General features: G+C 70.6%; 55 protein-coding genes and 1 riboswitch (1 of these 56 running past the window's edge). Of the genes, 24 read left to right on the top strand and 31 right to left on the bottom strand.

All coding sequences use genetic code 11. The annotated features are described in order from the left end of the window. Window positions 1-75 precede the first annotated feature (75 nt). Complete coding sequence (locus tag Q9G87_RS44485; protein WP_305922673.1) at window positions 76-414, top strand: cupin domain-containing protein; 339 nt, start codon at window positions 76-78, stop codon at window positions 412-414. Window positions 415-511: 97 nt separating this feature from the next. Further along, a complete protein-coding gene (locus tag Q9G87_RS44490; protein WP_305922674.1) occupies window positions 512-1,189 on the top strand; it encodes a class I SAM-dependent methyltransferase in 678 nt (225 codons plus the stop codon). 65 nt (window positions 1,190-1,254) lie between these two features. Here the strand turns inward: Q9G87_RS44490 and Q9G87_RS44495 are convergent, their stop codons facing one another. Together Q9G87_RS44495 and Q9G87_RS44500 are read right to left on the bottom strand one after the other, a co-directional pair. Further along, entirely contained in the window at window positions 1,255-2,130 is an 876-nt protein-coding gene (locus Q9G87_RS44495) for a tetratricopeptide repeat protein (RefSeq protein ID WP_305922675.1), read from the bottom strand. A gap of 19 nt (window positions 2,131-2,149) precedes the next feature. Next, entirely contained in the window at window positions 2,150-3,583 is a 1,434-nt protein-coding gene (locus Q9G87_RS44500; RefSeq protein WP_305922676.1) for an aldehyde dehydrogenase family protein, read from the bottom strand. 154 nt (window positions 3,584-3,737) lie between these two features. On the opposite strand from Q9G87_RS44500, the gene Q9G87_RS44505 reads away from it, so the two are divergent. Further along, a complete protein-coding gene (locus Q9G87_RS44505; RefSeq protein ID WP_305922677.1) occupies window positions 3,738-4,817 on the top strand; it encodes a class I SAM-dependent methyltransferase in 1,080 nt (359 codons plus the stop codon). A 6-nt stretch (window positions 4,818-4,823) separates the two neighbouring features. On the opposite strand, the gene Q9G87_RS44510 is transcribed toward Q9G87_RS44505, so the two are convergent. Beyond that, on the bottom strand, window positions 4,824-5,759 hold the full coding sequence (locus tag Q9G87_RS44510) for a hypothetical protein (RefSeq protein WP_305922678.1): 936 nt from the start codon (window positions 5,757-5,759) through the stop codon (window positions 4,824-4,826). Between the two features lie 49 nt (window positions 5,760-5,808). Here Q9G87_RS44510 and pgeF point away from each other — a divergent pair, with 49 nt between their 5' ends. Beyond that, complete coding sequence (pgeF, locus tag Q9G87_RS44515) at window positions 5,809-6,516, top strand: peptidoglycan editing factor PgeF (RefSeq protein WP_305922679.1); 708 nt, start codon at window positions 5,809-5,811, stop codon at window positions 6,514-6,516. Here the strand turns inward: pgeF and Q9G87_RS44520 are convergent. The 4 genes from Q9G87_RS44520 to Q9G87_RS44535 are packed head-to-tail and all read right to left on the bottom strand — an operon-like array spanning window position 6,513 to window position 9,152. After that, on the bottom strand, window positions 6,513-6,854 hold the full coding sequence (locus tag Q9G87_RS44520) for a hypothetical protein (RefSeq protein WP_305922680.1): 342 nt from the start codon (window positions 6,852-6,854) through the stop codon (window positions 6,513-6,515). The two genes, pgeF and Q9G87_RS44520, sit on opposite strands and share 4 nt — an antisense overlap. Window positions 6,855-6,880: 26 nt before the next feature. Then, a complete protein-coding gene (locus Q9G87_RS44525) occupies window positions 6,881-8,032 on the bottom strand; it encodes an ATP-dependent DNA ligase (protein ID WP_305922681.1) in 1,152 nt (383 codons plus the stop codon). After that, window positions 8,032-8,751, bottom strand: a complete 720-nt coding sequence (locus Q9G87_RS44530) for a pyrimidine reductase family protein (RefSeq protein WP_305922682.1) — start codon at window positions 8,749-8,751, stop codon at window positions 8,032-8,034. Before Q9G87_RS44530 ends, Q9G87_RS44525 begins: the two co-directional genes overlap by 1 nt. A 44-nt stretch (window positions 8,752-8,795) precedes the next feature. Further along, complete coding sequence (locus Q9G87_RS44535) at window positions 8,796-9,152, bottom strand: hypothetical protein (RefSeq protein WP_305922683.1); 357 nt, start codon at window positions 9,150-9,152, stop codon at window positions 8,796-8,798. Window positions 9,153-9,334: 182 nt separating this feature from the next. On the opposite strand from Q9G87_RS44535, the gene Q9G87_RS44540 reads away from it, so the two are divergent. Further along, window positions 9,335-9,730, top strand: coding sequence for a hypothetical protein (locus Q9G87_RS44540; RefSeq protein WP_305922684.1), 396 nt, complete (start codon window positions 9,335-9,337; stop codon window positions 9,728-9,730). Window positions 9,731-9,736: 6 nt separating this feature from the next. On the opposite strand, the gene glgX is transcribed toward Q9G87_RS44540, so the two are convergent. Then, window positions 9,737-11,860, bottom strand: coding sequence for a glycogen debranching protein GlgX (gene glgX / locus Q9G87_RS44545; protein ID WP_305922685.1), 2,124 nt, complete (start codon window positions 11,858-11,860; stop codon window positions 9,737-9,739). A gap of 199 nt (window positions 11,861-12,059) precedes the next feature. Next, window positions 12,060-12,485 (bottom strand): OsmC family peroxiredoxin, encoded by a 426-nt coding sequence (locus tag Q9G87_RS44550; RefSeq protein WP_305922686.1) that lies wholly within the window; start codon window positions 12,483-12,485, stop codon window positions 12,060-12,062. A gap of 163 nt (window positions 12,486-12,648) precedes the next feature. Between Q9G87_RS44550 and Q9G87_RS44555 the strand changes: the two genes are divergently transcribed. The 4 genes from Q9G87_RS44555 (at window position 12,649) to Q9G87_RS44570 (ending at window position 16,214) form a co-directional block, all read left to right on the top strand. Beyond that, a complete protein-coding gene (locus tag Q9G87_RS44555; protein WP_305922687.1) occupies window positions 12,649-13,206 on the top strand; it encodes a sigma-70 family RNA polymerase sigma factor in 558 nt (185 codons plus the stop codon). Continuing rightward, window positions 13,206-14,096 (top strand): maleylpyruvate isomerase family mycothiol-dependent enzyme, encoded by an 891-nt coding sequence (locus Q9G87_RS44560; RefSeq protein WP_305922688.1) that lies wholly within the window; start codon window positions 13,206-13,208, stop codon window positions 14,094-14,096. The genes Q9G87_RS44555 and Q9G87_RS44560 overlap by 1 nt, the downstream gene beginning before the upstream one ends. An 861-nt stretch (window positions 14,097-14,957) precedes the next feature. Next, a complete protein-coding gene (locus Q9G87_RS44565; protein WP_305922689.1) occupies window positions 14,958-15,296 on the top strand; it encodes a hypothetical protein in 339 nt (112 codons plus the stop codon). A gap of 342 nt (window positions 15,297-15,638) precedes the next feature. Beyond that, window positions 15,639-16,214 carry an HD domain-containing protein gene (locus Q9G87_RS44570; protein ID WP_305922690.1) on the top strand — a complete coding sequence of 192 codons (576 nt, stop codon included), beginning with the start codon at window positions 15,639-15,641 and terminating at the stop codon, window positions 16,212-16,214. 8 nt (window positions 16,215-16,222) lie between these two features. On the opposite strand, the gene Q9G87_RS44575 is transcribed toward Q9G87_RS44570, so the two are convergent. Then, entirely contained in the window at window positions 16,223-17,560 is a 1,338-nt protein-coding gene (locus Q9G87_RS44575; protein WP_305922691.1) for an ankyrin repeat domain-containing protein, read from the bottom strand. A 177-nt stretch (window positions 17,561-17,737) separates the two neighbouring features. Between Q9G87_RS44575 and Q9G87_RS44580 the strand changes: the two genes are divergently transcribed. Next, complete coding sequence (locus tag Q9G87_RS44580; RefSeq protein WP_305922692.1) at window positions 17,738-18,478, top strand: DUF1707 SHOCT-like domain-containing protein; 741 nt, start codon at window positions 17,738-17,740, stop codon at window positions 18,476-18,478. 82 nt (window positions 18,479-18,560) lie between these two features. Here the strand turns inward: Q9G87_RS44580 and Q9G87_RS44585 are convergent, their stop codons facing one another. The 4 genes from Q9G87_RS44585 to Q9G87_RS60965 all read right to left on the bottom strand — a co-directional run bounded on the left by Q9G87_RS44585 (window position 18,561) and on the right by Q9G87_RS60965 (window position 22,062). After that, window positions 18,561-19,337, bottom strand: a complete 777-nt coding sequence (locus Q9G87_RS44585) for a sirohydrochlorin chelatase (RefSeq protein ID WP_305922693.1) — start codon at window positions 19,335-19,337, stop codon at window positions 18,561-18,563. Then, window positions 19,319-20,047, bottom strand: a complete 729-nt coding sequence (locus Q9G87_RS44590; RefSeq protein WP_305922694.1) for a phosphoadenylyl-sulfate reductase — start codon at window positions 20,045-20,047, stop codon at window positions 19,319-19,321. Before Q9G87_RS44590 ends, Q9G87_RS44585 begins: the two co-directional genes overlap by 19 nt. Before the next feature lie 136 nt (window positions 20,048-20,183). Further along, window positions 20,184-21,872 (bottom strand): nitrite/sulfite reductase, encoded by a 1,689-nt coding sequence (locus Q9G87_RS44600; RefSeq protein WP_305922696.1) that lies wholly within the window; start codon window positions 21,870-21,872, stop codon window positions 20,184-20,186. Between the two features lie 106 nt (window positions 21,873-21,978). Continuing rightward, window positions 21,979-22,062 carry a putative leader peptide gene (locus Q9G87_RS60965; RefSeq protein ID WP_311132608.1) on the bottom strand — a complete coding sequence of 28 codons (84 nt, stop codon included), beginning with the start codon at window positions 22,060-22,062 and terminating at the stop codon, window positions 21,979-21,981. 255 nt (window positions 22,063-22,317) lie between these two features. On the opposite strand from Q9G87_RS60965, the gene Q9G87_RS44605 reads away from it, so the two are divergent. From Q9G87_RS44605 to Q9G87_RS44620, 4 genes are read left to right on the top strand one after another with little or no spacing between them, the layout of a single operon-like run. Continuing rightward, window positions 22,318-23,097: a TIGR03084 family metal-binding protein gene (locus Q9G87_RS44605; RefSeq protein ID WP_371825927.1), complete on the top strand. Its 780-nt coding sequence runs from the start codon at window positions 22,318-22,320 to the stop codon at window positions 23,095-23,097. Window positions 23,098-23,139: 42 nt separating this feature from the next. After that, window positions 23,140-23,514: a YccF domain-containing protein gene (locus Q9G87_RS44610; protein WP_305922698.1), complete on the top strand. Its 375-nt coding sequence runs from the start codon at window positions 23,140-23,142 to the stop codon at window positions 23,512-23,514. A 58-nt stretch (window positions 23,515-23,572) separates the two neighbouring features. Further along, window positions 23,573-24,505: a YihY/virulence factor BrkB family protein gene (locus Q9G87_RS44615; protein ID WP_305922699.1), complete on the top strand. Its 933-nt coding sequence runs from the start codon at window positions 23,573-23,575 to the stop codon at window positions 24,503-24,505. A 36-nt stretch (window positions 24,506-24,541) separates the two neighbouring features. Next, complete coding sequence (locus Q9G87_RS44620) at window positions 24,542-25,693, top strand: serine/threonine-protein kinase (RefSeq protein ID WP_305922700.1); 1,152 nt, start codon at window positions 24,542-24,544, stop codon at window positions 25,691-25,693. On the opposite strand, the gene Q9G87_RS44625 is transcribed toward Q9G87_RS44620, so the two are convergent. Then, the gene (locus Q9G87_RS44625) at window positions 25,652-27,028 is read right to left on the bottom strand and encodes an IS30 family transposase (RefSeq protein ID WP_305922701.1); all 1,377 of its coding nucleotides are present in this window, start codon (window positions 27,026-27,028) and stop codon (window positions 25,652-25,654) included. The two genes, Q9G87_RS44620 and Q9G87_RS44625, sit on opposite strands and share 42 nt — an antisense overlap. 56 nt (window positions 27,029-27,084) lie before the next feature. Between Q9G87_RS44625 and Q9G87_RS44630 the strand changes: the two genes are divergently transcribed. Further along, window positions 27,085-27,369 carry a hypothetical protein gene (locus Q9G87_RS44630; RefSeq protein WP_305922702.1) on the top strand — a complete coding sequence of 95 codons (285 nt, stop codon included), beginning with the start codon at window positions 27,085-27,087 and terminating at the stop codon, window positions 27,367-27,369. Window positions 27,370-27,416: 47 nt separating this feature from the next. After that, window positions 27,417-27,499: riboswitch (ZMP/ZTP riboswitch) on the top strand. A 25-nt stretch (window positions 27,500-27,524) separates the two neighbouring features. Then, window positions 27,525-28,775: a serine hydroxymethyltransferase gene (gene glyA, locus Q9G87_RS44635; protein WP_305922703.1), complete on the top strand. Its 1,251-nt coding sequence runs from the start codon at window positions 27,525-27,527 to the stop codon at window positions 28,773-28,775. 425 nt (window positions 28,776-29,200) lie between these two features. Here the strand turns inward: glyA and Q9G87_RS44640 are convergent, their stop codons facing one another. The 3 genes from Q9G87_RS44640 to Q9G87_RS44650 form a co-directional block, all read right to left on the bottom strand. Further along, window positions 29,201-30,484, bottom strand: coding sequence for a CHRD domain-containing protein (locus Q9G87_RS44640; RefSeq protein ID WP_305922704.1), 1,284 nt, complete (start codon window positions 30,482-30,484; stop codon window positions 29,201-29,203). 148 nt (window positions 30,485-30,632) lie between these two features. After that, window positions 30,633-31,352, bottom strand: a complete 720-nt coding sequence (locus tag Q9G87_RS44645) for an anti-sigma factor family protein (protein ID WP_305922705.1) — start codon at window positions 31,350-31,352, stop codon at window positions 30,633-30,635. Then, entirely contained in the window at window positions 31,349-31,876 is a 528-nt protein-coding gene (locus Q9G87_RS44650; RefSeq protein ID WP_305922706.1) for a sigma-70 family RNA polymerase sigma factor, read from the bottom strand. The genes Q9G87_RS44645 and Q9G87_RS44650 overlap by 4 nt, the downstream gene beginning before the upstream one ends. Window positions 31,877-32,199: 323 nt before the next feature. On the opposite strand from Q9G87_RS44650, the gene rsgA reads away from it, so the two are divergent. After that, on the top strand, window positions 32,200-33,300 hold the full coding sequence (gene rsgA, locus Q9G87_RS44655; RefSeq protein WP_305922707.1) for a ribosome small subunit-dependent GTPase A: 1,101 nt from the start codon (window positions 32,200-32,202) through the stop codon (window positions 33,298-33,300). A gap of 213 nt (window positions 33,301-33,513) precedes the next feature. Then, a complete protein-coding gene (locus Q9G87_RS44660) occupies window positions 33,514-34,140 on the top strand; it encodes a phosphoribosyltransferase (RefSeq protein ID WP_305922708.1) in 627 nt (208 codons plus the stop codon). A 53-nt stretch (window positions 34,141-34,193) separates the two neighbouring features. On the opposite strand, the gene Q9G87_RS44665 is transcribed toward Q9G87_RS44660, so the two are convergent. Further along, on the bottom strand, window positions 34,194-34,607 hold the full coding sequence (locus Q9G87_RS44665; RefSeq protein ID WP_305922709.1) for an ATP-binding protein: 414 nt from the start codon (window positions 34,605-34,607) through the stop codon (window positions 34,194-34,196). A gap of 189 nt (window positions 34,608-34,796) precedes the next feature. On the opposite strand from Q9G87_RS44665, the gene Q9G87_RS44670 reads away from it, so the two are divergent. Together Q9G87_RS44670 and Q9G87_RS44675 are read left to right on the top strand one after the other, a co-directional pair. Continuing rightward, on the top strand, window positions 34,797-35,678 hold the full coding sequence (locus Q9G87_RS44670; protein WP_305922710.1) for a helix-turn-helix domain-containing protein: 882 nt from the start codon (window positions 34,797-34,799) through the stop codon (window positions 35,676-35,678). Between the two features lie 147 nt (window positions 35,679-35,825). Continuing rightward, the gene (locus Q9G87_RS44675) at window positions 35,826-36,059 is read left to right on the top strand and encodes a DUF397 domain-containing protein (RefSeq protein WP_188187307.1); all 234 of its coding nucleotides are present in this window, start codon (window positions 35,826-35,828) and stop codon (window positions 36,057-36,059) included. A 129-nt stretch (window positions 36,060-36,188) separates the two neighbouring features. Here the strand turns inward: Q9G87_RS44675 and Q9G87_RS44680 are convergent, their stop codons facing one another. From Q9G87_RS44680 to Q9G87_RS44700, 5 genes are all read right to left on the bottom strand, one after another. After that, on the bottom strand, window positions 36,189-37,394 hold the full coding sequence (locus Q9G87_RS44680; RefSeq protein ID WP_305922711.1) for an esterase-like activity of phytase family protein: 1,206 nt from the start codon (window positions 37,392-37,394) through the stop codon (window positions 36,189-36,191). A gap of 261 nt (window positions 37,395-37,655) precedes the next feature. Next, the gene (locus tag Q9G87_RS44685; RefSeq protein WP_101784355.1) at window positions 37,656-37,967 is read right to left on the bottom strand and encodes a WhiB family transcriptional regulator; all 312 of its coding nucleotides are present in this window, start codon (window positions 37,965-37,967) and stop codon (window positions 37,656-37,658) included. Window positions 37,968-38,068: 101 nt separating this feature from the next. Further along, window positions 38,069-38,947, bottom strand: a complete 879-nt coding sequence (locus Q9G87_RS44690; RefSeq protein WP_305922712.1) for a sucrase ferredoxin — start codon at window positions 38,945-38,947, stop codon at window positions 38,069-38,071. Window positions 38,948-39,050: 103 nt separating this feature from the next. Then, on the bottom strand, window positions 39,051-40,547 hold the full coding sequence (locus Q9G87_RS44695; protein WP_305922713.1) for a glycerol-3-phosphate dehydrogenase/oxidase: 1,497 nt from the start codon (window positions 40,545-40,547) through the stop codon (window positions 39,051-39,053). Further along, window positions 40,544-41,050, bottom strand: coding sequence for a TetR/AcrR family transcriptional regulator (locus tag Q9G87_RS44700; protein ID WP_305922714.1), 507 nt, complete (start codon window positions 41,048-41,050; stop codon window positions 40,544-40,546). The genes Q9G87_RS44695 and Q9G87_RS44700 overlap by 4 nt, the downstream gene beginning before the upstream one ends. 31 nt (window positions 41,051-41,081) lie before the next feature. Here Q9G87_RS44700 and Q9G87_RS44705 point away from each other — a divergent pair, with 31 nt between their 5' ends. Continuing rightward, window positions 41,082-42,701 (top strand): FAD-binding oxidoreductase, encoded by a 1,620-nt coding sequence (locus tag Q9G87_RS44705; RefSeq protein WP_305922818.1) that lies wholly within the window; start codon window positions 41,082-41,084, stop codon window positions 42,699-42,701. Between the two features lie 46 nt (window positions 42,702-42,747). Here the strand turns inward: Q9G87_RS44705 and Q9G87_RS44710 are convergent, their stop codons facing one another. Continuing rightward, window positions 42,748-43,164, bottom strand: coding sequence for a hypothetical protein (locus tag Q9G87_RS44710; RefSeq protein ID WP_305922715.1), 417 nt, complete (start codon window positions 43,162-43,164; stop codon window positions 42,748-42,750). Between the two features lie 263 nt (window positions 43,165-43,427). Here Q9G87_RS44710 and Q9G87_RS44715 point away from each other — a divergent pair, with 263 nt between their 5' ends. Then, window positions 43,428-44,786, top strand: a complete 1,359-nt coding sequence (locus tag Q9G87_RS44715; RefSeq protein ID WP_305922716.1) for a metallophosphoesterase family protein — start codon at window positions 43,428-43,430, stop codon at window positions 44,784-44,786. Between the two features lie 21 nt (window positions 44,787-44,807). Then, the gene (locus Q9G87_RS44720; protein WP_371825921.1) at window positions 44,808-46,376 is read left to right on the top strand and encodes a bifunctional 3'-5' exonuclease/DNA polymerase; all 1,569 of its coding nucleotides are present in this window, start codon (window positions 44,808-44,810) and stop codon (window positions 46,374-46,376) included. A gap of 20 nt (window positions 46,377-46,396) precedes the next feature. On the opposite strand, the gene Q9G87_RS44725 is transcribed toward Q9G87_RS44720, so the two are convergent. From Q9G87_RS44725 to Q9G87_RS44750, 6 genes are all read right to left on the bottom strand, one after another. Further along, on the bottom strand, window positions 46,397-47,665 hold the full coding sequence (locus tag Q9G87_RS44725; RefSeq protein WP_305922717.1) for an MFS transporter: 1,269 nt from the start codon (window positions 47,663-47,665) through the stop codon (window positions 46,397-46,399). An 86-nt stretch (window positions 47,666-47,751) separates the two neighbouring features. Then, complete coding sequence (locus Q9G87_RS44730) at window positions 47,752-48,567, bottom strand: MOSC domain-containing protein (protein WP_305922718.1); 816 nt, start codon at window positions 48,565-48,567, stop codon at window positions 47,752-47,754. A gap of 89 nt (window positions 48,568-48,656) precedes the next feature. Next, on the bottom strand, window positions 48,657-50,696 hold the full coding sequence (locus tag Q9G87_RS44735) for a serine/threonine protein kinase (RefSeq protein WP_305922719.1): 2,040 nt from the start codon (window positions 50,694-50,696) through the stop codon (window positions 48,657-48,659). A 240-nt stretch (window positions 50,697-50,936) separates the two neighbouring features. Continuing rightward, on the bottom strand, window positions 50,937-52,328 hold the full coding sequence (locus Q9G87_RS44740) for a YlbE family protein (protein WP_305922720.1): 1,392 nt from the start codon (window positions 52,326-52,328) through the stop codon (window positions 50,937-50,939). Next, the gene (locus Q9G87_RS44745; protein WP_305922721.1) at window positions 52,325-53,659 is read right to left on the bottom strand and encodes an FdrA family protein; all 1,335 of its coding nucleotides are present in this window, start codon (window positions 53,657-53,659) and stop codon (window positions 52,325-52,327) included. Before Q9G87_RS44745 ends, Q9G87_RS44740 begins: the two co-directional genes overlap by 4 nt. A gap of 11 nt (window positions 53,660-53,670) precedes the next feature. Then, a complete protein-coding gene (locus Q9G87_RS44750; RefSeq protein WP_305922722.1) occupies window positions 53,671-54,531 on the bottom strand; it encodes a DUF2877 domain-containing protein in 861 nt (286 codons plus the stop codon). A 130-nt stretch (window positions 54,532-54,661) separates the two neighbouring features. Here Q9G87_RS44750 and Q9G87_RS44755 point away from each other — a divergent pair, with 130 nt between their 5' ends. Then, window positions 54,662-55,962: the 5' portion of a PucR family transcriptional regulator gene (locus Q9G87_RS44755; protein ID WP_305922723.1), read on the top strand. It continues 307 nt past the right edge of the window; the window shows 1,301 of its 1,608 coding nt (coding positions 1-1,301); the start codon lies at window positions 54,662-54,664; the stop codon falls past the right edge of the window.

Raw genomic sequence — 55,962 nt, forward strand, 5'->3', positions numbered from 1 at the left:
TTGCCGTGATCTTGCGGCATCCGCCTATATTTCGTCGCCACAACCCTTGAAGGTGTGCATGACTATGATTCCGTCATGGAGATCATCAAGGGTGCGGGGGTGTGGACGCCGCTCGCTGCCGGAGCGGCCAACGACTGGGTGGAGCACCTGAGGGTGCCGGACCTGTCGGTCGGAACGTACTGTATTCCGGCGGGCGGGCGCGACGATCAGAGCCCGCACACTGAAGACGAGATCTACGTGGTCACCGCGGGCCGGGCCAAGATCGTGACCCCGGACGGCGCTGCCGAAGTGAACCCCGGTTCGGTGATCTTCGTGCCGGCGGGCGAGGAACACCGCTTCGACGAGGTGAGCGAGGACCTGGCACTGCTGGTGGTGTTCGGCCCGGCGTACGGCTCGCGCGCCCAGGGTCGGTGAGTTGTTCTTAGGGCAGGATCGCGCTGTTCGGTGACCACAAGCCCACCGATACGTTGCTCGGAGTGGAGACGCTGGCCGCGCCCGGCTACCTGATCGAGTGGACGCGATCACGGTGCCCAGCACCGTGATCGTTTGTGAGAACATGTCCGGATGCCGCGCCCGTTCGGCGGCGGCCAGCAGCGCGCGAAAAGCCACCGCGATCGCAGAAGGCATCACCAACCTGCGGTTCGAACAGGGCGACGCCCAGGTGCACCCTTGCCCCGAGGGCGGTTTCGACGTGGCCATCAGCAGGGGCGGGATCATGTTCTTCGCCGATCCCGTCGCAGCGTTCGCCAACATCGGCCGTGCCCTGCGACCGAGCGGCCGCCTCGCGTTCGTGTGCCTGCGGGAGATGGCGCGCAACGAATGGTTCACCGTTCCGATGACAGCGCTGCTCGGACACCAGCCCAAGCCCTCGGCCACCGCACCGTACGCCCCAGGCATGTTTTCCTTGGCCGACCCTGGCCGCATCAACGACGTGCTCACCCACGCCGGCTTCCAGAATGTGCGAACAGTGCCCATCGACACGTCCATGGTCTACGGCACAGACGCCGCCGCCTTCATCCTCAGCAGCGGGCCGGTCCGGTTTTACCTCCGCACGGCCGACCGGTTCACCGTCGACCAGGCACGCGAACGACTGAGCGCGGCGTTGCGCCCCTACCACGAACCCGACACCGTCCGTATGCGCGGCGCCTGGTGGGTTGTCACCGCCACCCGGCCACGGCGTCGTAGTTGACTGTTTGGGCACTCCCATGCTCCGAAGCTCCGCGACGCGAGGACCGCGCTTTTCGCCGGGGACCCCTAGCCGCCGAATTCCAGGTGGAGGGCCTGGGTGAAGTCGGAGACCGCTTCCTCATGGCGTTCCAGCTCCTGGAAGATCTCGCCCCTCACCCGATACGCCCACACGTACTCGGGGTCCAGCTCGATCGCCCGGTCCAGGTCGGTCAGCGCCGCCTCGTTGTCGCCCAGCTCGCTCAGCACCGCACCCCTGCTCCCCAGCGCCCGGTCATTGTCCGGGTCCAGTTCCAGGGCACGGCTCAGGTCGGTCAGCGCCTCCTCGTAGCGGTCCACCATGCGCAGGGCCTCGCCGCGCCGGCTGAGGGCTCGCACGTGCTCGGGGTCCAGGTCCAGCGCCTTCGTGTAGTCGTCGATCGCCTCGGCGTACAGGTGCAGGCGCTGATACAGGTCGCCGCGGGCCACCCAGGAGTACGGCAGGTCGCCGTTCAGGGTGAGGATCTTGGCGTGCTCGTCCAGGGCCTCGTCGAGGCGGTCCAGGTCCACCAGGGCGTCCGCCTTCGCCTCCAGGATCCACAGGGAGTCGGGGGAGAGGGTGAGGGCGTGGTCGAAGTCGGCCATGGCCTCCTCCAGGCGGCCCATCGCGGCGTGGGTCTGGCCGCGCGAGCCCAGCGCGTACGCACTGTCCGGCTCCAGCTTCAGCGCCTCGTCGAAGTCCTCCAGCGCGGCCTCGTACCGCTCGATCATGCGGTGGCTCTCCCCGCGCAGGCGCCAGGCGCGGGCGTTGTCGGGCGCCAGGGCGATCGACTCCGTCAGGTCGGCGATCGCGGCGTCATGCCGCGACAGGGCGATGTACGATTCGGCGCGGCTACGCAGCACCGATGCCCGTGACTGGGCGGCTGCCTCCGAAAGCCCGGAGTGGTCCTTGATCCCCTCGCTCACGAGGGGCAAATCTATCTGACTAGATCTGGATAATGGCGGCTTTTTCGCGGGTGAACTCGAGGACCGAATCGTGGCCGTACCCGCTGTCCTTGACCCCTCCGAACGGCAACCCCGGCGGCATCTGGCGGAAAGTGTTCACCCACACCGTGCCGCTCTGCAGATCCCGGACGAAGCGGTGCGCGCGGCCGAGGTCACGGGTCCAGACGCCGGCCGCCAGCCCGTACGGGGAGTCGTTGGCGATCTCCAGCGCCTCCTCGTCCGTCTCGAACGGCAGCGCCACCGCCACCGGCCCGAAGATCTCCTCCTGGCACACCCGCAGCGAGTTGTCCTCCGTCGTGAACAACGTCGGCTCGACCCAGTAGCCGCCGGGCAGTCCAGGCACGACGTCCGCGCCGGTCCGGCCGCCGAAGACCAGCCTGGCGCCCTCCTTCTCGGCCAGTTCCAGGTAGGAGGTCACGCGCTCGAACTGCCCCGCCGACACGATCGGCCCCATCGTCGTCGCCAGATCCTGCGGGTCGTCCAGCACCAGGCCCGCGCAGATCCGCTGGATCCGGCCCAGCATGTCGTCCCAGATCGAGCGGTGGATGAGGATGCGCGAGCCGGCCACGCAGACCTGCCCGGCGTTCCCGGTGTAGATGGAGTTCACGGTGACGCCCTGGGCCGCCGCGTCCAGGTCGGCATCCGGAAAGACGATATTGGGGGATTTGCCGCCCAGCTCGAACGTCATCGGCTTCAGCGCGTCCGCCGACGCCCGGGTGATCGCCTGGCCGGTCGCCGTCGAGCCGGTGAGACTGATCTTGCCGACGTCGCGGTGCCGCACGAGGGCGTCCCCGACCTCCTCGCCCAGGCCGCTGACGATGTTCAGCACCCCAGGCGGGAACACCCCGGCCAGCAGCTCGCCCAGCCGCAGCACCGACGCGCTCGCCTGCTCGGCCGGCTTGACGATCACGGTGTTCCCGGCCGCCAGCGCGTACGCGGCCTTCGCCGAGAAGGTGGAAATGGGGGAGTTCCACGGGATGATGCAGACCACCACCCCGTACGGCTCCCGCCGCGTCAGCCCCAGCGCGTCAGGACCGAGGATGACCGTCTCGCCCTTGACCGCGTCCAGGCACTGCCCGGCGGCCAGCTGCCACAGGTACGCCATCCCCGGCAGGTCCTTCTTCAAGGTGTCCCGCAGGATCCTGCCGTTGTCGCGGGTCTCCAGCCTGGCCAGCTCCTCGGCGTGCCGGCCGAAGACCTCCGACACCTTGCGCAGGAAGTGCGCCCTGGCCAGCGCGGGCAGCGCCGACCAGGCGGGGAACGCGGCACGGGCCGCCGCCACGGCCGCCTCGGCCTCGGCGGGGCCGCTCGCGGGGATCCGCGTCCACACCTCGCCGGTGGCCGGGTCGACCGAGTCCATCGTCCGGGCCGCGGCGATCAGCTCGCCGCCGATGAGATTACGATAATCAGGCACGCAGCCAAGCATATGCTTGCTTGATAGGATCAAGCCATAAGTCCTGACATGTCGATGAGGGCATGCGCCTGGTCGCCCAAGAGCCTGTAAAGCGCCCGAACATGGGCGCATAGTCACAGAGGTGTGGGGCAAAACGCTTCGCAAGGTGGTGGCTATGTCATATCGACGACTTTTGGGGCGGCTCGCGTACGGCTCCCGTTATGACCGTGTTCCTTGGGGCCAGCGGGTCTATGTGCGGCCCGGCGAGCGGGCGATCCGCGAGGCGCAGTGGAAATGGCTGACCAGGCGCGCGCCGGTCATCTCGCTGGAGGCGTACCGGCAGCTCAGGCCGCTGGGGGAGATCGAGGAGTTCCTCAGCTGCATGATGTGCGGGGAAGCCCGCCAGCAGCCGCTGTTCGAGCCGACCGGCGGCTCCGGCTCGTGGCGCTACTACGTCGTGCGCTGCCCGTCGTGCGGCTTCCTCTATCGCAATCCGAACGTCCGCCCGGAACGCCTCGGCGACCTCTACGCCACCGGCTACAGCAAATTCCTGTCCGGCAAGTACGCGGCCAACCGGCAGCGCCGCTACGACCTGACCATGAAGGCGTTCTCGCCGGTCTTCGACGAGGGCAAGGAGCGACGGCTGCTGGACTTCGGCTCCGGCGTGGGCCTGTTCCTGGAGCTGGCCGAGCAGCGCGGATTCGACGCCTACGGCGTGGACCTGTCGCCGGAGTCCGTCCAGCAGGCCAACGAACGGCTGAGCAAGGCGCGGACCTACTTTGGCGCGCCCGAGGACGTGCCGGAGATCGCGGCGGGCGGGTTCGATGTGATCACGCTCTGGTCGGTGCTCGCGCATCTGCCTCGGCCGCTGGAGGACTTCAGGAAGTTCCGCAGCCTGCTGGCGCCCGGCGGGGTGCTGCTCATCCTGACCGTCAACGCCCGGTCGCTGCTGCTCAAGGCGTATGGGTCGGCGTGGAGCGGCTTCACCAAGAACCACCTGATGTTCTACTCCTCGGAGACGGTGCGCACGCTGCTCGGCCGTACGGGATTCGCCGGCGTCGCCTTCGCCCCCCACTACGGCGACACCATCGAGGCCGGCACCACCAACCTGGCGCCCGATTTCGTCACGCGGCTGCGGCGCAACGTGGAGGCCAGCGACGGCGGCAACATGATGCGCGTGCTCGCCTTCGCCGACGAGGAGGCGATCGGCCGCTGGGGCGGCGGCCCGCTCACGGTCCACCGCCTGCACGCCTAGAAGCGGCTAGACCTCGGGCACGCCCAGGTCCGACGGACGCGAGTGGGCGGGCAGCCGCTTGGCCAGCTCGGGATCGAGCTGCTCGATGAGCCGCTGCACCAGCGCGGCCCGCCGCACCCGCTCGCGGCCCAGCTCGCGCGGCACCACCCCTAGGTGCCCGCCGGAGGGGTAGATGTTGGGCGCGTTGCGCAGCCCCATCTTGAGGTAGACGGGCGCGGTGGCCCGGACGATCTCCACCGCCTCGTAGAACCGTACGAATCCGCCCTGGTCGTCCGGCACCTCAAGGTACAGGTCGATCGGCAGCCGGGTCGCGGCCCGGATCTCGGCCAGGTGCGGCACGGTCAGGTCGGTGCCGACGTTGACCGTCGTCGCGCCCAGTCGTTCGAGGATCGCGGCGGTGGGGCCGTTCGTGAGCGGCAGCAGCACGGACGTCTTCAGCACCAGGTTGGCCGGTAGCGTGCCGTCCTCCTTGAGCGTCCGCAGCACCTCCAGCATGCCGAGATCGCCCACCAGCAGGCTGCGGATGCCCAGGGAGCAGGCCCGCAGGGCGTCGGCCACACCCGCCGCGACCATCGCGTTCCCCCGCGCCGCCGCCCCTACGGCCTGCGTGAGCTTGGCCTGCCCGCCGGTGTCCCAGGCGGCCCGCGGCCCGAGGAACAGATTTATCTCGATGCCGCGCTCGGCCCCGATCCTCGCCATGTCGGAAATTTCATCGTCCGTCAGCATCATCACGCCGCTGCCCTGCGACGTCCTCGCGATCGGCACACCCAGCCGGTCGGCCTCCGTGACCACGGCCTCCAGCACGGCCGGCCCCTCCACGCTGGGGATCTCGTACCGGTACGGGGCGCCGTCCGCGAAGCCGCACCCGGACGGGGCGGCCAGCTGGACCACCGGGTGTCCGAGGCGGGCCATCAGCACGTGCAGGTCGGCGAGGTTGGTCATCGGGAATCCCTTCCATCAGGTACGTCTCCCAGCACTCTAGGATCTAGGCATGCAGCTGGCTCCCGGAGTGCACGTCGCCATCACCGACCGGCACGGCGGCGTCAGCGCCCCGCCCTACGGCTCGCGCAACCTCGGCGGCATGGTCGGCGACGACCCCGCGGCCGTGCGGGCCAACCGGGCAGGCCTGGCGGCCGAGCTGGGCGTGCGGGCGGTCGTCTACATGCGCCAGGTCCACAGCGCCGACGTCGCGTACGTGAGCGAGCCGTTCGGCGACGACCCGCCGCCGCTCGACGGCGTGTTCACCACCGAGCCGGGGCTGGCGCTGGCCTCACTCGGAGCGGACTGCCCCGCTGTGCTGGTGGCCGACCCGGAGGCCCGCATGGTCGGCGCCGCGCACTCCGGCCGCCCCGGCACCGAGGCCGGCATCGCCACCGCCCTGGTGGCGGCCATGGCCGCCAAGGGCGCCGCGCCGGGCAGGATGGTCGCGCTGGTAGGGCCCGGCGCCTGCGGCCGCTGCTACGAGGTGCCGGCCGCGCTGCGCGAGCAGGTGGCGTCGAAGGTCCGCGAGACGTGGTCCACGACGTCGTGGGACACCCCCGCGCTCGACCTGCGGGCCGGCATCGAGGCCCAGCTCAGGGCGGCCGGGCTGGCGGACGTACGCCACGACGCCCGCTGCACGATCGAGTCCGAAGAGCTCTACTCCCACCGTCGTGAGCAGCCGGGCGGCCGCTTCGCGGGGCTCATCTGGCTGGCCTAGCCGCCCTTGCCCCGGTTGTTGAACAACACGTTGACAATGATGATCGCCACCCAGATCGGGATCACGTAGCCCGCACGGCCGTCGCCCACCAGGACGAACAAGATGGTGGTGAGGGTGCCGAGACTGAGCGACACGATCGCCAGGGCCAGCCGCTGCGCGTCGCTCGGCCCCTGGTGGGCAACCGACTTCGGGGCCGCCTGGGCCAGGCGCTCATCCACCCGCCGGTCGACCTCCTTGCCCATCGTGTCGAGGAACGACTCCACGATCGCGTCCTCGAACTCGGGCCCGAGCTCGCGGCGGGCGGACACGGCGGCCTTTAACTCATCCCCAGTGCTCATGCATCGAGATATATCGGGATATCGGGCTAGTGGGCAAGGATGTCGTCAAGGTTGTAACTGACCGGACGCTCCAGTTGCTCGTACGTGCACGACTCAGGCGTGCGGTCGGGCCGCCAGCGGCGGAAGTGCGCGGTGTGCCGGAACCGGTCGCCTTCCATCTGGTCGTAGGCCACCTCCATCACCCGCTCCGGCCGCAGCGGGATGAACGACAGGTCCTTCTTGGCGTTCCAGCGCGACACCGCCCCCGGGACCCGCTGCCCGCCCCTCGCGGGCCCGGCGGCCGGCTGGCCGATGTTGGCCGCCGCCTGCTCGGCCCAGTGGCCCCACGGGTGCTCGCTCAGCTCCGCGACGAGCGGCCTGAGCTCCTCCACCAGCTCGGCCCTGCGCGCCATCGGGAACGAGGCCGCCACCCCCACGTGGTGCAGCCTGCCGTCGTCGCCGTAGAGCCCGAGCAGCAACGACCCGACGATCGGGCCCGACTTATGCTCCCGGTAGCCGCACACCACGACATCGGCCGTGCGCTCGTGCTTGACCTTGAACATCGTGCGCTTGTCCGGCACATACGGCTGGTCGCCCGGCTTGACGATGATCCCGTCGAGCCCCGCGCCCTCGAACGTCTCGAACCACTCGTGCGCCTGCTCGTCGCTGGTCGTGACGGGGGTCAGCCGGACGGATCCGACCTTCTCCGGGAAGATCCCCTCCAGCCGGGCGCGCCGCTGCGCGAACGGCGCCTCCATCAGCGACTCCTCGCCCAGGGCCAGCAGGTCGAACGCGATGAACTGGGCCGGCGTGCGCTCCGACAACATCTTCACCCGCGACGCGGCCGGATGGATGCGCTGCTGCAGCGCGTCGAAGTCCAGCTGCGACCCCATGGGCAGCACGATCTCGCCGTCCACCACGCACTTGTCCGGCAGTTCGGCCCTGACCGCCTCGACCAGCTCGGGGAAGTAGCGCGTGAACGGCCGCTCGTTGCGGCTGCCCAGATAGACCTCGTCCCCGTCGCGGAACACGATGCACCGGAACCCGTCCCACTTCGGCTCGTAGAACAGCGTGCCGTCCTGCTTCGGCATGGTCTTGACCGCCTTGGCCAGCATGGGCGGCACGGGCGGCCGCACCGGCAGATTGGGCACCGGCTCCGGCTCTTGGACCGTCCCGGTCGGCTCCGTCGGCTCGCTCATCAGCTGTGCTCCCTCACATACCTGCAGAAGAGGACCCCCTCTTCTTCCAGCACTTGCCTGAGATCCAGTGTGACGTGCGCGGGCTCGCCGTTTTGAATGCGCGCCGCGCCGCCGCCGACCAGCATGGGGCTGATCGACAGGCACAGCTCGTCGACCAGGTCGTCGGCCGACAGCTGGGCGTTGATCCTGGGCCCGCCCTCGCACAGGATCCTGGTCAGCCCGCGCTCGTGCAACTGCGTCACCGCCAGCCGCATGTCGACGCTGTCCTCGCCGACCACGATGACGTCGGCGTGCCTGGCCAGCTCCTTGCGCCGCTCGTGGGGCGAGGACTCGCAGGTGATCACGATGGTCTGGCTGGTGGCGTCGGTGAACAACTCGTCGTCGAGGTCGAAGCCGAGGCTGCGGCTGATGACGGCGATGTGCGGCACGTCGGGGCGGCCCTCGCGGATCTCCGCCCACGAGTCGCGCGGCTTGACCGGGCCGTATCCCTCCTTGCGCACGGTCGAGGCGCCCGCGACGACGACGTCGGCCAGCCCGCGCAGGACCTGGAAGATCCGCTTGTCACCGCTGCTGGACAGGCCGCCCGAGCGGCCTTTCAGCCAGGCGGCGCCGTCGGCGCTGGCGACCATGTTGAGCCGCAGCCACGGCCGGCCCTGCGGGTAGGCGTATGCCTGCGCGATGTCTGGGTTGTCCTGTATGTCGGGATAGATGCGCCGCACTCCTCTACCTTGGCACACCGCACCGACAACCGCCCCACCCAGCTTCACCACCCCACCGACCCCGCCCTGCCCGGCCTGGCACGCCGCCGGGCTCGGCCCACGGTCCTGGCCGGCCCACGGTCCTGCCCGGCCCGGCTCGGCCCGCTGCCCGGCTCGGGCCGTCGCGCTGCTCGGGCCGTCGCGCTGCTCGGGCCGTCGCGCTGCTCGGGCCGTCGCGCTGCTCGGGCCGTCGCGCTGCTCGGGCCGTCGCGCTGCTCGGGCCGTCGCGCTGCTCGGCCCCGCTGCCAGCCCTGCCCCGCTGCCGCGTCCGGGTCTGTGCCCGTCCGGGTCTGCCGGCCGTCGGGCCCACTGCTCTGTCCGGGCTCGCCGCCGGTCCCGGCCAGCGGGGCGTGCCCGTTCACCGCCCCGCCGGGCCCTGCGTTGGCGAGGCGGGGAGGCTACCGGCGCACGCGGGCCGTCCGCGGGCGCCTGCCTCCGCAGATGGCGAGCTTTCCGGCAGGTGCCGCTTTCGTGTATGCGGAGACATACCGGCGACTCTCGGCTTAACGTGACAACAGGGATGGGACGGACAGGGGAGGGCCCCGTGGGTCTGGTCACCGCCGGGACGTGGACGATCGCCGCAGTCGCGGGGCTGCACCTGCTCTGGCACTGGCTCTCAGGAGGCGGCATGCGCCGGGCCAAGGTCACCCGCTTCCCGGCGACGCTGGTCTTCTCCCATCCGGTGCTCGCGGTGTCGGCGCTGGTGTGCTGGGTGGGCGCCCTGGTCACGGGGAGCCGGGTGCTGGCGTGGGTGGCGTTCGGGGGACTGGCGGCGGCCGCGCTGCTGGGGTTCGCGATGTTCACGCGATGGCTCGGGGCGGGCCGGCACGAGAAGGGCGGCCCGGGGTTCCCCGCGCTGGCGGTGATGTTGCACGGGCTGGCCGGAGTGGCGACGTTCGTGCTGGTGTTTCTCACGGCCAGCGCGGCACGCGTCTTTTGAGCTCCCCTACCTGCCTGGGCGCGGGCGCCTGAGCACCTGGAGGGAGCGGGCCGTGACGGCCACCACGTCGCCCCCGTGCCACTCGTCCTCCCCGAACGCGTCCTCCACCGTGTCGTGGCTGGTGTCGAGGACGGGCAGCCACTCGGTGCCGAACTCCTCGCCGGGCAGCGTGAACGACATGTTCTCGTGGTGCGCGTTGATCAGCAGCAGGAACGAGTCGTCGACGATCTTCTCGCCCCGCGGCCCAGGCTCGGTGATCGCCTCGCCGTTGAGGTAGACCATGAGCGACTTGGCGTAGCTGATGTGCCAGTCGCCCGCCGTCATCTCCGCACCGCCCGGCGTGAGCCAGACCAGGTCGCGGGCGCCGTTGTCGGGGTGGCGGCCCTGGAAGAAGCGGCGGCGCTGGAAGACCGGGTGCTCGCGGCGCAGCTTCGACAGCACGCGGACGAACTCCAGCAGGTCGGACTCTGCGTGCACCATCGACCAGTCCACCCACGCCAGCTCGTTGTCCTGGCAGTAGGCGTTGTTGTTGCCGCGCTGGGTGCGGCCGATCTCGTCGCCGTGGGACAACATCGGCACGCCCTGCGACAGGAACAGCGTGGCCAGGAAGTTGCGGCGCTGGCGACGGCGGAGCGTGACGATGCCGGGGTCCTCGACCGGACCCTCCGCGCCGCAGTTCCATGAGCGGTTGTCGTTGGTGCCGTCGCGGTTGTCCTCGCCGTTGGCCTCGTTGTGCTTGTGGTCGTACGACACCAGGTCGGCCAGCGTGAACCCGTCGTGGCAGGTCACGAAGTTGATCGAGGCGACCGGGCGGCGGCCGGACGACTCGTAGAGGTCCGCGGAGCCGGTCAGGCGCGAGGCGAACTCCGGGAGGGCGGAATGCGTACCCCGCCAGAAATCCCGGACGATGTCGCGATATTTGCCGTTCCACTCCGTCCACAAGGGCGGGAAGTTTCCGACCTGATAGCCGCCCGGGCCGACGTCCCACGGCTCGGCGATCAGCTTGACCTGGGAGATCACCGGGTCCTGCTGGATCAGGTCGAAGAAGGCGCTCAGCCGGTCCACGTCGTGCAGCTCGCGCGCGAGCGCCGACGCCAGGTCGAAGCGGAACCCGTCGACGTGCATCTCCAGCACCCAATAGCGCAGCGAGTCCATGATCAGCTGCAGCGCGTGCGGCGAGCGCACGTTGAGCGAGTTGCCGCACCCGGTGTAGTCGAGGTAGTAGCGCCGGTCGCCGTCGTGCAGCCGATAGTAGGCCGCGTTGTCGATCCCCCTGAACCCCAGCGTGGGCCCCATGTGGTCGCCCTCGGCGGTGTGGTTGTAGACCACGTCGAGAATGACCTCGATGCCCGCCTCGTGCAGCGCCCGCACCATGGCCTTGAACTCCAGCACCTGCTGCCCCCGCGTGCCCGCGCTGGAGTAGCGGCCGTGGGGTGCCAGGTAGGCCATGGTGTTGTAGCCCCAGTAGTTCGTCAGCCCGCGCGCCACCAGGAAGTGCTCCGGCACATAGTGGTGCACCGGCATCAGCTCGACCGCCGTGACCCCCAGCGACAGCAGATGATCGATGATCGCCGGATGCCCCACGGCGGCGTACGTGCCCCGCAGGTCCGGCGGCACGTCGGGGTGCCGCATGGTGAGCCCGCGCACGTGGGCCTCGTAGATCACCGTCTGGTGGTAGGGGATGCGCGGCGGCCGGTCGTTGCCCCACTCGAAGAACGGGTTGATGACCACGTTCTTCGGCATATAGGGCGCGCTGTCCTCCGTGTTGCGCCGGGAGGGATCGGTGAAGTAGTAGGGGAACAGCGCCTGGTTCCAGGTCAGCTCGCCGTCGATGGCCTTGGCGTAGGGGTCGAGCAGCAGCTTGGCCGGGTTGCACCGGTGTCCCTGCGACGGGTCGTAGGGGCCGTGCGCGCGGTAGCCGTATCGCTGGCCCGGCTGGATCCCCGGCAGGTAGCCATGCCAGACGAAACCGTCGACCTCGGGCAGATCCACCCGCTCTTCGGTGCCGTCATCTTGAAAAAGGCACAGCTCGACCCGCTCGGCGACCTCGGAGAACACCGAAAAACTGGTGCCAACACCATCCCAGGTGGCGCCGAGTGGATAGGGCTCGCCCGGCCAGACCTCGCGCATGTGGCCCAATTGTCGCACGGGAAAACCGCTCTTGGTCCTCAATGAGCCGATGGCCTCACGACCAGGACACCTACGGGCCCCGATCGCCGGCGCCCTGCGTCGCGTGAAACGGCGCAGGAACGGCTCGGCTCGCCCCGCGGCGCCGCGGACGGTCTCGGAGGGGAGACCGGCAACGGTGCCGAGGGCGGGCGGAGGAGCGTCAGAGCAGCTCGGCCTTGAGGGAGATCGTGGTGCCCGTCAGCGCCTTGCTGACCGGGCAGTTGGCCTTGGCGGTCTCGGCCGCCTCTTGGAACTGCTCGGCCGTGATGCCGGGGACGTGACCCTTCACGCTGAGCACGATGCCGGTGATGCCCTCACCCGGCTGGAACGTCACGTCCGCGCTCGTCTGCAGCGCCTCCGGCGGCGTGCCGGCGCCGGCCAGGCCGTGCGAGAGCGCCATCGAGAAGCAGGACGAGTGGGCGGCCGCGATGAGCTCCTCCGGCGAGGTCTTGCCGTTCGCCGCCTCGGCCCTGGAGGGCCAGGAGACCTCGAACGTGCCGACGCCCGAGGTGTCCAGCGAGACGGTGCCCGAGCCGTCGAGCAGGGCGCCCTTCCACTGGGTAGTGGCGGTGCGTGTGGTGGCCATGGCTATGTGCTCCCTCCGTCGTGGACTTCCGACCCTATCGTGGTCCGATCAACGGCTCACAAAGTGTGGTGCGCGCTTCATCCGGCTCTACTTTTCCGACGAATAATGGCATGCTCGGGTCGCGGCGCATCTGCCGCCTTGGTCCGGATAAAACGGGAGTGTGGTGCCAGTGGAGGCACCGTACGACGACCGGCTGCTGCATCAGCGGGTGGTCGGCGGCGATGAGTCCGCGCTGGGAGAGGTCTACGATCGGTTCTCCTCGCTGATCTTCGGTCTCTCCCTGCGGGTCACCAGGGACCGGGTGATCGCCGAGGACATCACGCAGGAAGTGTTCCTGGTCTTCTGGGAAAGGCCGCTGGCCTACGACCCGGATCGCGGCACGTTGCGCGCCTGGCTCGCGACGATCGCGCACCGCCGGGCGGTCGACCACGTGCGCGCCGAGGAGCGGCGGCGGGTGTCGGCCCTGGGTCCCCGGTTGTTCGAGCGGGAGCCGGCCAGGCTGGAGGACACCGTGCTCGCCGCGGACGAGGCCGCGCGGGTGCGGCAGGCCGTGACGTCACTGCCCGACGGCCTCCGGCAGGCGATCGAGTTAGCCTACTTCGGGGGCAGAACATATCGGCAGGTCGGCGAGGAACTGGGCGTGCCCGAGGGCACGGCCAAGTCGCGCATCCGGCTGGCCCTGAGGCGGCTGGCGGACGCGCTGGCGGAGGAAGAGGTGTGATGGACCCCGTCGAGCGTCTTTACCTGGACGCGTTGATGGAGGAGCCGGTGGTGCCGGCGGGCTCGGTGCGGCCCCAGCTTCTGGCCGGGGCCCGTGCGCGGCGCAGGCCCGCGGCTCCCACCGCCGTCTGGGCGGCCCCGTACGCGGGCCGCGTGGCCGCGATGGACGCACTGCTCGCCTCGGCCGTGGAGGACGACTGGTCACGCGTCATCGTCGAGGGCTGGACACTCCAGGAGCTCGTCGCGCACCTGGCCGCCAAGGACGGCCTCCTCGCCGCTTCCGTGGGCGCCCCCGTGCTCGGCCCGCCCATCGGGGCGGCCGACTCGCTGGGACGTACGCACGACGTGCAGGCGTACGAGCGGGCCCGCAGCCCCGAGCAGACGCGACGGGACTGGCGGGCGCAGGCCGACGCGCTCTGCCGCCACCTGGCGGAACTGCCGCCGACCACGCCGGCCACCCTGGACGGCATGGAGGTCCCGGTGAGTGACCAGGTCCTGGCCAGGGGCCTGGAGACGTGGATCCACACCGACGACGCCGCCAAGACGGCCGGCCTCCGGCTCCCCGACCCGATCCCCGAGCACATCCGGCCGACCGCGGACCTGTGCGCCCGCCTGCTGCCCTGGACGATGCTCTTCTCCGGCATGAACGGCGCCGGACGCACGCTCCACCTGACGCTGACCGGCCCGGGCGGCGGTGAGTGGGTGCTGCCGCTGGGCGTGGAGGAGAGCGCGCCCGGTGAACCGGACGCGCACATCAGCGCGGACGTGATCAAGTTCTGTTTCCTGCTGGGCGGCAGGGGGGATCCGGCGGACTTCCCGGCGGAGGTGGCCGGCGACCTGACCCTGGCCAGGGACGTCCTGTCCACGGCCCCCGCCCTGTCCGGCCCCTGACCCCGGCCCCGGCCCCTGTCCCCGGCCCCTGTCCCCGGCCCTGCCCGGCCTCGTCCGGCCCGTGACGCCGGCCCCTGACCCCGGCCCTGCCCGGCCTCGTCCGGCCCGTGACGCCGGCCTGCGCCTGCCCAGTCCCCGACCGATCCCCTGGCAATGGCGGCATCGGCCTGCAAGGACGCCGGCTCCATGCTGAGCGGGCATGCGTGAGGGGGAGCCCGTGTTGAGCGGGGCATGCGTGAGGGCGCCGGCTCCGTGTTGAGCGGGGGATCCGTGAGGGTGTCGGCTCCGTGTTGAGCGCGGCATCCGTGAGGGGGGAGCCCGTGTTGACCGCGGCATCCGTGAGGGCGCCGGCTCCGTATTGAGCGGGGGATCCGTGAGGGCGTCGGCCCCGAGTTGAGCGGGGATGCGTGGGGGCGGGGCCGTGCTGAGCGGGGCATGCGTGAGGGTAGGGGCCCGTGTTGACCACGGCGTCCTGGGGGCCGGGGCCCGTGTTGAGCGCGGCGTTCGTGGGGGCGCCGGCTCCGTGTTGAGCGCGGCGTCCGTGGGGGCGGGAGCCCGTGCTGAGGGCGAAGCATGCGCCGGCGGCCACGTCGCCGTCCGACGGCCTCGCACGGCCCGCCGAGTCGTCCGGCCGTGCGGGGCCGTGCGCGGCGAAAAGCGCGGCGACACGCCGCCCGGCGCGCAAACGAAAAGGAAATCGTTGTTTGGCAACTCCCTCGGGTAGCGCCAGGGATTTGACGCGTTGTTGAGGTTCGGAGAGGTTACCTTCGATTTCGTGGATGGGTAATTCTGTTTCCGTCCGGCGCCCCACGGCATTCGGGCGCCGGATTCGCGGCCGATCTATCCATGAATGGAAGTCGAATGCACGAGAACACCGAAAGTCGGCAACCACGCACGCGAAGCCTTGGGCGTGTCGCGACACTGGCCCTGGCCGCCGCGGCCGCCGGGGTCATGTTCCTTCCCGTCGGTCAGGGGGTGGCCGGCGCGAGCACCACCGCCACGACCGAGGTCTCGGTCAGCTCGACCGAGACGCCGCCGCAGTACTGCGCGTGGAACTACCGCTGTCGTTACGGCTGGTGGGGTTACCAGAACCCCGTCTGGCGCCACCACCCCGGCTGGCACCACGGTAGCCGGGACTACTACGGCCGCGACTACGGACACCACCACGGGTCCTGGCACCACCACGGAGACCACGACTAGGACGGCCTGGGACGACTCAGGACCGCCCGGCCCTCCGGGGCCGGGCGGGCATCACACAACGACACGCGAACGCCATGAGCCGGACGATTCGTGCGTCCAGCGGGACGAATCGCATGGGCATGACGGCGGACGGGGTCGTGCGGAGTATCGCCTCCTCGAATCCGCCGAAATGACAAATGCCGCGGCCAGAAGAATGGTCGCGGCATTTGTCGTAATTTGGAGCATCTGCCGCCGTCCTCTGTCCTCGCCGGCGCGCCGATCGGGCGCCGCGACCGTCCCTCGGCGGCAGCCGGAAACGTCGTTTAGGCTCTTAGGCCCTGTACATGACGAGAGGGGGTCATCGTGACGGGCGATGAGACGGGGCTGGCAGGGCTGCTGTACGAGTTCGGGCTGCTCAAGCGCTACAAGCGGACCGGGTGGCACGTCGCCGGCGTGCGCGACCCGGAGAGCGTGGCCGAGCACTCTTTCCGCGCGGCGATCATCGCGGGGATGATCGCCAAGCTCGAAGGCGGTGATCCGGAGCGGGCCGCGTTCATGGCCCTGTTCCACGACACGCAGGAGACGCGCATCACCGACATCCCCTACATCGGCAAGCGCTACCTCACCGTGGCGCCCAACGAGGAGGTCACCGCCGACCAGGTGCGGGGCGTGCCGGAGCCGGTGGCGGACATGATGCGCGACGCCGTCGCGGAGTACGAGGAGAAGGCCAGCGTCGAGGCCGTCTGCGCGCGGGACGCCGACAAGCTGGAGTGCCTGCTCCAGGCCGTCGAATACCGCGAGCAGGGGCACCAGAACGTCCAGGGCTGGATCGACAGCTCGCTGGCCGCCCTCACGACCCCGACGGGCAAGCGCCTGGCGGAGGAGGCCCTGCGCACGGGCACCCTGGAATGGGTGACCCGCGTGCTCAACGGCGACTGAGGGACCCTCTACTGCTGCGTGACGAGGTCTCTGGCGTAATCGTCGTCGCTCTCGGCCAGCACCCGCTCGGCGCCCCGCGCGGCCCTGTCGTCCCCGCGGATGGCGAGCCCGCGCGTGGCCTCGGCCACCGTGCGCAGGTCCGAGTCGGCGAGCCGGGCCGCCAGGGCCTCGCGGATGCGCGGCGTGTCGGCCTCCAGCCCGGCGAGCCCGGCGGTGGCCCAGTCGCGCACCTCGGCCTCGTCCTCCTCGGTCATCTCGATCAGCAGCGCCAGGCCCTCCTCGTGGTCCGGCGGCAGCACGTCGGCCAGCGCGATGGCGTCCGTCATCGTGCGCTTGTGCCCCGGGCGGCCGATGATGTCGAGGACGGCCGGCAACGCCCGCGGGTCGCCCTGGTGGCCGAGCGCGGCCAGCACCGAGCGCAGCACCTGCGGGTTGCCCTCCGTGGTGACCATCTTCTGCAGCAGCGGCAGCGTGCGCTCCAGGAACGGCTTCTCGCCTTCGGCGAAGCCGAACTGGGCGATCGCGTCCACGCCGAACTCCCGCTCCCTGGCGTCCTCGCTCACGCACAACCTGGCCAGCGCCTCGTACGTCTCCTCGTCGGCGCGCCTGTTCAGCGTGTCGGCCACGATCCACCAGGTCTCGGCGTCCTCGTCGATGTCGCGGTGGGCCAGCGCCCGCGCCACGAGCCGCTCCACCGGCGGGTAGACCCCGGTCGCGTCCTCCAGCAGCGTCGCGATGGCGGCGTGGCCCCGCTGCGCCTGGACCTGCTCGGTCTGCTCGCCGTCGGGCGCCTGCCCGGCCACCGTGACCAGCTCGGTGCCGTCCTTGGCGTACTGCCGGGCCACGACGTAGTCCCAGCCCTCCTGCTCGATCTGGTCGAGCAGCGCGCTCTCCAGGTGCACGCCCACCCAGTCGACGGCGATGTCGAGCGGCGTGTCGCCGTCGCCGTCGTACTTCGCGGGGTCGGCGCCCGCCTCCAGGAGCACCTGCACGACGCCCAGCGCGCCGCGCCTGGCGGCCAGCGAGAGCGGGGTGTCGCCGTCGTCGTTGGCCGTGTCCACGCCGGCCCCTGCCTCGATCAGCACCCTGGCGGTGGCGGCGTGGCCGTTGGAGGCGGCCCAGAGCAGCGCCGTCCAGCCGCCGGTCTCGCGGCCGTTGACGTCGGCGCCGGCCGCCAGCAGCGTGCCGGCCACCTCGTGCCGGTCCCAGGCGGCGGCCGCGCACAGCGGCAGCCCCTCCTCCTCGCCCTCGCTGGGCTTATTGGGATCGGCGCCGCCGGCCAGCAGCTTGCCCACGGTCTCGGTCTCGCCGTTCAACGCCGCGCGGTAGAGCTGTTCCTCATGCATGACACGGACCCTAACCTGGTCCGGCCGCGCCCCGGACCAAGCTAGGGCCATGTCATCGAGTGGTACGCGCCCGAGGCCCGCCAGGGTTCACCCCTCATACCGAATATTCACAGTTTGGCTGCTTTCTCCTCCGAAAGGAGGAGCTGCATTCCGGCCAAGACGCGATATGTTGCGAGTATGACTGATCCCGGTGGGGTCCGCGCGTCGGATGCCGAGCGCGAGGCCGTCGTCGAGCAGCTCCGTGTCGCCTCGGTGGAAGGCAGGCTGACGCTGGCCGAGCTGACCGACCGCACGGAGGCCGCTTATACGGCCACCACGCACGCCGAGCTGGCGATGCTCACCCAGGACCTGCCTGCCGCCGGCGCCGTGTCCGCCGGAGCCCAGCCGCCCGCCGGAGCTCGACCCGTTCGCGAGGGCAAGAAGCGGCGCTGGTTCGTCGGCGTCATGGGCGACTCCAAGCGGCGCGGGAAGTGGCGGATCGACCAGGAGCTCGGCGCCGTGGCGGTCATGGGGGACGTGGTGCTCGACCTGCGCGAGGCCGAGGTCCGCACGAACACGGTCGACATCACGGCCGTCTCCGTGATGGGCGACGTGAAGATCATCGTGCCCGACGGGGTCAACGTGGACCTCGACGGGATGGCCGTCATGGGCGACAAGAAGGTGGACGTGCTGGAGGCCGCGCCCGGCATGAACGTGCCGGTGGTGCGGGTGCACGCGTACGCGATCATGGGCGACGTGAAGGTGCTCGGCGACTCGCGGGCGCAGCCGCTGAAGCGGACCTTCTCGGCCTGGCGCGAGCACTGGCGGCAGCTGCACGGCGAGGACTGGCGCAAGCTCGGCAGGCAGCTGCGGGCCGAAAGCCGCGAGCTGCACAGGCAGCTGCGCGACGTGAACAGGGACATCGGGCGCGGCTACTGATCCGCCGGCTCGCCGAGCCGAGCCGACCCGGAGGCTGCTGACGCGCCCCGCCCCGTCGCGGCGGATCGTCGCGAACCGCTGCTCAGATCGCGAGTGACACCGGCTGGCGGTGTGCCTGCTCGTAACGTTCCAGCAGGACGTCGACCAGCTCCGGCGCCGGGCCGAGCACGTCGGCCACGACGGCCGCGCCCGCCTCCAGCGCGCTGAGGCGCACCTTGTCGGCGAAGTGGCCGGGAGCCAGCAGGTAAGGCGCCACGGCCACGCGCGGCGCGCCCGCGCGCACCAGCTCGGCCACCGCCTGCGCGGGGGAGGGCTCCGCGGCCGAGGCGTAGGCGGCCTTGACCGTCCACCAGCCGGCCCGTCGCCACTCCCGCGCCATCTGCGAGATCACCGCGTTCGCCCTGGCGTCGCTGGAACCCGCCGACACCAGCACCACCGCCGTGTCCGGATCCCCGGGCCGCACGCCCGCCTCGGCCAGCCGCCGCTCCAGCGCGGCGCGCAGCAGCGGGTGCGGCCCCAGCGTGGCCCCGTAGTGCACGCGCAGGCGCGGCCGGCGCGCGCGTACCTCATTCAGCGCCGACGGCAGGTCCACCCGGCTGTGGTAGGCCTCGGTGAGCAGCAGCGGCAGCACCACGGCCTCTTCCAGGCCGCCGAGCGCCTGGGGGAGCGTGGGAGCACAGTGATCCAGATACGCGACGCGGACGTCCAGCGGCACCTGCTCGAGCAGCGCGGCCACGGTGGCGGCGGCGCGCGGATCGCGAGACCCGTGCGCCACCGCCACCAGTGGCACGCCACCGGGGGCCGTCCCGCCTGCCAACGGGACGAGTCCCCTCCTGGGGATCACAGGTGAATGCCGCATTCGACCTTCCCCAGGCCCGCCCAGCGCCCGCTGCGCGGATCCTCTCCCTCCGCGACCTGCCGCGTGCACGGCGCGCAGCCGATCGAGGGGTAGTTGTCGTAGTGCAACGGGTTGATCAGCACCCCGTTGTCGGCGATGTAGTTGTCCACATCCTCCTGGGTCCAGGCGGCGATCGGGTTGACCTTGACCATCTGCCGCTTGGCGTCCCACTCGACGACCCTGGTGTCCGTCCGGCTGGACGACTCGTCGCGGCGGATGCCGGAGATCCACGCCAGGTACGGCTCCAGCGCCCGGTTCAGCGGCTCCACCTTGCGCAGGTAGCAGCACAGGTCCGGGTTGCGGCCGAACAGGCGCGGGCCCAGGTCGCGGTCCTGCTCCGCGACCGTCCGCGACGGCTTCACGTCGATCACGTTGACGTCATAGACCTGCCGCACCGCGTCCCGCGTGCCGATCGTCTCGGCGAAGTGGTAGCCGGTGTCGATGAACAACACGTCCACGCCGGGCTTGACCCTGCTCACCAGGTCGATGAGGAGGGCGTCGCTCATCGAGGACGTCAGGCACAGCCGGTCGCCGAACGTCGCCGCCGCCCAGCGGATGATCTCACGGGCGGGGGCGCCCTCCAGGAACGTCGCGGCGGACTCCACGATGTCCTGCAGGTCGAGCGTGCCGCGCTGCTGTCTCAAACCGACCTCGATGTCCACCAGCGTCATATCTTCACTCCGATTCCGAGAAACTTCAGCTTGAAGGCTCGAGCGCAGGCCCTGCAGTACCAGCCGCCGTCGCTCTCGTAGGGCTCGAGGTCCTCGTCGCCGCAGTAAGGGCAGTGGAAGGGGACCGCTCGCGTGCTCATTTCAGGTCCGCCTCGTCCGCGCGCTGCACCCAGTCGGCGAACGACTCGCCTTCCTTGCGCTGAGCGTCGTAGTGCTTCACCACGCGCTCCACGTAGTCGGGCAGCGCCTTGGCGGTGGTCTTCAGTCCGCGCACCTTCCGGCCGAAGCCGGCGTTGACGCCCAGCGAGCCGCCCAGGTGGATCTGGAAGCCCTCGACCTGGTCGCCGTTCTCGTCCACCACCAGCTGGCCCTTGAGGCCGATGTCGGCGACCTGGATGCGGGCGCAGGAGTTGGGGCAGCCGTTGACGTTGATCGTCAGCGGCTCCTGGAAGTCGGGCAGGCGCCGCTCCAGCTCGTCGATCAGCTGGGCCGCGGTGGCCTTGGTCTCGACGATGGCCAGCTTGCAGTATTCGATGCCGGTGCACGCCATCGTCTGGCGCCGGAACGTGGACGGCCTGACCTGCAGGTCGTTGGCCTCCAGCTCCGCCACGATGGAGTCCACCTGGTCGGGCGCGACGTCGAGGACGACCATCTTCTGCTCGACCGTCGTACGCACCCGGCCGGAGCCGTGCCGCTCGGCGATGTCGGCGATCGTGTGGAGCTTGTCACCGTCGAGCCGGCCCACCTTGGGCGCGAAGCCGACGTAGAAGTTGCCGTCCTTCTGCGGGAAGACGCCGACGTGGTCGCGGCGGCTGCCGCGCGGCAGCTCGGGCGCGGGCCCGTCGGGCAGCGCATCCTTCAGGTATTCGGTCTCGAGGATCTCGCGGAACTTCTCCACACCCCAGTCGTTGACCAGGAACTTGATCCGCGCCCGGTGCCGCAGCCGCCGGTAGCCGTAGTCGCGGAAGATCCCGACAACGCCCTCGTAGACGTCGGCCACCTGCTCCGGCTTGACGAACACGCCGATCCGCTTGCCGAGCATCGGGTTCGTGGACAGGCCGCCGCCCACCCACAGGTCGTAGCCGATCTCGCCCTGCTCGTTGACCACGCCCACGAACGCCACGTCGTTGATCTCGTGCACCGTGCAGTGCGCCGGGCAGCCGCTCACCGCCGACTTGAACTTGCGGGGCAGGTTCGAGTACGCCGGATTGCCGACGACCCGCTCCTGGACCTCGTAGATCTGCTCGGTCGCGTCGAGCACCTCGTCGGCGTCGATGCCGGCCAGCGGACACCCCAGGATCACGCGGGGAGTGTCGCCGCACGCCTCCGTCGTCGACAGGCCCACGGCCTCCAGACGCTCCCAGATGTCCGGCACCGACTCGATCTCGATCCAGTGCAGCTGGATGTTCTGGCGGTCGGTCAGGTCGGCGGTGCCGCGGCCGTAGTCGTTGGAGATGTCCGCGATCGTGCGCAGCTGGGCCAGTGAGAGCTGGCCGCCATCGATCCGCACGCGCAGCATGAAGTAGCTGTCGTCCAGCTCCTCCGGCTCCAGGATCGCGGTCTTGCCGCCGTCGATGCCGGGCTTGCGCTGCGTGTAGAGGCCGTACCAGCGCATGCGGCCGCGCAGGTCGGCGGGATCGATCGAGTCGAAGCCACGCTTGGAGTAGATGTCGATGATGCGCTGGCGGACGTTGAGGCCGTCGTCGTTCTTCTTGTTCTCTTCGTTCTTGTTGAGCGGCTCACGGTAACCGAGAGCCCACTGGCCTTCGCCGCGCGGGCGTTTGTGGTGCCTGCTGGCAGGGGTGCGGCTGGCAGGGGTGCTCATTGCGCGTCCTTCGGATCATGGGCGCGCGCAGGGTTCCTCAAGCCTCATCGTCGAGGGCAGGATGCGAGGGAGGATTGCGACGCGCTCAGCGGCAGAAACAATCGGGTTAGCGGGCGTCGCAACAGATGGCACTGCGGACACGCTGGAGGTCGACGTGGCGTCGACCGACGAGCATGGGGTCCGCTGGCATGTATCGAAGATACCCTGGCCGTCCCGGATGTCCAAGACGGGGTCCAGAGTGTGGGACTGTCCGGATGCTTATCAACCCTGGCGGCGCCAGCCGAGCTCCGAGTCCTTGGGCTTTTCCTCCGTGCTCTGGTGCTGGCAGTCGCACCACGAACCGCCGCGGCAGTCCTCGTGACGCTTGTCCTTGCAGCTCTGGCAGATCACTCCTGCATTATTCTCCTGGAACGTTGTTCGGGTTAGGCTGGCCCGCGTGGATCTCATGGCCGAGTTGCTCGGCGATCTCCGCGCCGAGACCGCCTCCTTCGAGGAGCTGCTCCAGCCCCTCCGCGATGAGGACTGGGAGCTGGCCACACCCGCCGAGGGATGGGCGATCCGCGACCAGGTGAGCCATCTGGCCTGGTTCGACGACGCCGCCGTCCAGGCGGTCACCGACCCCGAAGGCTTCAACGCCTCGCTGGCGGACTTCGCGGCATCGGGCTTCTCCTCGGTGGACGACCTCGTCGTGCGGGCGCGCCGGACCTCGCCGGCCGAGCTGCGCGGGTGGTTCCGCGCCGCCCGAGCGCGCAGCATCGAGGTGTTCGCCGCGCTGAACGCGCGCGACCGGGTGCCGTGGTTCGGGCCCCCGATGTCGGCCGCGTCGTTCGTGACCGCGCGGCTGATGGAGACCTGGGCCCACGGGCAGGACGTGGCCGACGCGCTCGGCGTCGTCAGGAAGCCGACGGTCAGGTTGCGGCACGTGGCCATGATCGGGTTCAGGGCTCGGCCGTACAGCTTCGCCGTGCGTGGCCTGGCGGAGCCGCCCGAGCCCGTGCGGGTGGAGCTGACCATGCCCGACGGGAGCGCGTGGACGGCCGGCCCGCCGGAGGCGGCCGCCGTGGTGCGCGGGCCGATGTTCGACTTCTGCCTCGCCGTCACCCAGCGTGTCCACCTGTCCGACACGGCACTGGAGATCGACGGCGAGGCGGCGCGGGCCTGGATGGAGATCGCCCAGGCGTTCGCCGGGCCCCCTGGTAAAGGCCGGGCGCCCAGATCAGGGTGAAATCAGGGACGCGGTTGGCACGCGCGCTGACATGCTGGAAGCATGCGCACGATTCTGAACGTCATCTGGCTGGTGTTCGCCGGGATTTGGCTGGCGCTGGGTTACGCCCTGGCCGGCGTCATCTGCTGCATCTTGATCATCACCATCCCGTTCGGCATCGCCTCGTTCAGGATCGCCGCCTACGCGCTGTGGCCGTTCGGCCGGACCGTCGTACGCGATCCGGACGCGGGCGTGTTCTCACTCCTCGGCAACATCATCTGGTGCGTGGTCGCCGGAATCTGGCTCGCCATCGGCCACGTCATCACCTCGATTCCGCTGTTCATCTCCATCATCGGCATCCCCATGGGCATCGCCAACATCAAGCTGATCCCGGTCTCCCTCCTTCCGCTGGGTGCGCGCATCGTAGACAACGACTAGACCTGCTGCCGGGGACGTAAGCTGTCTCGAAGAGTCACTGCGAAAACCGTTGGGTGCCATGACGTCCACAGATGCTCCTCCCCGGCCTAAGCGAGGGCTCGCCTCCAACGCCAGGGCCAGGCTGAGCTGGGTGCTCGACACGAAGTCGTGGGCGATCGTCCGCTCGGCCACCAATGCCGGCGTCACCTACCGGGTGACCGGCCTGGCGGGCGAGGCGGCGTTCTTCGCGTTGCTGTCGCTGCCTCCGTTCGTGCTGGGCCTGATCGGGGTGCTGGCCAAGATCGGCGCCTGGGCGGGCGGCGCGGTGGTCAAGCAGGTCAATGCGTGGGTGATCGAGCAGGCGGGGCTGCTGTTCGCCGAGGACGCCGTGGAAAAGGTGGTCAAGCCGCTCATCGCGGACGTGCTCAGCGACGACGCGAGCAAGGTGTCGATCATCTCGCTGGGCTTCCTGCTGTCGCTCTGGTCCGGCTCCCGAGCCCTGTACGTCTACGTGGACCTCATCTCCGTCGCCTACGGCCTGGGCGAGGAGCGCGGCATCATCCGCACCAGGCTCATGTCCTTCGGCCTCTACGTCGTGGGCCTGGTCATCGGCATCATCGTCATGCCGATCCTGATCGTCGGCCCGACCCTGCTCAAGGACACGCTGCCCGGCGAGTACGGCATCATGATCGACATACTTTACTGGCCGGTCGTGATCATCGGCTCGGTGCTCTTCCTGACCGTGCTCTACCACGTCAGCGTGCCGGTCAGGACGAAGTGGTATCGGGAGCTGCCGGGCGCGATCCTGGCGCTGTTCCTGTGGATCCTCTGCGCCGCGGTGCTGCGGGCCGTGCTGGCCGCGTGGTTCTCACCCGTCTCCGTGTACGGCTCCCTGGCGGCGCCCGTCGCGGTGCTCCTGTGGCTCTACATCACGGCGCTGGCCGTGCTGATCGGGGCCATACTCAACGCGGAGGTCGACCGGCTCTGGCCGGGCGTGGGTCGTACCAAATAGAGCCATGCAGGGTTGCTTTCCGGAATAATCCACCCGGTGGACGTGCAGCAGCGGGTCGGCCCCTACGGCCTCGTCAGGAAACTGGGCGAGGGTGGGATGGGCGTCGTCTACCTGGCGGAGGACCCCGCGGGACGGCGGGTCGCGCTCAAGACGATGCGGCCTGAGCTGGCCGCGCGGGAGGAGTTCAGGCGCAGGTTCGGCAAGGAAGCCGAGGCTGCCAGGCGGGTCGCCAGGTTCTGCACGGCGCCCGTGCTCGACGCCGGGTTCGACGGCGGGACCGCCTACCTGGTGACCGAATACGTCGAAGGCCCCGACCTGTCGGCCGTGGTCAGGCGGGCGCCGCTGACCGGTGCGAACCTGGAGGCGCTGGCCATCGGCGTGGCCACGGCGCTGGCCGCCATCCACCAGGCCGGGGTCGTGCACCGCGACCTCAAGCCCTCCAACGTGCTGCTCAGCCCGGTCGGGCCGCGGGTCATCGACTTCGGCATCGCCCAGCTCGCCGACACCTCCACCCCCGCGACGATCGCGCAGAGCATGGGGACGCCCGCGTACATGTCGCCGGAGCAGGCCAAGGGCGACATGGTCGCCCAGGCGAGCGACATCTTCTCGTGGGGCGCCCTGGTGGCGTACGCGGGCACCGGCCGCCCGCCGTTCGGCACCGGCGGGGCCGCGGAGGTCGTCTACCGGGTCATCAACCACGTGCCCGTGCTCGACGGGCTCGACGAGCGGATCAGGCCGCTGGTGGAGCGGGCGCTGGAGAAGGACCCAGCCCGCCGTCCGACCGCGCAGGGGCTCATGGATCAGCTGCTGGGCCGGCCCGAAGTGCCTGTGGCCGCCGCGACCAGGATGGTCTCGGAGACGTGGACGCCCGTCGTCTCCCCGCCGGCTCCGCCTCCCGCACGCCCCCGGAGACCCTGGTCGCCGGTTCTCGTCGGGGTGCTCGCCGCCGTGCTGGGCGCGGGCGTGACGCTCGCCATCGTGCGCCCCTGGGAGGAACGCGGCAGAGAGCCCGGCACCCCCGCCGTGGCCAGCACGATCGACACCCTGGACAGCACCTTTCGCGTGCAGGTCGACTCGCTGACGCGGCAGGGCACGACGGCGCGCCTGCAGTGGACGGTCAGGAACGTCGGCAAGAACAACTTGGGTTCAAGGGGTCGTCGCAACACTGCTGCTCAGCAGCAAGTCTAGATGGTCGCTGAAAGCCTCAGCCGGTGTTCTCCAACCAAGGGTCTTGCGGGGCCTGGTGTTGAGCGCGAACGCGACAGCAGCCAACTCCTCGGCATTCCATCGTGACAGATCGGTGCCCTTGGGAAAGTACTGCCGCAACAGGCCGTTGGTGTTCTCGTTGGTGCCACGCTGCCAGGGGCTATGAGGGTCGGCGAAGTAGACCCGCACGCCGGTGTCGATGCGCAGTTGAGCATGCTGGGCCAGTTCCGTCCCCCGGTCCCAGGTCAGCGAGCGGCGCAGCTGCTCGGGCAACCCGGTGATCTCCTTGGCGATCGAGTCCCGCACGGCTTCGGCACCGCGGCCGGCCAGCGCCGGGCCGTTCTTCACCCGTTCCTGAATGCCGTAGCCCTCCATCCGGGGCAGGTGCAGCAGAAGGGTGAACCGTGTCGTGCGCTCCACCAGAGTCCCGATCGCGGAGCGGTCGGTGCCGATGATGAGGTCGCCTTCCCAATGGCCTGGGACGGCGCGGTCCTCCACCTCAGCAGGCCGCTGACTGATCACCACGTCCGGGGTGACGTGGCCGCTGGTTTGACGCCGGCTGCGGGCGCGTGGGACACGCAGCGCACGACCGGTGCGCAGGCAGGCGACCAGCTCGCGGTTGAGCGCTCCGCGGCCTTGAACGAACAGGGCCTGGTAGATCGCCTCGTGCGAGATGCGCATGGACTCATCATCGGGGAAGTCCACCTTGAGCCGGTTGGAGATCTGCTCAGGACTCCACGACAGCGCCCACAGGCGGTCTTGACGCCGGGGCTTGTTCCGGCCCTTCCAAGCTGAGGGCCGCGGACCGGCTACCGGTTTGCCGTCCGGTCCCTGGAGCTGACCGGCCAGCCGGGCCTGCACGTACTCCCGTAATTGGTCATTGGCCACCAGTTTCGGCGTCTTGGGGCGCCGCGCCATCAGCTCGGCTTTCCACTGCGCGATCGATGCCCGGTATTCCAGGCGGCCACCTCGCGTGGCGGCATTGCGCCGCAGTTCCCGGGAGATGGTCGATGGGGACCGGCCCAGACAACGCGCGATCTCGCGAACCCCCTTGTGCTGAGCCTTGAGCAGGGCGATCTCTTCGCGCTCGGTGAACGACAGGTACCTGCCTGATGGCGGGCTGAGCTCGATCAACGGCATGCCACCACCCTCGCGGAACCACCGGGACCCGACCGGTCCCGACACGCCGCAAGCCAGGGCGGCATCCTCGCTGGTTAGCCCTTCGGCGATCTTCCTCCAGAACGCCCGCTCCACGTCCCGACGGATCGGAGGCCGTCCCGGTGACCGCATCGCCGGCCGCCCGGTGCGTGTCGTCATCCACCCTGCTGGTCTGCCCATGCAACACCTCCGGATCAAGGTGTTGCGACGACCAGTTGAATCCGCCCAACGCGCCTCTGTACGACAAGCTCGGCAAGGATGTCTTCGACCACACGGTGTCGAAGGTGAGCATCGTCCCGCCCGGTGTGGGCAACCCGATCTACCCGGCGAGGAAGGACGGCACCTGCCAGTGCGCGGAGCTCCCGAACGCGCCGTTCGACACCGGCACGCAGCTGCAGCTCTGGGCCGTCTTCGACGGGCTCCCGCAGGATGCGGAGAGGGTGGACGTCAACCTCGGACCGCTCGGCGTGATCAAGAACGTCGCCGTCACGTCCGCCTGAACCCCCAGATCGGAGGCGGTAGGCCGCCCCCGGATCCGCTATCGTCTACAGCGAGACGCGACTGGCGCATTGGGTGGGAACGACCACCGGGGAGCGAAAGGAGCGGAGGCCGTGCGCCTGGGTCTTCGCACGTTGTCAACGATGACAGGAGAGTCATGAGTTCTCTCGCTAGCGTCGACCCGCAGATCGCCGAGCTCATCAAGGCGGAAGAGCGCCGCCAGTCCGACACCGTCAAGCTCATCGCGTCGGAAAACTACGTGTCCAAGGCCGTGCTGGAGGCCACCGGCACCGTCCTGACCAACAAATACTCCGAGGGCTACGCGGGCAAGCGTTATTACGAAGGCCAGCAGGTCATCGACCAGATCGAGATCGTGGCGGTCGAGCGGGCCAAGGCCCTCTTCGGCGTCAACCACGCCAACGTCCAGCCTTATTCGGGCTCGCCCGCCAACCTGGCGATCTACATGGCGTTCCTGCAGCCCGGCGACACCGTGATGGGCATGGGCCTGCCGTTCGGCGGCCACCTCACGCACGGCTGGTCGGTCTCGGCCACCGGCAAGTGGTTCAACCCGGTGCGTTACGGCGTACGCAAGGACACCGGCCGCATCGACCTCGACGAGGTGCGGCAGCTCGCGCTCGAGCACCGGCCGAAGCTGATCTTCTGCGGCGGCACCGCCATCCCGCGCATCATCGACTTCGAGGGCTTCGCCTCGATCGCCCGCGAGGTCGGCGCCGTGCTGGCCGCCGACATCGCCCACATCGCCGGCCTGGTCGCGGGCGGCGCGCACCCGACCCCGGTCGGCCACGCCGACGTGATCTCCACGACCACCCACAAGACGCTGCGCGGCCCGCGCGGCGCCATGCTCATGGCCACGAGCGACGAGCACGCCACGGCACTCAACAAGGCCGTCTTCCCCGGCCTGCAGGGCGGCCCGCACAACCACACCACCGCCGCCATCGCCGTCGCGCTCAAAGAGGCCTCGACCGACGAGTTCAAGGCCTACGCCCACCAGGTCGTCGCCAACGCGAAGGCGCTGGCCGACGAGCTGGGCTCGCGCGGGTTCGACCTCGTGTCCGGGGGCACCGACAACCACCTGATCCTGGTGGACCTCACGCCCAAGGGCATCGGCGGCAAGCCGGCGGCGCAGGCGCTCGACCGGGCCGGTCTGGAGACCAACTACAACACGGTGCCGTTCGACCCGCGCAAGCCGTTCGATCCGTCGGGGATCCGCATCGGCACGCCGTCCGTCACGTCGCGGGGGATGGGCGAGGCGGAGATGCGGCAGATCGGGGCCTGGATGGACGAGGTCGTCACCGCCCTCGCCAAGGGCGACGCCGAGGACGTCATCAGCCGGGTTCACCACGAGGTCAGTGAGCTGACCGCGCAGTTCCCTGCTCCTGGTCTTTAAGATCTTCTTTACGGCGGGGCCGGGTCTTTACAGCCGTCGACGTTCGCTGTGTCCTGCGGGGAGAAGGGCTTTTGATCTTTTACGGCGGGGCCAGGTTCTTCCAGTCGCCGACGCTGGCTGAGCCCCGTCCAGGGAGACGCTTTCTGACCCGGTCAGTGGCGCGCCGCCGCTACGGCGTTCCGCTGGCCGGGTTCCGTGGTTCCCGGCCCTGCGGCCATACACGGTGCGCCGGTCTCCACCGCCTCGCGTCCAGGAGCGCCCCGCCGCACGGGCTCCCGTGTGCGGCGGGGCGCTTGTCGCGAGCGGGGCGGGCCGGAGTGCCCCGTCGCGGTGGCCGGGCGGCGGGACCCGGAGGACTGGGTGCCGCGCCGGCCGGGATGGCCTGCCGGGGGACGGGACCGAGTCGTCCCCCCGGGGGGCAGGCCTCAGCCGAGGAAGATGTAGTCGGCCCCGTACGGGACCTTGGCCTGGCTGCCGGGCTGGCAGGCGCCGGTGGGGGCGACGCCGCCGGTGGTGTTCAGGCGCAGGATCTGCGTGGTGTGGGCGAGCATGCCCGTGGCGGCGCCTGACTGGGTGGCGTTGAGCAGGAGCTCGGGGATGTTGCCGTCGCCATTGGGCGTTCGAGTGACGACCGCGCCGCGAACCGCGCTGCCATCGGGGGCGATCCACTGCGGCGGGCCCGAGCCGGGCGTCACGAAGGAGTGGTCGATCCCGCGCCGCAGCTTGGCCGTCACACCGAGCTGGGTGAAGGCATAGGCGCCCGACGGCTGCTGGGTGCAGGTGTAGATCTGCTCGCCGCGCAGCACGTCGGCCGTGAGCGCGCGCGGGTGGGTGAACGGCGCGCCGGACAGCTGACCACGTACGGCGCCGCCGGCGAAGTCGGCGGTGTGCAGGTTCGTGTAGTAGCGGCCGGGGTCCGCGGCGATGCGCTTGACGGTTTTGGAGGAGACCGGCGTCACCCCCGCGACGCCGGTCAGGTTCTCCGGCAGGGCGCCGGCGAACAGGTCCGCGACCACGGGACCGTTCGTACCGGGCGCGCCCTTGTGCACGTGCCCGTCGGTGACCGGGCCGAGGCCGGACCAGTGGGCGGTGTAGGCGATGGAAGCGCCGTCGGGACTCAGCCACCAGGTGGCCTGGCCGTCCTCGTCGCCGCGCTTCTTGCCGTCGTTCTCCTGGACCTCCTGGGCGGCGTCGGCGCGGGCCGACAGCGTGGCCTGCTGGCTCCCGTGCAGCACGCCGTTGAGGTCGATGGGCTTGCTGAGCCGGTGGAGCTGGCCCCGTACCGCGCCCTTGGGGTGCGCGGCGTCGTGCAGGTTGGCGTAGAAGCCGCCGGGGTTGTCGAGGAGGGCCTTGACCAGCTCGGGGCTGGCCTTGACGGTGCCGGTGACGCCCAGCACGCCCTTGGGGAGCGGCTTGGCGAAGAACTCCAGCCGCACGTCGCCGTTGGCCCCCTTGGCGCCGGCGTGGACGTGGCCCGCGGTGGGCGCGCCGACCTTGTTCCATCGGGCCGCGAACGTCACCTCATTCCCGCTGATCTTGAGGACAACCGTCGAACGCCCGTCGGCGTCTCCCGGCGTCCCCACCTCGTTCGCGCCGCGCAGCCCGGCCGCGAGATAGACCTCGTCGCCCGAGGCGTGCGCCGGCACGGGGTCGATGATCAGGACACTGGCTAACAGAGCACCAGAAATCATGAACTTTCGGATAGACATGATGAAACCTCTTATAGGGCTAGATATTCCGGTTGGTACGGCAAGCAGTACGCAGGGAATCGCCCAGTGGTTCAACTCAGCTATCCGTAAATTTCCGCTGGGACACGGAAAGCCCTCCCACCAGCAGGTGGGAGGGCTCGGAAAGCGATCAGGCCTCGATGGTGAGCAACCTCTTACCGGTCGAGGTCACCACCTCGAAATGATCGACGTCCTTCAGCTGCGTCGCGCTGCCGCCGTGCATGTAGAGCGGATCGGGCGACCCCGGCACTCCGTACCCGGCTGGAGGCACGGACCATCCGGTCATCACCCGGCGCTCACCCGACTTGGAGACCGAGATCAGCTCGCACTCCAAGGGCCCTTTGACCCCGGCCAGCTTGAGGGCCGCGTGCGTGCCCCACCCCTTGGACTCCACCACGAGCCCGCCGGTGATCCCGTCGACCCCCTTGCCCTCGATGGGCCGGCCGTCGGCGTAGAACTGCTCGGCCGGTCCCATATGGGCCATGTGATCGGAACCCTGCGCGACCGAGGGCGCGTCACCCCCGCTGAGCTGCGTGCCGACGGTCAGCCCGCCGGCCACCAGCGTGACCGCCGCCGCCATTCCGATCACGAACGTCCCCCTGCGCGTCCTCCTGTCCGCAGCCCGCTTGCGGCGCAACATGTCGATCGCCGGGGCCGGCGAAGGCGGGCGGTCGTCCTCCACGGGACCACCGAGCCCGTTCAGCACGCTGGCCACGCCGGCCAGCTCCGACAGTTCGGAGCGGCAGGCGGCGCAGAAGAGCAGATGGGCTTCGAACGCTTCTTTGTCCTCGTCCTCGAGCAGCCCAAGCGCGTACGCGCCCACGTCCGTGTGCTCGACTCTCGATGTCACGCCGTCACCCCCCTCTCCTCCAACGCGATGCGCAGCGCGCGAACGGCGTAGTAGACCCGGGACTTCACGGTGCCCACCGGGATGCCGAGCGCCACGGCGGCGTCATTGACCGACCGGTCCCGCAGGATCGTCTCGTTGAGGATCTCGCGGTGGGCCGGCGACAACGCCTTCAGCGCCTCTGACACGACCACCTGGTGCAGGAGACCCTCCATCTCGTCCGGCACGGGCATGCTCTCCAGCGGCCCGTCGCCCGACTCCTGGGGGCGGGCGTCCCTGCGCCGCCGGTCATCGATCACGATACGTCTGGCGACCGTGGCGAGCCAGGGCATAAGTGAGACTGCCTCAGGATCGAGTTGCTCCGCGCTGCGCCACGCCCGGATCATGGTCTCCTGCACCACGTCTTCCGCCCACTGCCGATCGCCCGCCGTCAGCCGGATCACGAAGGCCAGCAGCGGCCTGTGATACTCCCGGTAGAGCGCGGACACTGCCACCTCGTCGTCGGGCACCTCATGATCCGACCGCATGCGCCGGATCCGGTGGCGTGAGCGTGGCTGGCCCATCGGGGCGGCTCCGTCGGCCGAGGGCGGGGGATACGTGCTCGCTCGCATCATCTCCCCTTTCTCGCGTCCGTCGGCAGGAGGTACGACGAGCCGCCCGGGCAGGGTTCAACGGAACGCCAGACCAATATGTGATTGCAACCTTGGGGACAGGTGCGTAGAGTCGCCCCGGAACTGATCGAGGAGGTGAGGACTATGCGGGTCGTTCTGCTCAGCGTGCCGTCAGTCCACCTCCGGGCGCTCGCCTGACGCTGCCCGGTTCCTTCTCGAAATCAAAGGGTTTCACTCAGTTGTCCTCTTACGATCTTTCCCTGCTCGGCTGGACCGATCTCCGCGCCGCCGACCTGCCTTCCGGCACCGTTCCCGCCCGTGTGGCCCGCGTCGACCGCGGCGCGGCCGAGGTGATCGCGGCCGACGGACAGCATCACGTCAAATACGCCGCCCACGTCCGCCGGGCGTCGGCCGCCGACCCGGTCGCGCTGCCATGCGTCGGCGACTGGGTCGCGCTGCGGCTGCTGCCCGAGGGCCGCTACGAGCTCGACGACGTGCTCCCGCGGACGACCGCGTTCATCAGGGGCGGCGTGAGCCGCGACTCGGTCGGCGGCCTGTCCGGCGACGGCCAGGGCCAGGTGCTCGCGGCCAACGTCGACCTCGTGTTCGTGGCCGAGCCGTCCATGCACTCCACCGACTTCGCCGACCTCGGCCGCATCGAACGGCTCGTGGCGCTGGCCTGGGAGTCCGGCGGCACGCCCGTCGTGCTCATCACCAAGTCCGACCTGTTCGAGCAGGGCCTCGACGACCTGCTCGCCGACGTGCGGGTGGCCGCGCCCGGAGTGGACGTGCACGCCGTCTCCTCGCTGCACGGGGAGGGGGTGGAGCTCGTCGCCGGCTACCTCGGCGGCTCCCGCACGGCCGTCATCCTCGGCCCGTCAGGGGCCGGCAAGTCCACCCTGGTCAACGCGCTGGCCGGGGGGACGGTCATGGAGACCCAGCAGGTACGCGCCGCGGACGGGCGCGGCCGGCACACCACCGTGCACCGGGAGCTGATCCCGTTGCGGGGCGGCGGGCTCGTCATCGACACGCCCGGCATCCGCCGGATCGGCCTCTATGACATCGGAGAGGGCGTGGATCTCGTCTTCTCCGATATCGAGACGCTGGCCGAGCAGTGCAGGTTCGGCGACTGCGGGCACAACGGCGAGCCGGGCTGCGCCGTCCTGGCCGCGCTCGAGAGCGGCGAGCTGCCGGAACGGCGGCTGGAGAGCTGGCGGAAGCTGCAGCGCGAGGCCGCCTGGATGGCCGGCCGCACCGATGCGCGCCTGCGCAAGGAGCAGCAGAACAAATGGAAGGTCATCACGAAGGAGATGCGCCGCTCAGGCAGAAACCGCCCCTGACCGCCCGCCCGGGCACGGGCCGGATAGTCCGTGACCCGGTGGCCCGGTCCGGCCGCCCGGTCCGGCCGCCCGGTCCGGGTCCGATGGGTCCGGGTCCGATGGGTCCGGGGCCGCGGGGTCGACGGGCCGGGGCTGACGGGTCGGGGCGGCCGTGGTGGGAACGGCTGGTGCCAGGAGGCGAGGAGTGCGTGCCTGTGGGGTAGGGCACAGGTCATGGAGCTCTTCGCAGACCGGGCCGAGGCCGGGGCAAGGCTCGCAGAGCGGTTGCTGGACGCGCACGACCCCGTCTTGCTCGCGCTGCCCCGCGGCGGCGTGGCGGTGGCCGTGCCCATCGCGCGCAGGCTCGATGCAGACCTCGAGGTGCTGGTCACCAGGAAGATCGGCTATCCGCCGACGCCCGAGCTGGGCGTCGGTGCGATAGCCGAGGGCGGCGAGCCCGTCTTCGACCTGCGGCTGCTGCACCGCCTCGGCATGACGCCCGAGTCCGTCGCGGACGTGGTCGAGCAGGAGCGGCGGGAGCTGGCCCGCCGGGTGCGCGCCTACCGGGGAGACCGGCCGCTGCCCGCGCTGGAGGGCCGGCAGGTGATCGTGGTCGACGACGGCCTGGCCACCGGCGGCACCGCCCGTGCCGCGCTCAGGGCCGTCGCCACGCACAAGCCGGCCAAGGTGACGCTCGCCGTGCCGGTCGGAGCCCGCGAGACCGTGCGGTCCATGCAAGAGGAGGCCGACGAGGTGGTGGTGCTTCTGACGCCGATCGACTTCAGGGCGGTGGGCCAGTGGTACGAGCGATTCGACCAGCTCAGCGACGCCGACGTGCTGGAGCTGCTCGGCCGGGACTGACCGGCTCAGCCCGGCTGGGATTGACCGGCTCAGCTCGGCCGGGATTGACCGGCTCAGCCCGCGAGCACGGCCCAGACCAGCTTGCGTGGGCCGCCGGGGGACAGCCACCCCCAAGCCGTGCAGAGGGCGTCCACCAGCCGCAGCCCCCGCCCGTACTCCGAGAACACGTCGGGTGTGGCGGCCACCGGGACGGTCTGGCTGTGGTCGGTCACCACGCAGGCCAGCTCGGCCTGGTGGGCGAGGAGCCGGAGCTGCGCGGCGCCGCCGCCGTGCCGCATCGCGTTGGTCACCAGCTCGGAGACCACCAGCTGCGCGTCGAAAGCGACCTCGATGGCGCCCCACGTAGTGAGCGTATGATCGACGAACCGCCTGGCCGTGGCCACGCAGGCGGGCTCGAGCGCCGAACGCTGATGAAAGGGGAACACAGCGTCGCAGTCACCGGCACGGCCATCGACCAGAATGGACAAGAGCCATCCTGGTGGCCGGGAACCGATGGCGGCTTGCGGCCGAGCGTCGAAAGTCGTCATTCTGGCCCCCGAAGCGCGGTCTGGTGATCCAATGCCCATCTTTACGGGGTGTGCTGACCAATGCAAGACTTTTCGTAGTTTACAGATGCCAATAGCATCTGCACGTGCAGACGATCTTGGAGCGGCGCAGTGAGCGCAGAGAGCGCGGAAGGGAAGCTTCTCAGCTATTCGCCGGGAAGCCCGACGGTGCTGCGTATCCTGCTCGGAACCCAACTCCGTAGGCTCCGTACGGAGAAGGGTATCTCGCGCGAGGACGCCGGGTACTCGATTCGCGCATCTCACGCCAAGATCAGCAGACTGGAGCTCGGTCAGGTCAGTTTCAAGCAGCGCGACGTGGCCGATCTGCTCACGCTGTACGGGGTCACGGACCCGGCCGAACGTCAGCCGCTGCTCGACCTGGCCAAGCAGGCCAACGCTCCTGGCTGGTGGCACAAGTACACCGACGTGCTGCCCACCTGGTTCGAGGTCTACATCGGCCTCGAGGGCGCCGCCTCCAGCATCCGTACCTATGAGAACCAGTTCGTCCCCGGCCTGCTGCAGACCCCCGACTACGCCAGAGCCGTCATCGAGCTGGCCCACGAGAGGGCCACGCGGGCGGAGCTGGACCGCCGGGTGGCCGTGCGCACCATGCGCCAGAAGCGGCTCGAGAGCGGGCTGAAGCTCTGGGCGGTGATCGACGAGGCTGTCGTGCGCAGGACGCTCGGCGGTCCGGACACGATGCGGGCGCAGATCGCCCATCTGCTGGAGATCACCGGCTCGCGCAACGTCACCGTGCAGATCATGCCGTTCGACCGCGGTGGCCACGCGGCGGCCGGGGGGCCGTTCAGCATTCTGCGTTTCCCGGAGCCCGAGCTGCCCGACGTGGTCTACATGGAGCAGCTCACCAGCGCCCTCTACCTGGACAAACCCGCCGACTCCGACCACTACATGGAGGTCATGGACCGGCTGAGCATCCAGGCGGAGACGCCGAAGGAGACCAGGCGCTTCCTGGAACGCCTCATTTCCGCATGATCTGCTGATAGCCCCGCTGATATCCCTGTGATCCACCACATACCGGGATTTTTGGTCGTCCGGTATATGGAGATCAACGTGTTGCCGTATTGTCACCTCGCAAACGCGGATGCACGTGCATCCGTAAGATCGCGAGGAGCTGCCCCCATGCACGAGTTCCGGAACGGAACACCCGCCGGCCGCCTTCCCGTCGTCTGGCGCAAGAGCAAGCGGAGCAACCCCAACGGCAACTGCGTCGAGGTCGCGAGCCTGCCCACGGGGGAGATCGCCATGCGCAACTCACGCTTCCCCGAAGGACCGGCGCTGGTCTACACCCAGGCGGAGATCACCGCGTTCGTCCTCGGGGCGAAGGACGGCGAATTCGACGACCTCATCGTCTGAGACGCCGGATTACGGGCGACTTCAGGAGCAGATTTCGGTCACCCCTGGGTCACCATGGCGACCAGCAGCGCATGGCAGGCACTCTGCGGCTCGGCCGGTGGCCGGGCCACCGGCCGAGCCGGGCGGCGCCTACCGGTAGACGCGGGGGTCGGCCTTGAGACCGCGGGTCAGTCGAATGGTGATGAACTCGTTGTCATCCGGCTTGCCCGGAGTGCGGCCATTGGAGAAGGGGAAGTTGTTGTCGTCGAGCACGCCGAGGGTGCGGTCGTCAAGGATGACGACGTCCTCGATCGTCTGGAACGGGAACCTGAACGTCCCCGGCGCGCCGCCGAGGCCGCGCGGGTCGGCGATGTTCAGCAGGTCGGCGACCAGGGTCTTGTCGAGCGCGCCGTCGCCGTCCTTGTCCCGCATGTCCGCCAGGTAGATGCGCTTGACCTGCGCGGCATCGCCCTGCAAGTTGTCCCGCTCGATGATCAGGAACCGGTCGGCGTCGACCGCGATCGCGTCGCCGATCGCGTGGGAGGGCGAGTCCAGCCGGTACGTCCACCGCCGCCCGGTGTAGGCCCGCTCGCGCAGGTCGAACTCGTTCATCCGCAGCGTCCCCGCGGGGTCGCCGGCGACCGTGCCCTCGAGCAGCGGGTAGAGGTGGCGGCCGTCCACGGACCTGGCCATGCCCTCGAAGCCCTTGCTGCCGCCGAGGTTGGGCTGGGCGCCGTTCAGGTTCGGGTTCTCGGGCGCGCGGACGCCCGGCAGCTCGATCGGGGCCTCCATCAGCCGGCCCTTGCGGTCGAAGTGCAGCAGGAACGGGCCGAACTCGTCGCCGATCCAGTACGTACCGTCCACGGTGCGCACGATCGACTCGACGTCGAAGTCGGCGCCGGTCAGCTTGCGGTCCTGCCGGGTGAGCGGGAATTTCACCAGCCCGCGCGGGTCGGTCAGGTTGAACCCGCCGAGCACCTCGACGGACTTGGCCGTGAAGTCGGGCTTGACCCGGTGCACGCGCAGCAGGAAGTCCGCGCTGTTGGCCTTGCCGCCGAAGCCGTTGTCGGACAGCACCTCGAAGGTGCCGTCGTGGCGGCGGACGATGCCGCTGAAGCCCTGGACGGGCTGGCCGGGGAACGGCGGGGTGACCCCGTTGACGGGCGCGGTGCCCAGGGACGATCCCGACGGCTCGCTCCCGGGGACGAAGGTCAGTGCGGGCAGCGAGGCGAACCCGGTCAGCGTGGCCTGCCCGAAACCGGGCTGCTGGCCGTGGCGTCCGGGGTCGGCGGCGGCGGGAGCGGCCAGGGACAAGGCCGTCGCGCCCGCGCACATCAGGATGGAAATGCGTTTCATGGCGGGCACCCTAGGACGGCCATATGACGGGATTCCGAACACACGGCAACGGGCGATGACCGCCGGCTGTCGGCGCGGCTGTCGTCGCGCCATGGGCTCAGCGGAGACGACGCCGCGCCGGGGGAGCGCGGCGATCGCCGTGAGATCCGCCTGATCAGGCAGTTGTCCCGACCGGGTTCGCCGGAGCCTGGGCATGGAGGGCCAGGCTCCGGTTCATCGGCACAACTGCTTGATCACGCGATGGTGACGCTGCCGGGTATGTCAGGCGGCGGAGATGCCGGCGCTGGCCGCGCGGCGCATGCGACGGCGCCGCTCGGAAGCGCGCTCGTCTTCGTTGAGACCGCCCCACGTGCCGTACTTCTCTGGCCGGGACAGCGCGTAGTCAAGGCACTCGGTGCGGACGGGGCACTGGGCGCAGATCGCCTTGGCCTTCCGCTCACGTACGTCACGCTCGGGCTGCCGCTCCCCATCGGGGCCGAAGAAGAGCACGAGGTCCTCACCCCGGCACGCGGCATCATCCTGCCAACCCCAGCTGGGGCGCGGGCGGGCGAGCTGCCGACGTACCTGAGACATGAGAAAACCACCTTCGTGAGAGGTATTTCGGTAATTGAGCCGCATTGGACGCTTTTGGCGTCACTGTTCCAACGCAACGTACGGCCGTGATGTTCCCCTGCTCAGGCAAGTGCCGGCGTGGCGTACCGCACAGGCGCGAGCCTGTCCAGCGAAACCAGCCGGTAGGTGGTGATCGTCTCGGCGCAAGCCGTGCCACACGGCGCTGTGAACGCCGATGGCTCAACCACAACCTGGAGCCGGACGTCGCCGCAACGCACGATGGCTACGGTGACGTCACCGTCCGACCTGGAGGATTCCACGGCCACCGCGCCGACGGAGCGCTCTCCCGTATGGGCTCGGGCGAAGTGCTCGACGGCTTGCAATGGCTCAGGGATGCCTGCGCGTCCCCGGTAACGGTCGAGGATGACCTCGCCCGACCGGTACGCGTTAGCCGCTGCCAGTGCAGCAGCCTGAGACATGCTGCCGTAGAAAATTCCGTGTGGCAAGCACACGAGGTTGGCGGCGTAGCGATCGCCGCCAACGTGTGACGTTTCCCACACTCTGTCCGGCAGAGAATCGGCCAGGGACCGAGCGAGGGGTAGTCCAATGCGGGCGCAGCACACATTGCGCTTGGCGTGCGTGCAGACCAGAAATACCGGCTCGTCTTCAAGTATGCAGGACTCCGGGACCACTCCGGCCACCAGCGCGTCCAGGTCAAGATCGTCAGGACCTGCGATGACGCCGCCGGCCAGCCAGGGGTGGTCGCCCACCGCGTACGCCAATAGCACACGGATGCCCTGCTCCTGCGGGCGGGTCCGTTTGCCGGGGCGGCGGATCAGCTGGGGCCTGATACCACGTTCGAGCGCGCGGCGGACGAGTTTGTTGATTCCGGAGAATTTTTCAGTATGTTCGAAGCTCTCCAGGTGGGAGGGCCAGGCGCCGTTGTGCTCGATGAGCAGCCACAGCCGGGCTCCCACGGTGGCGCTGGCCAGTGTGGGCACCGCCCCGGTGTGACACCCGACAGGATGCTCGCAGCCCCTCGCCAACGCCTTCTCTCCCTCGCTCCGTCGAATTAGGTAAGACTAACCTAACGGATTGGTGGGGTCAGGCGCGGCTGGTTCGATCCAGTACGTCCCGTGTCGCGGGCAGGGCACGGTCCCTGTCCGTTCTGACCAGGCCGATCCTGGTCCGCCGGTCCAGCAGGTCGTCCTCGTCGAGCGCGCCCTCGTGCATGACCGACCACATCAGCTCGCCCTCGGTGATGCCGAGACCGACCTCCTCCGGGTATGCCTTGACGAGCTCGTGCACGGCCTCGGCCTCGCTGCCGTACCGCTCGGCCAGCCGGATCGGCACGCCGGACGGCTGCGGCCCGGCGCCTGCGAGCGGGATCTTCCGCGTACGGCACCGGCCAGCCGGGAGCTTCCTGGATGAGACCGCTCGATCCACTGCGTCCTCGGCCATGCGCCGATATGTCGTCAGCTTGCCCCCGATCACGGTGACCACGCCGCCGTCCGACAGCACCGCGTGTTTCCTGGAGAGGTCCGCCGTGCGCCCGTCGGCCGCCAGAAGGGGCCTGAGGCCCGCGTAGACGCCCGCAACCGCCTCTCTGGTCACCCGAGTCCCGACAACCCCGTTCAGCACCTCCAGAAGCGCTCTCACGTCCTCCTCGGGCGCTTCGGGGACGTCGGGCACCGGACCCTCCACGGGTTCGTCCGTGAGACCGACGTACACGCGGCCGTCGCGCTGAGGCAGAACCAGCGCGAACCGGTTGAGCTCGCCCGGCACGGGCAGGTGCATGCCGGCGATCAGTCCCGGCAGCGTGCCCGGGCTCAGCACGAGGTGCGTGCCGCGCGAGGGCCGCAGCTTCACCTGGGGATCGAGGGCGCCGGCCCACACGCCGGCGGCGTTGATCACCGCACGGGCGCGGATGGTGAAGTGCTCGCCCGTCAGCTCGTCCCGTACGTCGGCGCCGCGCTCCGACAGCCGCAGCGCGCGGCAGCGGGTCAGGACGCGGGCGCCCTGCGCGGCGGCGGTCCGGGCGATCGCCACCACCAGCCGGGCGTCGTCGAGCAGCCGGCCGTCCCACGACAGCAGCGCGCCGCGCAGGCCGTCCTCGTTCACCACGGGGGCCAGCGTGTGCGCCCTGGCCGCGTTGAGGCGCGTGGGGCCGGGCAGCAGACGGCGCGGTGTGCGCGCGGCGGCGCGCAGGGTGTCGCCGGCCCGGTAGCCGGCCATGATCAGCGCGGCCTGCCGCCGGGAGACCGCCGCGGTCAGCGGCAGCACGTACGGATGCGCCTTGACTAGGTGCGGAGCCGTCCTGTGCAGCAGGATCCCGCGCTCCACCGCGCTCTCGTAAGCGACGTCCACCTGCCCCCTGGCCAAATACCGCAGCCCGCCGTGGATCAGCTTCGAGCTCCACCTGGACGTGCCGAACGCCAGGTCGTGCGCGTCGATCGCGGCCACGCTCAGCCCGCGCGCGGCGGCGTCGAGCGCGGCGCCGGCCCCGGTCGCGCCCAGCCCCACCACCAGCACGTCCACGCGTTCCTCGGAGACCTCGCGCAGCTCGCGGGCGCGGCGGCGGGCGTTCAGCGAACTTCTCACAGGTAGGCCTCCAGGAGGGTGGCGAGCTCGGCGTCGAGCTCGTCGAGCGTCACAGGGTCGAGCATGGTGGGCGCCGACAGCAGGAACGACTGCGCCACCAGCAGCACCGCCCTGGCCTTGCGCGCATCCCCGACGGCCGGCTCCAGCACCTGTAGCACGGCCTCATGGGTCGCCCCCCGCCGGTCCAGCAGGTAAGGCATGAGCAGCTCGGGATCCGCTTCCACGATCTTCCGCCACAGCGGATGCGCGCGCAGCCCCCGCACCCCGGCGACGACCGCGCGCACCGGATCCGACAGGTCCAGGCCGGCGACGACGCTCACCCACTCCCTGGTCATCACATCGGCGACCAGCGAGCGCACGTCGGGCCAGCGGCGGTAGATCGTCATCCGGGACACACCCGCCCGGCGCGCCACGTCCGTGAGCGTCGTCCTGCGCACCCCGTAGGCCAGCACGCAGTCGCGAGCCGCGTCAAGAACGCCGTCATTGTGACGAATCAACGTCATGTGTCACAGTGTAAGCGTGCCGAGAGAACCCATGCGATGGGCGGGCTGGGGCGATCCCGCCAAGAGCCGCGAGCTGCCCGATCAGGTGCTGAAGCTGCTGCACGACCTGCTGGGGGTGCGCCCGCCGCCCGCGCCCGCCGCCACCCTGGAGTCGGTGGAGCTGCCGCCGATCGCCCTGCCCGAGCCGCTGCTGCGGGCGCTGGCCGGGGTCGTCGGCGAGGAGCACGTGCTCACCTCGCGGGCCGACCGCGTCCGGCACACCCGCGGCAAGTCCACCCCCGACCTGCTGCGCATGCGTGCCGGGGACGGCTCCGACGCGCCCGACGCGGTGGTGCTGGCCGGCTCCCACGAGGAGGTGGCCGCGCTGCTGCGGTTGTGCACCACGGAGCGGATCGCCGTGGTGCCCTTCGGCGGCGGCACCTCGGTCGTGGGCGGGCTGCAGGCTTCCCGCACCGGCTTCGCGGGCGTGATCGCGCTTGACCTCGGCCGGCTCGACCGGCTGCGGTCGGTGGACACCGAGTCGATGGTGGCCGAGTTCGAGCCGGGCGTGCGGGCTCCCGACGCCGAGCGGCTGCTCGCCGCGCACGGGCTGACGCTCGGGCACGTGCCCCAGTCCTTCGAGTACGCCACGCTCGGCGGTTTCGCCGCGGCCCGCTCCAGCGGCCAGGCCTCCGCCGGATACGGCCGCTTCGACGACATGGTGGTCGGCCTCACCGTGGCCACGCCGTCGGGCGACCTGGACCTCGGCCGGGCCCCCAAGTCGGCGGCCGGTCCCGATCTGCGGCAGCTCCTGCTCGGCTCGGAGGGCGTCTTCGGGGTCATCACCTCGCTGCGGCTGCGCGTCCGGCGCGCCCCTGCCGAGCGGCTGTACGAGCGGTGGCGCTTCGCGTCGTTCGCCGCTGGAAGCGCCGCCCTGCGGATGATCGCCCAGGAAGGGCCGCTGCCGGCCGTGCTGCGGCTGTCGGACGAGAACGAGACGACGTTCGGCCTGGCCAAGCCGGAAACGATCGACCCGGGCGGCGAGGCGGGCTGCCTGGCGATCGTCGGCTACGAGGGCCGGCCGGCGACCGGTCGCGAAGGCGTGGGCGCCTCGGCGGCGGGCCCGGGGATCTCGCTCGCGGATCGGCGGGACGCGGTCGCGGGTGTGCTGGAGCGCATGGGCGGCGAGCCCGTGGGCGAGGTGTCCGGGGAGGAGTGGGAGCGGGGCCGCTTCTCCGCCCCTTACCTGCGGGACGCGTTGCTCGCGGCCGGCGCCACGGTGGAGACGCTGGAGACGGCCGGGTTCTGGGCCGATCTGCCGCGGCTCTACGACGCGGTGCGGCTGACCCTGCTCGGCGAGCTCGGCTCTCCTCTGGTCATGTGCCACATCTCGCACGTGTACGAGACCGGCGCGTCGCTGTACTTCACGGTCGTCACCGCGCAGGAGGAGGACCCGGTGGCGCAGTGGGAGCGGGCCAAGGCGGCGGTGAGCGCGGCCATCGTCGAGGCGGGTGGCACGATCACCCACCACCACGGGGTCGGGCGCGATCATCTCGACGCCTACGCCGCCGAGCTCGGCCCGGTCGGCGTCGCCATCCTGCAGGCGGTCAAATCCCGGCTCGACCCCGCGGGGATACTCAACCCCGGCGTGCTGATCCCGCGGACCGGCTGAGGCGGCCGGGCGCGCCGGCGCTCCCTACGGCGGCCGCACGCGCCGTTCAGGCGTCCGGCGGCGGGGTGACGCCGTCCGCCTCGGCCAGCGTCTCGGCGGCCTCGCTGTAGCGGTGGAGCGCCTCCAGCACGGCGGCCAGGCGACGCAGCGAGACCACGAGCGGGGCGCCGCCCTCCGCCCGGGTGAGCGACACCGCCTCCTGGGCCGGCGCCAGCGCCTCCTTCGCCCGGCGCCGCTTGAGCAGCACGTTCGCCGCCGTGCCCAGGCAGCGCGCCAACAGCTCCGTGTGCTCGCCGGGATGTTCTCTGGCCAAGGCCCGGCTCCTGGCGATGGCCTCGTTCACGCAGGCGATCGCGGAATTGCCCCACCGGGGTCGAGTCTGGGCATATGCCAGCAAACCCTCGATGGCCCTCGCCTCGGACGTGCCTTTTCTGAGCGCGTCGTCCGGGCCGTTCTGCGTCATGGGCGGCGCCTCCCCTGGGCGATCCCAACCGCTTGCTTGGGGGGTGAAGGTTACACCATTGCGAACCTTCTGTGTTCTCTGCGGTACAGAGCGTTCGGGGTGCGCGAATGGGAGATCGCGGTAAAGATGTGGTCATGGTCGATGTCGCGGCGGAGCGCGGAAAACAGCTTTCCTCACGAGTGTCGGAAGCGGGCGCCGGGTGGGCGTGCACGCAGATCGGTACGTTTGACCAGCTCAGACCGAATGGTCATGGGTTCAGTTGGTTGAATCCGGCGACCCTGTGGCGTTCGCGCAACGAGATCCTGGCCGGGCTGTTCGGCGATCCCTCGGGGGATGTCCGGGTGCGGTGGGTGGCGGCCCAGGAGGCACGCGGGATTGATCCGGAATTTCGTATCAAGCCACCCGTTGGCGGAAATTTCAGTTTTCTCCTGCTCGGCGATACCGGCGAGGGCGACGCCTCCCAATACGCCGTCGTTCCCGGAATGCTCAAAGTGGGCGAAGGGACGTCTTTCGCCATCGTCGCCAGCGACGTCATCTATCCGACGGGATCGGGCAACGAGTACGGGGACAAGTTCTTCCGCCCGTACAAGGACTACGACGCCCCCATCTACGCGATCCCCGGCAACCACGACTGGTACGACGGGCTCGGCGGCTTCATGCGGGTCTTCTGCGACGCGCCGCCACTCAAGCCCAAGCCGGACCCCGGGCTGCGCGGGCTGCTGTGGCGCAAGCCGGAGACGATCGACGAGGCGCGGCTGGCCGAGGCGCGCTCGCTCAGGGGCAAGCCGTCGCAGCAGGCCGAGCAGCCGGGACCGTACTGGGCGATCGAGAGCGACAGCCTGCTCATCGTCGGCGTGGACACCGGCATCAGGAACGTGATCGACAAGGCGCAGACCGCGTGGTTGCGCCGGGTCTCGCTCGATCCCCGGCCGAAGATCCTCATGACCGGCAAGCCCATCTACACCGCGAACGCCTACAAGCCCTCACCGCTGGAGGAAGGCGGCACGATTGACGACATCGTGCGCGACCCGGCGCACCGGTATGTCGCGGCCATCGGCGGAGACGTGCACAACTACCAGCGGTATCCGGTCAAGGTGGGCGACCGGGTGATCCAGTACGTCGTGGCGGGTGGCAGCGGCGCGTTCATGCACGCCACGCACACCATCGGCAGGGTCGGCGTGGCAGGGGTGCACGAGGACGACTTCAAGTGCTACCCGCTGCGCGGCGACTCGCTGTCGTTCTACAGCCAGCTGTACGCGCGCAGGCTGCGGATGAAGTGGCTCTACCTCAGGCCCGACGAGGCCCTGTGCATCATGTCCGAGCACATCAAGAACCAGCCCGTCAGAACACCCGCGGGACCCGTGAAGATCACCCGCCGGATGCGGTGGGCGGCGCGGCTGCTCGGGGCCTGGCCGTGGCCGTTCCGGCTGCCCGTGGACAAGGTGTTCCACCGCTACCTGTCCGAGCTCTCCGATTGGGACACACCGCCGTTCTTCAAGCAGTTCCTGCACGTGTCGGTCACGCCGGAGGAGCTGACGTTACGGTGCTTCGCCGCCACCGGGTGCCTGGCGCAGGAGCTGGAGCCGCCCGTGGAGGACGAGGTGCGCATCAGTTTGTCGTAGTCGTCTGTCACCCTTGGCTGCGTGTATGTCGTGGTCGCCGGCGAGACGGTGCTCCCGGTCGGGGGCGCGGCTCGCCATACCGTCGATCTCGCGGAGGCCGTGCGCGAGATCGAGGCGGCCGAGCGGCCGCGGTGGGTGTGGGCCGACGCGCGCGAGACCTATCCGGCGCTGCTGCGGGCCGGCGTGCGGGTCTCCCGCTGCCACGACATCGCGCTCACCGAAGGGCTGCTGCTCGCGCACGAGGGCCGCTACGGCGAGCCTCGCTCGGCCAGGGCCGCCCACGCGCGGCTGCACGGGTTGCCGGTGCCCGACGAGCAGCCGGACGCGCCCGGCACGCTGTTCGCCCCCGAGCCGCTCGCCGCGGAGGCGGTGGCCGAGGTGCTGGCCGACCAGCTGCGGCGGATCGGGGCGCTGCCGGAGCCGGGAAGGTTCAGGCTGCTGGTCGCGGCCGAGTCGGCGGGGGCGCTGATCGCGGCCGAGATGGCGCACGACGGCATGCCGTGGCGCAGGGACGTGCACGACGCGCTGCTGACCGAGCTGCTCGGGCCGCGGCCGGTGCACGGCATGCGGCCCGCCAAGCTTCAGGCGCTGGCCGACGAAGTGGCGGCGGCGTTCGGGCATCCGGTCAATCCCGACTCGGTGCAGCAGCTGGTCAAGGCGTTCAAGGGGGCCGGGGTCGCGCTGAAGAGCACCCGGTCGTGGGAGCTCAAGCAGATCGATCATCCGGCGGTGGCGCCACTGCTCGCCTACAAGGAGCTGGCCAGGCTCTACAGCTTTCACGGGTGGGTGTGGGCCGACCAGTGGGTGCGCGACGGGCGGTTCCGGCCGGAATACGTCGTGGGCGGTGTGGTCTCCGGGCGGTGGGCCACCAGCGGGGGAGGGGCGCTGCAGATCCCCAAGGTGATGCGGCGGGTTGTGGTCGCCGACGACGGTTGGGTGCTGATCGTCGCCGACGCGGCGCAGCTGGAGCCTCGTGTGCTGGCCGCGATGGCCGGGGACATGGGGCTGGCCGCGGCCGCCGGCGAGATCGACCTCTACTCGGCGCTGGCGCAGTCCTTCGGCGGGCAGCGGGACAACGCCAAGATCGCGATGCTGTCCGCCATGTACGGCGGCACCAGCGGGGACGCGCCCAAGCTGCTGGCGATGATGCGCCAGCGCTTTCCCCAGGCCTACCAGTTCGTGGAGGACGCGGCCAAGGCGGGGGAGGAGGGGCGGCTCGTGCGCTCCTGGCTCGGCCGCACCTGCCCGCCGCCGTCGCCCCGGTGGAAGGAGCTGGTGTCGGGGCCGGAAGGCGGGCGGGCGGCCAGGGACCGGGGGCGGTTCACGCGCAACTTCGTGGTGCAGGGGACGGCCGCGGAGTGGGCGCTGGTGCTGCTTGCGGTGCTGCGCGGGCTGCTGCCTTCGCCTGCGCGGCTGGTGTTCTTCCAGCATGACGAGGTGATGGTGCACTGCCCGATCGCGCAGGCCGAGGAGGTGATGGCCGCCGTGTCGGCGGCTGCGGCGGAGGCCAGCAGGCTGCTGTTCGGGCAGACGCCGGTGCGTTTTCCGATGGAGGCGGTCGCGGTCGCCTGCTACGCCGACGCCAAGTGAGGCCGTCCGGCGGCAGTGGGTCAGGACTGGGTGCGGTAGTGGGTGGTGGCCAGCCAGAGGCCCGCGACCGTGACCATGACGCCGACGCCCAGGCCGAGGGCGCTGTAGGACAGGACGCCGACGATGACGCCCGCCACGATCGTGCCCGTGGCGCCGCAGACGTTCATCAGCAGGTCGGACAGCCCTTGGACGGCGGGCCGGCGGTCGATCGGGACCGACTCCGTGACCAGGGCGGAGCCGGCCACCAGCCCGCACGACCACCCCAGCCCGAGCAGCACCAGCGCCGCCGTCACCTGCCACACCCGGTGCCCCGCCGTGCCGGCCAGGACGGCGGAGGCGAGCAGCAGGGCCATGCCGAGCACCAGCACCGGCACCTTGCCCGCCTTGTCGGCCAGCCAGCCCACGAGCGGGGACAGCACGTACATGCCGGCGATGTGCAGGCTGATCACGAGCCCGATGACCTCCAGGTTCGAGCCGTCGTGGTGCAGCTTGACCGGGGTCATCGACATGACGGACACCATCGCCGTGTGGCTGACCGCGATCATGATCAGCGCCCGGCGGGCCATCGGCGTGGTGCGCAGGGTCTGCCAGGCGGTCCTGACCGTGCGGTGGCGTCCTGAGCCGGGGTCCCCGGCACCGTTCAGCCGCCGGGCCAGGATGAGCGGGTCGGGCCGCAGGAAGCCGATGATCACGACCAGCGCCAGGGCGAACGCCAGCGCCGCGAACGCGAACGGCCCCGCCGTCTCCACCAGCCCGAGCCGCATGCCGATCTGGTCGGCGGGCTTGGCCAGGTTCGGGCCGGCCACGGAGCCGATCGTGGAGGCCCAGACGACCAGCGACAGGTGCCTGGCCGAGCGGCCCTTCGGCGACAGGTCCGTCGCCGAGTATCGCGCCGCCAGACCTCCCGCGGTGCCGCCGCCCACCAGCACCAGCCCCACCAGCAGCAGCGGCCAGGTGCGCAGGTTGATCGCGACCACCGAGATCGCGCAACCCGTCAGCGCCGCCACGTACGCCAGCGCTAAGCCCGCCCGCCGCCCGCCCCTGCCGGAGGCCTTGGCCGTCGGCAGGGCCAGCAGCGCCGCGCCGAGCACGGTGGCCGTCCCGGCGAAGCCGCTGATGACCGTGGACCCCGACAGGTCGTCGACCACGACGGAGCTGAGCGCCAGCCCGACGGCGACCCCCACGCCGCCCATGATCTGCGCGACGGACAACACGCCCAAGGTGCGGCGCTGGACGGTTCGGATCCGGTCAGATGGGGAGACAGCGGGCTTTGTGGGGGTGCTGGTCACCTGTGAAGTCTCGCATAGCCTCCAACATCACCCCAAAGGGGACAGCCGCCCTATTTATCCAGGAAAATCCCTTTTAGTGCGTTATTTCAGAGAATAGTGACGGAGTCTCCGGTCATAATCCGTCCGGGTCTGTCCGGGATCAGGTTGATGCCGAACCAGACCTTGCCGTCCCACTTGCGGTGTCTGGACAGCGTGCGGATGGGTTCCTTGCCCTTGGTGTACGTGGCAGTGTCGATCGTGGTGAGCACGCACCGGTCGCACCCCTTGCTCACCCGGAAGTCGACCGCCCCGATGCGCACCCGCTTCCACTCGTCCTCCGCGAAGGGCGTGCCGACGCCGTCGATCACCACGTTCGGGCGGAACCTGTGCATCGGCAGCGGCTCGGGCGTCTCCTCGCCGCGCTCCAGCGCACCCTCGATGATCCAGTCGTTGAGCCGGGCGAGCGAGGCGGTGGAGGTCAGCAGCAGCGGGTATCCATCGGCCAGGCTGACGCGGTCCTCCGGGCGGCCGTAGTCGGGGTTGACCGGGCGGCGGGTCGGGTCGTCGAGCCACTTCAACCTGACCGGCCGGCCCGCCAGCTCCGACAACCAGCGTGCCGCGTCGTCACCGCAGTCGGTGAGCTCCACCGGCGTGCGCCACACGAGCACCGTGGACATCGTGTCGTCCGGGGTGACCCGCAGCGGAGCGGCGTGGGGGCCGGTCAGCGTGAGCGTGCCGTCATCGACCCTGGCCACACAGGCCAGCAGGCGCGGCTGCTCGCGCGCGGTCAGGACCTCGCCGCGCTCGTCGGTGATCAGGTAGCGCCGGTCGTCCGCCAGCCCCCAGGGCTGCACCTCGGCCTCGTGGATCTCGTGTCCGGCAGTGGACTTGACGGGGTAAAAGTGGATGCTCGCCAGCCTCATACGGCCGACCGTACCTCACCGGGCGCAGCCGGCTCCGAGGCGGCCGCGCGATGCAGGCGGGCGGGGTTTGGGGGTATGGCCCCCGCGGGCTATGTCGTCTTCCTGAAGGTGTCCAGGAACGCCTGCCGCGTGCCGGCCTGGTCGTCCCACTTGAGCTCGGGCAGGTCGAACGTGATCTTGAACGCGGTGGTGTCGTCGATCGTGACGTACCTGGTCAGCGCGTGCATGGGGACGCCGTTGGCGGTGGTGTAGGTGTACTCCCAGTCGGCCGCCTTCCAGCCGCGGTAGTCCACTGCCTGCAACTGCACCTGGATGTAGCTCTCCAGGCCGCCGTCGGCCTCCAGCCTGCCGAGCTCGGACAGCCCGCCGTCGGCCTGCGGGGTCGCCTCCTCCACGAGGAAGCGGATGCCCGAGTCCTTCGGCCCGGTGAACGTCGCCTCGCCGCCCGACGTGGTCAGCTTCCAGTCCTCGGGCACGGCGACGGAGAAGCCGGCCGGAGTGTGCTCCTTGTAGCCCTCAGGCACGGCCGAGGGGTCGGCCTGCAGCGTCGTGGCGGAGGCGGCGGGCGTGTTCGTGGTGGTGGCCGCGGGCGTGCTTCCGCCTGACAGGATGACCATCACGGCGCCGATGACGACGGCCACCGCCACCAGCGAGCCGATGATCGTGAGCGGCGTGGGCCGCCCGTCGCGCATCCAGGGCCCGTCGTCCTCGTCCGTCCTGCGCCTGCTCTTGCCCATGCGCGGCGAGGCGCCCGGCAGTGCGGCCAGGCGGCTGTTGCCGATGTCGTGCGACAGGTCACGGGATTGCTCGCGCAGGTCGTCGGGGGAGGCCAGCGGCCACGGGGTGGCGCCGGAGTTCGTGGACGAGCGGCTGTCGGTGGTCAGCGGCAGGATCGGCTGCGGGTGCGGTCCCGACGGGCCGTCCAGGTCGTCGTCGCGATTTCGTCCCGCCATCCGGTGCGGGCCGGTCGAGAATGCCGGGGGTGCCTGCTGTCCTGGGCCGGTCGAGAATGCCGGGGGTGCCTGCTGTCCTGGGCCGGTCGAGAACGCCTGGGGTGCCTGCTGTCCCGGGCCGGTGGAGAACGCCTGGGGCGCCTGAGGTCCCGTGCCGAAGGCGCCAGGCAGTTGGTCGGTCCGGTGGCTGCCCGACGGGGTGGAGAGCCCGTCGTACGGCATCGAGTGGCCGCCCGACGGGCTGCTCGCCGGGTCGTACGGCACGCGCACCGGCCCTGATGGCGTCTCCACGATCCGCGACGGCATCGGCCCCGACGGCGTGTCGAGCGGCGGAAGCAGCGCGGCGGGCGTCGGGTCGACCGGGCTGGGCAGCGTCTCCGGCTTGCGTGGACGGGCGGAGCCGTGGGCCCGCAGCACCGCTTCCAGCATCTCCATGACCTGTGCGGCCGTCAGCCGCTCCGCGGGGTTCTTGCGGAGCAGGCCCTCGATCACCGGCATCAGCGAGCCGGCCCGCTGCGGCGTGATCGGGTCCTGGGTGAGCACCTGGCCGAGCACCGCCACCGGGTCGGGCCCTTCGTACGGCGGCCGCCCCTCGACGGCCGCGTACAACGTCGCCCCGAACGACCACAGGTCGGCCGCCTGGGTGATCGGCTGCGCGGACAACCGCTCCGGCGGGATGTACGCCGGGGACCCCATGAGCAGCCCGGTCTGCGTGATGTTCACATCGCCCTCGATGGCGGCGATGCCGAAGTCGGTCAGCACGACCCGGTCCTGGGTCAGCAGCACGTTGCCGGGCTTGATGTCGCGGTGCAGGATCCCGGCGGCGTGCGCATGCGTGAGCGCGTCCAGCACGCGGATGCCGATCTCGGCGGCCTGGATCACGGGGAGCGGGCCGCTCTGGCGTACCGCCTGCTCCAGCGACCACGCCCGGACCAGCTCCATGACGATCCAGGGACGGCCGTCCTCCTCGACGACGTCGTGCACGGTCACGATGCCCGGGTGCGTCAGGCGCGCGGCCGACCTGGCCTCGCGCAGCATGCGCCGGTGCGCCACCTGCTTGCCCGCGTGGTCGAGCCCGTACGGGAGGATCAGCTCCTTGACCGCCACGTCCCGGTCGAGCAGCACGTCATGGGCGTGCCACACCATGCCCATGCCGCCCCTGCCGACCGGCGACATGAGACGGTAACGTCTGCCGATCAGGCGGCCCTGGCTCTGCGGGGCGCCACTCGGGGCACTTCCCTCTCCTCCGGGACCGCTCAGCAAGCGGTCGGCTGCCATCTTCCCGCCCCCATCTCGCCTCATCCGTCACGTGCGTCTTCACGCTACTTGCAGATTATTGAGGTTGGACACGATATCGGCGGGGAATCCGTAATGGAAGCTGATGCCCCTTTACGGCGCTGATGACGTGCAGATATATCACTCATCAAATGGATCACTTACTGCGCCGGCCAGGGCCTGCAATGCGCTGGTGAAAGCCTCGGGGGGTGGCTTGACCAGGCCCGCTCCGACTTGGCCCGTTCCAGCGACCCGGCCCGCGATGCCGGTGTTGACCACCGGCAGCAGGCCCGTCCTGGCCACGAGCGTGACGTCGATGCCGACCGGCGTGCCGCGGAAACCGAGGCCCGGGATCTGGTAGGCGGGGTGCTCGGCGAGCGTGATCTCGTACATGGAGCGGGTGGCCCGCACCGCGTCGGCCACCTCGCCGCCCACGAACCGCACGATGGCCGGGGAGGCCGCCATCGCGAACCCGCCCAGCCCCGACGTCTCGGTGATCGTGGAGTCGCCGATGTCGGGATTGGCGTCGCCGGGGCCGTACGAGCCCAGGTAGAGCCCGTCGGGCACCCCGGCGGGACCGGTGAACCAGCGCCCGCCGAGCCCCGACACCTGGACGCCGAAGTCGGTGCCGTTCCTGGCCATGGCGACGACCATGGTCGAGCCGGGGATGTCGCGGGCCGCGTCCGTGCTGACCTTGGCCGCGGCCATGCCGGCGTTCAGGAAGAAGTGGTCGTTGCCGTTGATGAAGCGCAGCACCTCCGCGGCGTGCGCGGGGGCCGCCTCGACCACGGCCGGGGCCAGCTCGCGCAGCAGCAGCGAGGTGGCGGCCCGGTTGCGGTTGTGCAGCTCGTCGCCCATCTGCAGGGCCTGCGCGATCAGCGAGCGCAGGTCGATCGGGCCGGTCCGCTCCAGCGTCGCGGCCAGCGCGGGGCCGAGCACGGTGTCCATCCAGCGCAGCCGGTCGAGGACCTCGGGTCCGTACGCGCCGTACCTGAGGACCTTGCCCAGGCCCTCGTTCAGCGAGCAGTAGGCGGTGCCGCCGTGCTCCTCGTCGCGTACCTCGAACACCCACATCGACGGGCTCACCACGCCCGCCATGGGCCCCACGGCGCCGTGCTCGTGACACGGCCGCAGCGTGATCTCGCCGGCCGCCAGCTTGGCGGCCGCGTCGTGCTCGTCGCCCGCCAGGCCCTCCAGCAGCATCGCGCCGATCAGCGCGCCGCGCATCGGCCCCGAGGCCCGCTCCCACGTGATCGGCGGCCCGGCGTGCAGGAAGGTGCCGTCGGCCAGCACCTCCGACGCCCGCCGCACCCCCGCCAGGTACGGTCGCGCGGAGGTGAGCCGGCGCGCGGCCAGCTCGTTGGCGGTCGGCCTGCGCGGGTCGGCCAGCACCGTGACCAGCGCCTCCGCGGTGCCGGGCAGGGGCGGGCGCCAGTCGACCGGGGTCGTCGGCACGGCCTGCGCGGTCAGTGCCTCGTCGAGCAGCCCCGCGCCAACCGTGATCACGTTGGACGGGGCGGACAGTGGGCTCATATGAGACTCCTGGCGTGCCGGGCCGCCTGGGCGTTGGACAGGAACACGGCCGCGCCCGCCGCCCGCAGCGCGGCGGCCTGGCGGTGCAGGTCCTGTGGGTCGCCCAGGGTGCCGACGAGGGCCACCACGACGGTGGCGGGGGTATGGGCGATGGCGGGCACGAGGGACGCCGCGGGGTCGGGGTCGGCGCCGTGACCCAGCACGACGTCCATGAGCACCACGTCGGTCTCCCTGGCCCGGGACAGCGCCTCCACGCGCAGGGTCGGGTCGATCATCGGGTGCGCCCGTCCCCTGGTGTAGGCGTCGTCGCCGTAGTCGACGAAGTCGCCCTGCCCGGCGAGCGCCGCGGCCTCCAGGCTCAGCGTGCCGCCGGCGTAGACGCCCTTGAGCGTCTTGCCCGAGGTCTCTCGCAGGGCGCCCGGCCAGGACGGCCACTCGGGCACGGGTCTTCCGAGGGTGCGCAGCGCCTGCTCCGCCGCCTCCGTGAGATCCGCGGGCAGCAACGCGGACACCACCGGCGTACGCAGCCCTGCCACGGCCTCCTCCACGAGGCGCGCGACCTCGTGGGCGGGCGGCTTGGAGATCAGCACGATCAGCTCGGTCGCCGGGTCCTCGTCGAGCATGCGCAGCGCACGCAGCGTCGACAGGCCGCCGACCGCGGCCGACAGGTCCCTGCCGCCCACCCCCAGGATGTGGCTGATGCCCGCGCCCGCCCAGTCCAGGAGCGAGGTGACCTGCTGGGCGCCGGTGCCCGAGGCGGCCACCACGCCGACGGGGCCGGGGGCGAGGACGTTCGCGAAGCCGAGGCCGACGCCGGCGATCGAGGCGGTGCCGCAGTCCGGGCCCATCACCAGGACGTCCCGCTGCTCCGCCAGCTCCTTCAGCCGCCGCTCCTGCGCGACGGGCACGCCGTCGCTGAAGATCATGACGGGCAGGCCGGCCAGGACGGCGTCGTACGCCTCACAGAACGCGTGCTCGCCCGGCACCGAGACCAGGACCAGATCGGCCGGGCCTCTGGCGGCAGCCGAGCCGGTGGTCAGCGGCGGCTGCTCGGTCGCGGTCCCAGGACGCTGGAGCGTGGTCAGCTGCCGGTCGGCCTCGGCGACGGCCGCCCGGGTGTCGTGCGCCCTGACGGCGATCAGCAGGTCGCCGGGACCGGCCTCGGGGACGGTGAAGCCGAGGTCCCTGATGACGGCGACGTTGAGGTCCGTCGCCATGGCGACCATGGCCGCCTCGACGCCCGGCGTGTCCACCAGCGCCCGGCTGACCCGCATGAGCTGGACCGAGTCGTAGTACGCCCCCTTACGGACCAGCACCACCTCTGCGCTCACCCCTTCTGGGCTCACCGCTGCCCGCCAAGGGCCAGGACGGCGTGCACGCCGATGGCGACGCCCTGGGCGAGGTCGGCGCCGGAGGTATGGCCTAGACGGCGCAGGCGGTTCAGCGCCGGTTCGAGCGCCTGGCCGCCGGTGACGCCGCGCAGCACCGCGAGCACCTCAGGGCTGGCCTCGCCTCTGGCCGCGCAGTGCAGGAGCGTGGCCGACAGGGGAGTGGTGCGGGTGCGCGCGTCGAACGTGACGGTCGCCCCCAGCCAGTCCGCCAGCCACACCGCGCGCTCCGCCTCCGTGGCCCTGCCCACGTGCCGCAACGTCACCAGCAGTCCCGCCAGCACGTCGTCACCGCTCGGCGTGAGCCCCGGCCCGAGCCCGATGAGCTGCTCGGCCGCCGTGACGACCCCCAGCAGCCACCCTTGCGCGCAGGCGGCGGCCAGCGAGGCGACCGCGCCGTTGCCGTACAGGCCGGGCCGCGGCTCGGCGGGTCGCGCCAGGATCGCGGCGGCGCCGGACAGGCAATCGCGATCAGCCGGCCCCAGCGACGGGGCCGGATCCCACCAGCGGCGCACGCGCAAACTCAGGTGCCCCACGTCGATCGCGCGATCACCCACCGACGCCTCGTCACCCACCGTGACATGAGGCAGTGGGCCCGCGAGCAGCGCCGAGTTCGGCAGCCTGGTGGCCTCGCCGGTGATGACGGCGATCACCGAAGGCTCCAGATCGGTCCTGACCTCCAGATACACCCCCGCGGGGAAGGCTGCGAGCACGCGGGCGGGGCGGCGCGGCGACTCCAGGAGCGGGCGTACCGCCGTGCTGGCCGCGCCCGTGACCTGGATGCGGGTACGCCGCGCGTGAGTGCTGACCGTCACCGGACCTCCCAACCGACCTTGGACCTGACCGTAGAACGGGCGGGGAACCCTCCGTACGGAGAAATTTGCCAACAGTCAGCGGGAAGGTTGGCTCTTCCTGACAGACCGCTTCCCGGGTCACAATCTCCCCATGGAGCCCCCCGTCCGTCTCGCCAGCACCGGAACGATCATTCATGGCGTGTCCGTGGAAGAGGTGCTGGGCGTGTCCACCCTCGCGGAGGCCAGGCTCATCGCCGGGGAGAGCGGGCTCGGGCGCATCGTCCAGCGGCTCAACGTCATGGAGGTCCCCGACATCCTGGCCTGGGTCAAACCGCACGAACTGCTGCTCACCACCGGATATCCGCTTCGCAACACGCCGCAGTCGCTCGGCCGGCTCGTGGCCGACCTCGACGAGCGCGGCCTGGCCGCACTGGCGATCAAGCTCGGCCGCTACGTCGACGAGCTGCCCGACGAGATGGTCGAGCAGGCCGACCGGCTCGGTTTCCCGCTCATCCTGCTGCCGAACGACGTCGGCTTCGACGACATCCTCAACCAGGTGCTGACCGACATACTCAACCGCCAGGCCGCCATGCTGGCCCGCGTCGAGGAGGCGCACCGGGCCATGGTGCAGGTGGTGCTGGCGGGCGGCGGGCTGGGCGAGGTCACCGCCGAGGTGGCGCAGCTGCTCGACGTGTCGGTCGCGGCCGTGGACGGCGCCGGCCAGGTGCTGGCCACCGCCGGTCCGGCCGACCACGTCGCGGTGCTGCGCGAGTCGATCTCCCGCGAGGGCCCGCCGACGTCCCCGGCGCGGACGTCGGGGCGCGGCCGGGCGTTCGCCTCGGTGCCGGTGCTGGCCGGCGGGCACCATCACGGCAGGATCGTCGCCTACAGCCCGTCGGCGGCGATCAGGGACGGCGACGTCGGCATCCTGGAGCGCGCGGCCACCGTCGCCGCGCTCGTCGTCACCCGGCAGGAGGCGGTCAACGCCGTCGAGAGCAAATACCGCGCCGACTTCCTGCGCGACGTGCTCACCGGCCGGGCCGGCGGCATCGAGCGGATCACGGCGCGGGCCAGGGCGTTCGGATGGGATCTGGCGCGGCCGGTGACCGTGCTCGTGGCCGAGCTCGACCCCGACGGCGACGAGCGCAGCGCGCAGGATCGGCTGGTGTCGTGCTGGACGGCGGCCATGAGGCGGCACGACCCGCGGGGGGCGGTGGCCGGGTTCTCGCACGAGGTGGTGGCCGTGGTCGACGCCTCGATCGATGCCACCCGGGTGGCCAAGGACGCGGCCTCGGCGTTCGCCGACGTGCCGCCCGCGACGTTCTCGACCGGCACGTCCCGGCCCAGCCCTGGCGCGGAGACGTTGCCGGAGGCGTACTCGCAGGCGCTGAAAGCGGCCAGGGTGGGCCGCCAGCTGCACGGTCCCGGCGCGGTCGCCCACTTCGACCAGCT

Origin of the sequence: Nonomuraea turcica, from assembly GCF_030718205.1 — a bacterium.
GTDB lineage: Bacteria > Actinomycetota > Actinomycetes > Streptosporangiales > Streptosporangiaceae > Nonomuraea.

Coding starts and splice junctions, on each gene's coding strand:
- Q9G87_RS44560 (WP_305922688.1), top strand. CDS start 13,206: ATGGACCCCGTCGAGCGTCTTTACCTGGACGCGTTGATGGAGGAGCCG.
- Q9G87_RS44510 (WP_305922678.1), bottom strand. CDS start 5,759: ATGACCAACCTCGCCGACCTGCACGTGCTGATGGCCCGCCTCGGACAC.
- pgeF (WP_305922679.1), top strand. CDS start 5,809: ATGCAGCTGGCTCCCGGAGTGCACGTCGCCATCACCGACCGGCACGGC.
- Q9G87_RS44640 (WP_305922704.1), bottom strand. CDS start 30,484: ATGTCTATCCGAAAGTTCATGATTTCTGGTGCTCTGTTAGCCAGTGTC.
- Q9G87_RS44685 (WP_101784355.1), bottom strand. CDS start 37,967: ATGTCTCAGGTACGTCGGCAGCTCGCCCGCCCGCGCCCCAGCTGGGGT.
- Q9G87_RS44625 (WP_305922701.1), bottom strand. CDS start 27,028: ATGACGACACGCACCGGGCGGCCGGCGATGCGGTCACCGGGACGGCCT.
- Q9G87_RS44735 (WP_305922719.1), bottom strand. CDS start 50,696: ATGTCGCCGGTCGGCAGGGGCGGCATGGGCATGGTGTGGCACGCCCAT.
- Q9G87_RS44550 (WP_305922686.1), bottom strand. CDS start 12,485: ATGGCCACCACACGCACCGCCACTACCCAGTGGAAGGGCGCCCTGCTC.
- Q9G87_RS44565 (WP_305922689.1), top strand. CDS start 14,958: ATGCACGAGAACACCGAAAGTCGGCAACCACGCACGCGAAGCCTTGGG.
- Q9G87_RS44610 (WP_305922698.1), top strand. CDS start 23,140: ATGCGCACGATTCTGAACGTCATCTGGCTGGTGTTCGCCGGGATTTGG.
- Q9G87_RS44660 (WP_305922708.1), top strand. CDS start 33,514: ATGGAGCTCTTCGCAGACCGGGCCGAGGCCGGGGCAAGGCTCGCAGAG.
- Q9G87_RS44590 (WP_305922694.1), bottom strand. CDS start 20,047: ATGACGCTGGTGGACATCGAGGTCGGTTTGAGACAGCAGCGCGGCACG.
- glyA (WP_305922703.1), top strand. CDS start 27,525: ATGAGTTCTCTCGCTAGCGTCGACCCGCAGATCGCCGAGCTCATCAAG.
- Q9G87_RS44700 (WP_305922714.1), bottom strand. CDS start 41,050: ATGACGTTGATTCGTCACAATGACGGCGTTCTTGACGCGGCTCGCGAC.
- glgX (WP_305922685.1), bottom strand. CDS start 11,860: ATGCGCGAGGTCTGGCCGGGCGAGCCCTATCCACTCGGCGCCACCTGG.
- Q9G87_RS60965 (WP_311132608.1), bottom strand. CDS start 22,062: ATGCCAGCGGACCCCATGCTCGTCGGTCGACGCCACGTCGACCTCCAG.
- Q9G87_RS44505 (WP_305922677.1), top strand. CDS start 3,738: ATGTCATATCGACGACTTTTGGGGCGGCTCGCGTACGGCTCCCGTTAT.
- Q9G87_RS44525 (WP_305922681.1), bottom strand. CDS start 8,032: ATGAGCGAGCCGACGGAGCCGACCGGGACGGTCCAAGAGCCGGAGCCG.
- Q9G87_RS44730 (WP_305922718.1), bottom strand. CDS start 48,567: ATGAGGCTGGCGAGCATCCACTTTTACCCCGTCAAGTCCACTGCCGGA.
- Q9G87_RS44575 (WP_305922691.1), bottom strand. CDS start 17,560: ATGCATGAGGAACAGCTCTACCGCGCGGCGTTGAACGGCGAGACCGAG.
- Q9G87_RS44675 (WP_188187307.1), top strand. CDS start 35,826: ATGCACGAGTTCCGGAACGGAACACCCGCCGGCCGCCTTCCCGTCGTC.
- Q9G87_RS44520 (WP_305922680.1), bottom strand. CDS start 6,854: ATGAGCACTGGGGATGAGTTAAAGGCCGCCGTGTCCGCCCGCCGCGAG.
- Q9G87_RS44650 (WP_305922706.1), bottom strand. CDS start 31,876: ATGCGGTCGGATCATGAGGTGCCCGACGACGAGGTGGCAGTGTCCGCG.
- Q9G87_RS44605 (WP_371825927.1), top strand. CDS start 22,318: ATGGCCGAGTTGCTCGGCGATCTCCGCGCCGAGACCGCCTCCTTCGAG.
- Q9G87_RS44680 (WP_305922711.1), bottom strand. CDS start 37,394: ATGAAACGCATTTCCATCCTGATGTGCGCGGGCGCGACGGCCTTGTCC.
- Q9G87_RS44740 (WP_305922720.1), bottom strand. CDS start 52,328: ATGAGCCCACTGTCCGCCCCGTCCAACGTGATCACGGTTGGCGCGGGG.
- Q9G87_RS44705 (WP_305922818.1), top strand. CDS start 41,082: ATGCGATGGGCGGGCTGGGGCGATCCCGCCAAGAGCCGCGAGCTGCCC.
- Q9G87_RS44485 (WP_305922673.1), top strand. CDS start 76: ATGGAGATCATCAAGGGTGCGGGGGTGTGGACGCCGCTCGCTGCCGGA.
- Q9G87_RS44580 (WP_305922692.1), top strand. CDS start 17,738: ATGACTGATCCCGGTGGGGTCCGCGCGTCGGATGCCGAGCGCGAGGCC.
- Q9G87_RS44585 (WP_305922693.1), bottom strand. CDS start 19,337: ATGCGGCATTCACCTGTGATCCCCAGGAGGGGACTCGTCCCGTTGGCA.
- Q9G87_RS44615 (WP_305922699.1), top strand. CDS start 23,573: ATGACGTCCACAGATGCTCCTCCCCGGCCTAAGCGAGGGCTCGCCTCC.
- Q9G87_RS44600 (WP_305922696.1), bottom strand. CDS start 21,872: ATGAGCACCCCTGCCAGCCGCACCCCTGCCAGCAGGCACCACAAACGC.
- Q9G87_RS44710 (WP_305922715.1), bottom strand. CDS start 43,164: ATGACGCAGAACGGCCCGGACGACGCGCTCAGAAAAGGCACGTCCGAG.